The sequence below is a fragment of the Halogeometricum sp. S1BR25-6 genome (genome assembly GCF_031624495.1).
GTDB classification, from domain to species: Archaea; Halobacteriota; Halobacteria; order Halobacteriales; family Haloferacaceae; genus Halogeometricum; species Halogeometricum salsisoli.
Window position 1 is genome coordinate 546,887 of record NZ_JAMQOP010000002.1, and the last position, 57,671, is coordinate 604,557.

Consider the following 57,671-nt stretch of genomic DNA (forward strand, 5'->3'; position numbering starts at 1 on the left):
GCTGTGCGAGTTCTTCGTCCTTCTGTTCGAGTGCGTCCAGACCCATGCGGAGGCGTTCCGCGACGAGTTCGCTCATGTAGAGCACGTCGTCGCGAAGCGACTCCAGGGAGTTCTGATACTCTTGACGGGGCATGAAACAATCAACGACGGGGGGAGTCATAAGTATTGTCGTCACAATAGACTATATAGATTTGGCTACGGAACCGAATCGGCGACGGAACACGGGAGGCGAACGGAGAACTACCCGAACTTACCCGTGATGTAGTCTTCCACGCGCTGGCTCTCGGGGTTCTCGAATATCTTGTCGGTGTCGTCGTACTCGACGAGGTAGCCGCCGGTGAGGAAGACGGCCGTCTGGTCGGAGATGCGAGCGGCCTGCTGCATGTTGTGCGTGACGACGACGACGGTGTAGTCCTCGGAGAGTTCGACGATGAGGTCCTCTATCTTCGAGGTGGCGACGGGGTCCAGCGCCGAGGCGGGTTCGTCCATCAGGATGACCTCGGGGTCGGTCGCCAGCGCGCGGGCGATGCAGAGACGCTGCTGTTGCCCGCCCGAGAGGCCGATGGCGTTGTCGTCGAGGCGGTCTTTCACCTCGTCCCACAGCGCCGCCTGCTTGAGCGACCGTTCGACCAGCGCCTCCTCCTTCTCGCCGTCGTCGCGGCCGGTGAGGCGCGCGAGCAGTCCGGTGTTGAGGTCGCCGTGCTTCCGGGGTCCGTACGAGATGTTCTTGCGGATCGACTTCGGGAACGGGTTCGGCGACTGGAACACCTGTCCGACGCGCTTTCGCAGTTCCACGAGGTCGACGCCGTCCTGGTAGATTTCGCGGCCGTCGAGCTTCACCGATCCGTCGACGTTGGCCGCCTTGATGCGGTCGTTCATCCGGTTGAGACACCGGAGGAACGTCGACTTCCCGCAACCGGACGGGCCGATGAGCGCCGTGACGCTCTTCTCGGGGATGTCCATCGAGATGTCGTGGAGCGCGTGGTCGTCGCCGTACCAAACGTTGAGGTCCTCGACGGTGAACTTCGGGTCGCCTTCGAACTGGTAGTCGACCCACTCCGATTTGAGCTCCTCGCTCGTCTCGCCGACGACCGTCGTCTGTTCGTTCTCGTTCGCTTCCTCGGCGTTCGGGTTCGCCTGTGTCGTGTTGCTCATTGGTCTAGTTTCCGTCGGAAGTACATCCGCGAGCCGATGCCGACCGCGTAGAAGGACAGGACGACGAGGAGGAGGACGAGCGCCGTCCCCCACGCGAACGATTCGCGCTGTCCGACGCCCGCGGTGATTATCGCGTACAGCTGGTAGGGCAGCGCGCTCGTCGGCTGCAGCAGCGCGCTCGTGTCTATCAACTGCGCGTGGACGAAGGGGAAGTTCGAGACGAAGGAGAACTGCGGGGCGAGCACGTCCGTCGCCCGGGAGGGGAACGGGTCGCTCACCATCACAAGGAGGATGGGCGCCGTCTCGCCCGCGATGCGACCGATGCCGAGGATGACGCCCGTGATGACGCCCGGCATCGCCGCCGGCAGGACGACGCTCTTTATCGTCTCCCACTTGCCGACGCCGAGCGCGGCGCTGGCGTCGCGGTAGTCGTCGGGGACGCTCTTGAGCGCCTCCCGACTCGTGATGACCACCAAGGGGAGCATCATGATGCCGAGCACCAGCATCCCCGAGAGCAGCGAGGTCGTGTTACCGAGCCGCGGGACGAGGAAGGCCAGCCCGAACAGCCCGTAGACGATGCTGGGCGTGCTCCACAGCCCGTTCGTCGATATTTCGACGAGTTGTGTGAACCGGCCGCGTTCGGCGTACTCGGTCAGGAAGATGGCGGCGCCGACGCCCAGCGGGATGGCGAAGGCGACGGCGCCGGCGACGACCCAGACGGTGCCGACGATTGCCGGGAAGATGCCGTTCACGTCGTTCATCAGCGCGACGCCCTCCATGACGAACGGCCAGTAGAACCACACGAGCGGACCGTTGATGACGACGTACTCCTCGATAGGCGGGAAGTAGAACCACGTCAGCGGCTCCCAGAAGAGGCCGAACTGGATGCCGCGGGTCATCGGGGCGAACCCCCTGCTGACGACGTACGCGACGAGGACGACCAGCAGCGAGAGCATGCCGACGGCGTTGGCGCCGATGAGGAGGTACGCCCCCATCTGTCGCCCGCGGGTGCCGAAGCCGCCGTAGGCTTCGGCGCCGACCCACGCGACGAGGACGCCGACGAACAGCGCGAGAACCGGGATGGCGAACGTTCCGGTGTACGTCGCCGACCCGGCTATCGGTTCCCACGTCCACGAGGGAGTGATGAGGCCGGCGAGGAACGTCCCCCCGGTGAGCAGCGCGAGGCCGCCCGCGGGGAGCGTCACGCCGATGTCCTCGGGGGGGAAGACCGTCGCGGCCGCCACGCCGACGCCTCCGAGAAGGGCGAACAGCGGCCACAGTGTCGAAAAGCCGAGCGTCTGCGAGGCGACGAGCCCGGAGACGACGAGGCCGACGAGTCCGAAGACGACCATCGGGAGCGCCCCCGCGGTCACGTCAGGTTTCGTCTGGACGACGCCGGCCCGCGAAGCGACCCCGACGCCGAGGAGCGTGACGCCGACGGCGGCGAACCCGACGCCGAACAGTTCGAAGACGGAGAGACCGACGACGGTGCTCGTCAGTCCGACGACGCCGAAGACGGTCAGGACGCCGGCGACGGCGAGGAGCAAAGAGACCACCGTGGCGGCGCCGGCGACGTACGCCAGCGCCGAGGAGTCCTCGTCGACGAGCGTGTTCGCGGTTTGGGTGTCGAGGCTCATTTATTGTTCACCTCCGAGGCGGCGGCGCATCCGCGCCTCGACGAACTGCGACCCGATACTGAGCGCCAGCACGGTGATGAACAGCACGACCCCCGCGGCGAACAGCGCGCTGAGTTGCGTGCCGGTCGCGATGCCGTACTGGCTGGCGATGAGGCTAGTCAGCGTCTCCGTCCCTTCCCACACGTCGTACAGGGGGTCGGGGAACGCCTGCTGGTGGCCGAGGATGACCGTCGCGGCCATCGTTTCGCCGACGGCGCGGCCGACACCGAGGATGACCGCCGCGGAGATGCCGGAGAAGGCGGCGGGGAAGGTGACGCTCTTTATCGTCTGCCAGTCGCTCGCGCCGAGGGCGAGCGACCCGTCTTTCATCGCGCCGGGGACGCTCGTTATCGCGTCCTCGGCGACGGAGACGACCGTCGGCAGCGCCATGACGCCGATCATGATGCCGGCGACCATGAGGCTACTGAAGTTAGAGAGCTGGAGTTCGTTGTAGAAGTACTCGGTCACGACGACCCAGCCGAGAAAGCCGTAGACGATAGAAGGGATACCGGCCAGCATCTCGACGGCCGGCTTGATTATCTCGCGCGCCCAGCCGGGCGCTATCTCGCTGATAAACAGCGCGCCCGCGACGCCGAGGGGGGCGGCGATAGCCATGGCGATGACCGTCGTCAGAATCGTCCCCCAGATCATCGGCGCCAGCGAGTAGGTGTTCGAGGCCCGCTCCCAGAGCGGTTGGTTCGTCTTCAGGAGGATATCGAGACCCATCGTCTCGAACGCCGGGACCGACCTGACGAAGAGATAGACGGTTATCAGGCCGAGGATGACGATGGTCGACACCGTGGTAAAGAACATCAGCACCGCGGCCGTGTTCTCCTGGTAGGCGTACCAACCGTACGCGACGACGGCGACGAAGGCGACGAGCGGATAGATGGCGTACTGGGCCGCCACGAGGAAGGCGACGAGAACGGCCACCAGCGCCAGTCCGCTGGTCGCGCCGATGAGTCGCGTCCCGCGGTCTATCTCGTCGAACGCTTCGAATCGATTGCCGGTCGACATCAGGCCGTCTCCGGGAGCTTCTCCAGTTGGTTCTGGCGCCGCTCCTCGGTGAGTTTCGCGTAGCCGACCGGTTCGACGAACGTCTGCTGTCCGAAGTCGGAGATGATCATCCGGAGGAACGCCGCCTCCATCTCCGAGGTGTCCTCGTAGGTGTAGCAGTGAAGGTCACGCGCGAGCGGGTAGCTCGGGTCCGAGAGATTCTTTCCCCGCTCGTACACCGTGCCGTCGACGTTGAGTGCGACGGCCGGCACCGAGTCGTCGACGAACGCCAGCGCCATGTACGCGACGGCGTTGTTCGACTTCGAAACCGTCGTCTTCACTTGCTGATTCTGCCCCTTACGCACGTCGACACCGGGAATCTCCGCCTCCGGGTCGCCGAGGAAGTTCGCCCGGAAGGCGGTGTCGGTCCCCGACCCGACCGACCGGCCGATGGCCTGTATCTCCCGGGGTGGGCCCTCGTAGCGGTCTATCTGGGACCAGTTCGTTATCTCGCCTTTGTAGATACCGCGGACCTGCTCGGCGGTGAGTTGCGTCACGCCCGCCTCGTAGATTTCCTGGCTGACGACGATGGGCTGGGCGTCGACGCCGACGACGTGGTTGATGAACTTGTTCAGTTCCTCCTCGGAAGCCTCGGGAAGTTCGGCGTCGACCGGCGCACTGGCGTTCCCAATGTCCAGCTGACCGTTTTTGAGCTTCTCCAGGCCGGTTCCCGAGTGACTCAGCCCGACGCTGACGGTGAACGGCACCGACGACCCCGACCCGGAGTCGAAGCCGTACAGACCGGCCCAGTAGTCCGCGAGATTCTGGTCGGTATCGATGTTGTACTCTTGCGGCCCCCAGTACTCTTCGTCGTCCGCGGGGGGGTTCGAGTTCCAGTACGACCCGGCCTTGTTGGCGATCGGGTACACGGTCGAGGAGCCGCCCGCCTTCAGCAGTTCCGTCGACCCGGACGAGCCACCGTCGCCGCTCCCGTCTGACCCCTCACCGCCTCCGGGAGGCGTCGCACTCGTGCTCACGCACCCCGCCGTCACCACGGAAGCCACGAGTCCGGCGCCACCGGCCAACAGCGAGCGTCGATGGACAGGATACTCAGACATCGACCGTAGGTTTCCGATTCGGGAGTAAATACTCTACTATGATTTCTATATATCCGTACGTACGAGCGGTTCGCGAAAACGGCGGCGGAGTAGAGGGCTCGAGACACCGGCTAGCGGAGAGTCGGGGGACGGGGGTGTATCGCGGGGTACCCTCGGTCTCGAGTGATTCCCGAGACTATAGCGAGTGGGAAGTGGGTATATACCCCAGCTCGTTCACTATTCAGTTTCCGGGAGATTCCCTTGTTCTTCCGACAACCGTTCGTCGGTGAGCGTCACGTAGTTGTTCGATTCGACGAACGTTTGCTGCCCGAAGTCGGAGAGAATCATCCGGAGGAACGCCGCCTCCTTCTTCGAGGTTCCCTCCCAGGTGTACGCGTGGAGGTCCCGGGAGAGGGGGTAGTCCTTGGCGCCGAGATTCTCGCCGTACGTGTAGGTAGTGCCGTCGATGGCGAGCGAGACGGGCGGGACGGACTGCTCGTCGACGAACGCCAGCGCGAGGTACGCGATAGCGTTGTTCGACTTCGACACCAACGTCTTGACCTGCTGGTTCTGCCCTTTCCGGACGTTGACGCCGTTCATCGATGCCTCGGGGTCGCCGAGGACGTTTAGGCGGAACGACGTGTCGGTGCCGGACCCCACGGCGCGACCGACGGCCTGAATCTCCTTGTCCTCTCCGCTGTAGCCGTCGATTTCGGACCAGTTCGTGATCTCTCCCTGGTAGATGCCTCGGAGTTGCTCGATGGTGAGTTTCGTCACGCCCGCGTCGTATATCGCCTTGCTGACGACCACGGGTTGCGCGTCGACGGCGACGACGTGGTTCGTGAACGATTCGAGTTCGCTCTCCGAGGCCTCCGGGAACTCGGCGCTGACCGGCGCACTGGAGTCGCCGATGTCGATCTGTCCCTGTTTGAGTTTCTCCAGACCGACCCCGCTGTGGCTGAGACCGATGCTGGTCGGGAACGGCGGCGACCCATCCTCGCTCGCCTCGAAGCCGTACAGTCCGGCCCAGTAGTCCGCTAGATTCTGGTCGGTGTCGATGTCGTACTGTCCCGGTCCCCAGTACTCCTTGTCGTCGGCGGGCGGGTTCGAGTTCCAGTAGGACCCGGCGAGGTTCGTCACCGGATAGACCGTCGACGACCCGTCGGCCGTCAGCGGCGTCGACGTGTCGCCCGCGCTTCCACTGGACGACTGGGTCGACTGCTGCATCGACTGCTCGGTTCCCTCGCCGCCGGACGTAGCCGACGCCTGTTCGCCGCCCGTGCCGCCGCTGCACCCCGCAAGTCCGGCGAGCCCCGCCGCTCCGGAGGCAACCACGAATTTCCGCCTCGACACACCGTTCGACGCCTTCGATGGGTTCCGCGTCATCACTCGATTCGGGACCGCACACGACTATGTAATCTGCTATGAGATGTATATCTCCTGCTCCGCGTCTGTTGTTGTCACACTATACGGGGGTAACGATCCCAACTCCTCGGGACCGTTATGTTCGAATATGCGCCCCCTCAAACGGTTTAGATACCGGTTGTCGACCGAAGCGATGGCCGACCGAGAGGGTGGGAGAGACGTCGGTTCGAGTACGAGCGGGTGGTGGTGACGATGAAGCCACGGAGATTTCGGCTCGGTTCGGAGAAGTATATAGATACGAATAGATTTATGGTGTGGGTCCCGTACCCTCGGATATGGTCGAGACGCGAAAGGTGCAGGTGACGGGAGGGTCGACGTACACTGTTTCGATTCCCAAGGGTTGGGCGACCGAGAACAGCGTCTCAGCGGGGACCGAAGTGGAGTTCTACCCCGAGGGCGACTCGCTGTTCTTGACGCCGCGCTCGGAGGACGAGCGGACGGAGGGAACGCTCGACATCGCCAACCTCGACGGCGACGAACTCATGCGCGCGGTGATGACGATGTACGTCAGCGGCTTCGACATCATCGCCTTGGAGAGCGGGCGCATCACCACCGAGCAGCGCCGGACAATCCGCGAGGCGACGCAGAGCCTCGTCGGCCTCGAAGTGCTCGAAGAGACCCGCGACCGGGTCGTCATCCGCGACCTGTTGGACTCCTCGGAACTGTCCATCCACAACGCCGTCACGCGGATGCGGCTCATCTCGATGTCGATGCTCGAAGACGCCATCGCCGCCATCGCCGAACTCGACGACGACATGGCCCGGGACGTCATCCAACGCGACGACGACGTCGACCGCCTCTGGATGGTCGTCTCGCGCATCTTCCGCGCGACGCTCCGGACGCCGAAAGCCGCCGAAGAGTTGGGCCTCCCGCGCGAGGTGTGCTTCGACTACCAGTCCGCGGCCCGCCAACTCGAACGCATCGGCGACCACGCGACGAAGATAGCCCACCTGACGCTGAACTTCGAGGAACCGGTCCCGGAGAAGGTGGTTACCGCCCTCCAAGAACTGTACGTCGACGCGCGGAAGGTCGTCGACGACGGGATGGACGCCCTGTTCACCGACGACCCCGACGAGGCCTCCCGGTTGGCCAACGAGGCCCGCGAAGCGGTCCAAGAGATAGACGAGAGCGCGCGCAAGATAGACGAACTGCTTCGCGACCTCGACCCGGCGCGCGCGCAGTTGCTCGGTCTCATCGTCGACTCCGTCTCCCGGAGCGCCGACTACGGCGGCAACATCGCCGAGACGGCGCTCCAAAAGGCGGCGCCGACGCCCTAACGGGGTCTCGACCGCTCCGTCTCCGTTCGACCTCGGCCGACCTACCCCGACCGATTCGATTCGACCCGAAGCGGCGGCGTCGCTCGACGGAACGAGAAACGAAAGAGAATGCGAGTTTACTCCTCGTCGACGAGGACGGCGTTGACCTGCCCGTCCTGACCGGGGCGGGAGGTGACGCGGGCGCGACCTTCGCTGGTGTCGATGATGGCGCCCTTCGTGATGATGTTCCGGCGGATGTAGTTGACGTTCGAGGGGTTGTCGACGACGTTCTCGATGTCGGCCTCGCTGACCTCGCCGCCGTCGGCGACCTGCGCGACGTTCGTCGAGAGCGCGCGGACCTTCTTCTTGCTGCCGCGGGAGTCGACGACGCGGAACCGGGGTTCGCCGACGGTGGTCTCGGTGGGCTGACGGCCGAGTTGGTGTCGCTTCTTCTTGTGGGAGGGTTTGAGCCGCCCGCCGGTGCGCTTCCGCTTGGAGCGTCCTTGGTCCTTCATAGGGGAGGAAAATCCCGGTAGCTACTTGAATCGCTCGAATCGGGCCGCGAGGTGTGCGTGCGCGGCGCTCACCCCGGCGTCGGGGAGGCGTCGGGAGGTCGGTCGAGGACTCACGAGACGGAACCGAGAACTCCTTGTGCCGCGGCGCTCCGAAAAGAGAGTATGAGCCTCGAGGTGGCGGTGGCGGTGCCGTTCAAACAGCGCGGAACCGACCGCCTGGGCGAGGGGGAGTTCGTCGTCGCCCTCTCCTTGGACCGCGATTGGTTCTCGCCCGACCAGGCGAAGCGCCTCATCGACGTCGCCGCGGGTCGCGGTCTGGTCGCGCGCGAGGACGGACAGGTCGTCGCCGCGTTCGACCCCGCCGGCGTCACCGTGCCGGAGGACTACGAACCCGACCAGTCGATTCTGCGCGAGCAGTCGGCGTTCGAGCGGATGCTCGACGCCCTCGTCGCCGCCGGCCACGACAAACGGGAGGCCGTCGCGGGCGTCAACGACCTCCAGCGACGACTCGGCGTCAGCGTGGAGGCGGCCGCCGCCCTCTACGCGAAGCGCCGCGGCGTCGACGTGGGCGACGCCGCGCGGGCGGCCCGCGAGGAGTTGTAACCCGCGAGGCCGGGATTCCGTCCCGAACCGCGCGGTCTAAACGGCGGGGCGGGTAACGGCCGGCATGGTCGAGGACCGACTCACCGACGGGAAACGAATCGCCCAACTCCTCGCCAGCGAGGTGACGGGCCACGAGCGGTCGCTCGCGTCGCTGTCCGTCGCGGACTCGGAGCGAGACGCGGAACCGACGGCGGACGGCGCGTTCGCCTACGCCGTCGACCGCGAGGCCGAACGCGTCGCCGAGGTGTACATCCACCCGGACCGCGCGCGCGTCGAGTTCCTCGCCGCTCCCGAGGCCGTCGCCGAGGCGGCCGAAACGGAGGGACTCCGCGTCCGCCCGAAGGCGGTCCGACCGCCGCGGACGCTCGTGTTCGTCGAAGACGGCGTGCAGGTGAAGCGCCTCCTCCCCGCGCTTCGCGCCGTCGCCGACGGCTGAATATATCCGAAGACTGTCGGATTAACCGGATTCTACCGACTTCGTAACAAAGCCCCGTCCGTGCCTCCTCCCGTCGGGGATTCACTATGCCCCACACAGACGAAGATGCGGACTCACGGCGCGCACAGCGCGCGAACGACACGAAGCCGCAGGCGCAGGACGAACGGGCTCCGGACCGGTCCGGCGGGCAACCGCAGGAGGGGTCCGGAAATCAGGCCCAGCGGACCCAGCGGGTCGCGGACGAGCGACCGGCCGGCGAGCGGTCCGGGTCCGGACTCGGAGCGGTCTTCGCCGGCGCCGCGCTGCGCTGGGGAATCGGCATCGCCGGGTTCGTGCTGTTCCTGTTCGCCCTCGGACAGGCCGTCGGTCTCGACCTGCTCGGACTGTTCGCCGAGGCGCTCAGTTCGCAGACGGGCCGGTGGCTGGCCGTGGCGGTGTTCGGGCTGTTCCTCGTCGGCGTGGCCCGCCGCGGCGTCGCGAGAGCGTTCCGTGCGTAGCGTTCGAGGCACGCGTCTCGTCTTTTTATTGGCGAACGTACTCAGAGACCGTCGAGGACCGCCGGCAGTCGGTCGGTCAGTTCGTCGCGCTCGATGTGCGCCGCCGCGTGCGAGTCGGGGTCCGGGCCGCCTTCGAAGATGACCTGAATCGGAACGAGGCCGGCCCCCCTCGCCCCGCCGATGTCGGCGTTCACGTCGTCGCCGACGTACGCGGTCTCGCCCGCCTCGCTGCCCAGCGCGTCCAGTAACGCCTCGAAGGCTGCCGCGTTCGGTTTGCCGGCGGCGAGTTCGCCGGTCACGAGCGCCGCGTCGAAGGCGTCCTCCCAGCCGAGGGTGGCGAGTTTGTCGCGCTGGGCGACCCGCGGCCCGTTGGTGAGCAGGCCGACGGGGTAGCGCTCGCGCAGGTCCGCGAGGAACGCCTCCGCGCCGTCGACGGGGACGAGGGCGTCGGCGATGTGCTCGCGGTAGGACGCGGCGACGGCGTCGGGGTCGGCGTCCGAGTCGCGCGCGCGCAGCAGCGTCTCGAAGATGGGTGCTCGCGTCTCCCCCGTCAGGTGCTCGCTGTGTGCGTCGAGGTACGCGTCCCTGGAGAGCGGCGGCGCGCCCGCGGCGGTCGCGGCGTCGCGTAGAATCATCTCTCGGTCTCGCGTCGGTATCGCGAGAGTGTAGTCGAGGTCGAACCCGACCGCCCGGATAGTCACGCTCGTCGGTACGGGGTCGAGCACCATGACCGTTCGCGTTCGCGTTCGTGTAACGCCGGCCACCGAAGAGGCGAACGCGAACGGGCGAGAACCCGGCGGCGACCCGGCGACGACGCGGGGGTTTTTCTTCGCGCGCGCCGAGAAGTGGTTCATGACGCTCGACCCCGTCCACGTGGACGGAATCGCGGACCTCGCGACTTATCTCGCCCGGAACGTCGACGACGACGAGCACGTCGACCTCGCGCGCACCGTCTGGGAGGAGTATCTGGACCCCCTCTACGGCCCCGACGGCGGCGCGGTGCTCGAACCGCTCGGGCGGAAGCGCCTCCGCGCCGCCGACGTCGACGACGTCGCCCTCACCGAGTCGCCGTTCGAGACGGTCCACGGCCTCGACTCGGGGACGATCAACCCGACGACGTTCAAGAACGGCATCGTCCTCGACGTGGCGCAGGCCGCGATGGCCGCTGTCCCCTCCAACCTCGACCTGCACCGACACCGGAGCATCGTGGCGACGACGCACACGAACGACGCGACGTCCGCGTTCGACCAACCGTGGCGAAAGCGCGACGAGGGGTACTGTCGCTGGCGAATCATTCAGGCCCCGCGGGTGAGCCGGTTTGCGGAGGGCGTCGTCCACGCCCTCTCGCTGTACCTCGCTGAGAGCACGCACGCCCTCGAACACGCCGACGAGGTCGAGGACCTCCTCGTCCTCGACGGACCGCTCTACCCGAAGGAACTGCTGAACTGGCGGGGACGGGACGGCGAACTCAGCGACCTCTCCCGGGAGGCCAAACCCAAGCAGGTGGTCGAGAACTACCTCCGCCTGGTCGAGCGGTTCGTCAAACGGGACGTGCCGCTCTGCGGGTTCGTGAAGAACCCCGCGTCGAAACATCTCGTGAACGCCGTGCGAGAGAGGGGGATGGAGGCACCGTGGACCGACGACACCGCCTTCTTCACCCGACTGCTCGAACGCCGCGCCGTCGGCAACCGGGGCACCGAGGGGCGGGAGACGGGCGAACTGACGTTCACCAACTGGTTCGTCTCGCGGGGCGGATGCGACCGCACGTTCGCCGCCGGCGGGGACGCGTTCGGACTGGAGCGGAACCTCGACGCCGACCTGTACGAGGTGGCGTTCTTCGTCATCTACGACCCGCGGACGGACGTGCTCTACCGCGTCGAAGCGCCCGTCGCGTTCGCGCGCGACGAGGACGTGCGCCGCCGCCTCACGACGCAGATGCTGGCGGGCGTCGCCGCGAACCGCGGGCCGCCGGACGCCGTCGCCAAGGCGGACGAACTGGCGCGGATCAGCGCGCGCGAGAAGGTGGCGCTCAGACGGAAACTGGAGGAGAACCTCGACTCCGACGCGGTGCGGCAGTACGACGACCTGCGGTGGGCGCCCGGGGAGTGACGGGGCGACGGGAGCGGACCGAACGGGTCCCCGTGGTCAGGCCGCGCCGGGTTCGCTCTTGACGACTTCGATGCGCACGTCGTCGGCGGCGACGCCGACGCGTGCGAACTGCGTCCTGACGTGCTCTTTGGCCGCCGCGAGGGCTTGGTCGCGCGTGTCGAACCCCCGGGGCATCGGCGAGTCGAACGCGACGTTGATGGTCCGACCGTCTATCGTCGTCTCCGACCCGCCGCTCTCGACCTCGTAGAACTCGTCGCAGACCCAGACGTACGGCGCGTCCTCGTCGGGCGCCCCCTTGTACGACGGCGCGTCCTCGCCGCGCTCGAATATCGTGCCCGTGAGGGTCGTGCCGCCGCCGTGACCGCGAACCAGAAGCATATCCTTGCGATACGACCCCGGGCGTGAAAAGACGCGCGGGAGGTTCGGAGCCACGGGTCTTTTTAACCACAGCCTACCGTGTCGGAGAACATGTCCGACCTCGGCGACTTCACCGACTTCGAGTCCGGGTCCGACCGTGACTCGTCGTCACAGACGGCTGACGCGTCCGACGCCGAACGGGGGGAGAACGGGGAATCCGAGGGCGCGGCGGCCGCGTCCGCGGACGCCGGGTCCGACGCGGCGGACGGGGGGGTCGCCTTCGAGCGGTTCGACGTGGCGCCCGCGGGCGAGGACCGCGGCATCGGCGCCGTCTCGGTTTCGCAGGGGCTCCGCGTCGCCGAGGACGGCGACGACACCGCCCTCCGCGCGTTCGTCACGACGGGCAACCGCGACGACGTGCGCCTCGGCAAGTACCTCCTCGTCCCCTACCCCGACGACGAACTGCTGTTCTGCCGCATCACCGCCCTGGAGTACGCCCAGGAGTTCCGAACCGACGACGCCACGGAGATTCACGCCCGGCGCGCGATGCGCCGACAGGAGTTCGAAGAGCGCGACTACAAGTTCGTGGCGTCGCTGGACCCCGTGGCGGTCCTCTTCGAACAAGGGGACGAACTCAAGCGCCGGATGGTCGACCGAGTCCCGAAACCGGGCGCCGTCGTCGCCGAGGCGACGGACCCCGAACAGATCAAGACGGGACTGAAGATTCCGGCCGAGGGAGTCTTCTTGGGTCACCTCTCGGTCGGCGGCGAGAAGGTGCGAACGGCGGCGGAACCGCCGACCATCGACTACCGCCTCAAGGACGACTACGCCGACGGCGACCCTCTCGTCTTCCGACACACCCTCGTCGCCGGCGGCACCGGGTCGGGGAAGACGCACGCCTCGAAGAACCTTCTCCGGCAACTGCTCGATTCGGACCGGACCTACGAGATGGACGACGGGCGCGACGCTCAGATGGCTGTTGTGCAGTTCGACCCGCAGGACGAGTACGCTCAGATGCACGACGACAACCCCGAGATGACTGACTCGGTCGCCCGGCGGTACGAACGCGAGGGCGTCGCGCACGGCGGTCACGACGACACGGTCTGTCTCGTGCCGAAGGAGGACGGCGTGCCGTACGGCGGCGACAACCACCGCGCCGAACAGGTCGAGTTCACCATCCCGTTCTCGATGGCGCGCGACCGACCGTGGCTGGTCGCCGGCAGCAGCCTCAACGAAAACCAGTTCCCGGCGCTGAAAGAGCTGCTGCGGCGGTTCTTCCGGGAGTACGGAAACGAGGGGACGTACGAGGAGTTCCTGACGTTCCTCGACGACCCGGCGCTGAAAGAGGAACTGCACGAGGCGGGACGCGTCCACGAGGCGACGTACGACGCCGTGAAACGCCGCGTCCGCGGCGTCCCGAACGGCGTGTTCGACCAGTCGGCCCGCCCCATCACCGAGTTGGACCACCAACTCGTCCGACCGGGCGGTCTGACGGTGATTCCGACCTACCACCTCTCGACGAGTCGCGCGAAGGAGATGTTCGTCCTCGCGGTGTCGAGCATGCTCATCGACGACAAACTGTCGAACGCCCCCCGGTCTGAGAGAATCAAAGAGACGCCCCTCGTTCTCGGGATGGACGAGGCGCACAACTTCCTCGCGGACGCCGACAACGTCCAAGCGAGAAAGGTCGTCTCGAAATTCACCGAGGCGGCCAAGCAGGGTCGAAAGGAGCGACTCGGCCTCTTTCTCATCACGCAGGACCCGCAGGACGTGGCCGAACCGGTGTTCAAGCAGGTGAACACGAAACTGGTCTTGAACCTCGGCGACGAGGACGCCATCAAGAGCGTCAACATCCCGCCGAATCTCGAGGACAAGGTGCCGTACATGGAGAAAGGACAGATGGTGGTTTACTCGCCGGACAACTCCGAACCCGTCGAACTCGTCGGTCTCTCGACGTGCGTGACGAGACACGGCGAGTGAGCGGCGCGGGAGCGGAGCTTTTTGTCGATTGGTAACATACTAGAAGTATGATTCGACACCTACTCATCCCGGTCGACGGGTCGCCGCAGTCCGTCGAAGCGCTCCGGTTCGCCGCCTCGGAGTGGGGGGACGCCCGCGTCACTCTGTTGCACGTCATCGACCCCGTGAACGGTTCGCGCGCGAGCGCGGTTCCTTCGGGGTCCGAAGAGTGGTACGACGACGCTCGGGAACGGGCCGAGTCGCTGCTCGAGGAGGCGCGGACGGTGCTTCCCGCCGATGCGACCGTCGAGACGAGAATCGAGGTCGGTCGTCCCGCGGCGACCATCCTCGACGTGGCGCGGGAGGGGGCGGTGGACCACGTCGTTCTCGGCAGTCACAGCCGCGAGGGCATCTCGCGCATCCTCCTCGGCAGCGTCGCGGAGGCCGTCGCGCGGCGCTCGCCCGTTCCCGTGACCGTCGCGCGGACGTCGATGGACGACGCCGAACGAGCGGACGGAGTGTCGTCGGCGTAACCGGGTTACGCGCCGCCCACGAGAGGTGCGAGCACGGGGTCGGTGCCGGAGGGCACCGCCGGTGTCGCCCGCCCTTTTCGTCTCGCGAAGAGAGTACTCGGTGTGGAGTACTCCGAAGTCGTCACGTCCCGACGGTCCGTTCACCAGTACGCCGACGAGGACCTGTCTACCGAAGTCGTCGAATCGATATTCGAACGCGTCCGTCACGCTCCGTCGAGCTACAACCTCCAGCCGTGGGAGTTCCTCGTCCTCACCGAGGACGAGAACCGAGAAGCGCTCCGGGAGGCGGCCAACGGGCAGGAACACGTCACCGACGCCCCCGTCGCCGTCGTCGTCCTCGGGAACAAAGACCCGGCGGCGCACGCCGAGGCCGTCTTCGACGACTGGGTGGCGAAGGGCTACCTCCCGAACAACGACGCACGCGACGCCGTCATGGAGAACGTCGCTGCGATGTCCGAACTGCCCGAAGAGGAGCGGCGGGTCTGGACGGTCCGCTCGACCACCATCGCCGCCACGGAACTGATGAACGCCGCGTGGGACGAAGGGGTCGCTACCTGCCCGCTCGGCGGATTCGACGCCGACGCTGTCGTCGAGGCGTTCGATATCGACGGCGACCAGTACGAACCCGTGATGCTCGTCACCATGGGCTACTCTGCCGACGGGGCGGCCGACGTGGACCGAGAGCGCAAGTACCGCCGCTCGGTGGACGAAATCGTCCACTACGACGAGTTCGACCCCGTCACGTCGACCGAACTCCCCGATGCGGCCGCCGAAGCGCCCGCTTCCGACGACTGACCGACGTCGATTCGCCGTTCCATCACTGTTTTCGGGTCGCCGATCGACCGGGTTCGACCGTACTCGTCGAGTCGAGCGGCGAGACACAAACTTCATCTGATAATTCACTATCTAAAGAATTTAACTTCGCAACTACAGAACATTCAATAAATAGAGAATGTGCCCGAAAATCTTATTTAATGATACGCTAAACGTAGGGCGATGCCAGAAATCGCGGAGAATCGAACTGGGGGAGCAGTTAGGCGTCGCCGGGGGGCGACTCGCCTGTTTTCGGGCCGCACCGTGGGACCGTGCGGGTCGGAGAAAAACGAAGGAGCGAACGCGCTCGATACCGTCGTCAGGGGGGAGACCCGATGAGCGTCAGCAAGAGCAGGTGGGACGACGTCGGCTACATCATCAGCTCGCGGTACAGAATTCTCGTCCTCAAACGGCTCATTGAGGGGCCGGCGACGCCGTCGCTCATCGCGGCCGACTCGGGGAGTTCTATCACGCACGTCTCGCGCGCGCTGCAACAGCTTCGCGAGCAGTCGCACGTGACGCTCTTGGTGTCCGAGGACCGCAAGAAGGGCCGCGTCTACGGAATCACGGACGAGGGGCGGTCCGTGTGGGAGATGCTCGACACGAAGGACCTCGTGTAACGGCCGGTACCACCTTTTTTCGCGGTGCGATCTGACGCTCGTTCGACCGAACGCTTCTGAGCCGCGGGACGGGGTCGGCGGCACCGCCGACTGTTTCAGCGGGCGTTAATGGGGCATTAACGCCGGGTTTCGAGCGTCTGGCGGGTTGGACCCGGAGCGGGTTCGGAAGGTCGTATCACGACGGACAGGCGCGCGAACGGGGACGAAGAGGCTCTCGAAGACGCTCGCCTCTCTCGCCTCTCGGAGGTTCTTCCGGTGTGGGACGCGGTTGGGAAGGGACCGAGCGGAGGTGGTACTCCGAGGCGACGGCCTCCGACTCGGTCTCGCAGTCCGAGACCGACCTCGAATCGGGCGGCGGCGGAGCGATGAGGTGAAGCCGCGGTTTCGCGCCCGTTCCGCGGCGGATAACAAAGCATCGATTGGACGACTAGCGACCAATGGACCGAACCTGTGCGGCCGCGTCGACCCGACAGACAGAGAACGACCCGACGAACCGGACGGGGGCGGAGAGATGAGCGACGAGGCCTCTCCGGCCGCCGGCGGCGGGGCGGCGACGGGCGAACTCGCCGAACCGGGGACGAGCGACACGGAGTTCCGATTCCGACACGAGACCATCGACGCGAACCCGCCGAGCGGTCGCCTGTTCATCTGCCACCCGACGGACCTGACGGGCGACGGCCATCCCGACCTCATCGTCGGCGGCATGGGGTCGACGGACGTCTCGACGTTCGTTCCGGGCCTGACGGTCGAACGCTCATCCATCCCGGGGTACTTCTTCAAGCGTCTCGAAACGGACCTGTTCTGGTACGAGAACTCGACGTGGGAGCGCCACGACATGACCGACGACGACGAACTCCGACTGCTGGGGAGCACGCTGGTCGATTTCGACGGCGACGGCTCCGAGGACATCGTCGTCGGGCAGGGTCTCGGCTTCGGCGACATCTACTGGTTCGAACGGCCCGCGGACCCCCGAAAAGAGTGGACAAAGCGGCTCCTCCGGAGCGACTTCGAGAAGTACCACGACCTCGCCTTCGGCGACGTCGACAACGACGGAAAACCCGAACTGGTCGGCGTCTCCCAGGAGAGCGAGACGCTGTTCTACTACGACGTCCCCGAGGACCCCCGGCGGACGCCGTGGCCCGCGGAGACGAAGCACGTCATCGAATCGGGGGTCGACCTCGAAGGCCTCTGCATCGTCGACCTCGACGGCGACGGAGAGAACGAACTCATCGCCGGCACGCACGTCTACCGGCAGACCGATACCGGAGACTGGGAGCGCGAGACGGTCGTCTCCGGGTGGGACTGGACGCGCGTGGCCGTCGCGGACCTCGACGGCGACGGCGAACTGGAGGTCGTGTTCACGGAGGGTGACTCACCCCTCCTCGGCAACCATCCGGGGCGCGTCGCGTGGTTCGACCCGCCGAACTGGGAACAGCACACGCTCAGGGACGACATGTACTGCCCGCACTCGCTGCAGATTGCGGACTTCACCGGGAACGGTCTGCCCGATATCTACGTCTCGGAGATGGGACTCGGCGTGAACGAGGACCCCCAACACCTCATCTTCGAGAACCTCGGCGACGGAACGTTCGAGGAGCACGTCATCGCCACCGGCGTCGAGACGCACGAAGCGAAAGTTGTCGACATGACGGGCGACGGGCGACTCGACATCGTAGGTAAGTCCTACGAACCGAACGCCCACGTCGACATCTGGTACAACGAATCCTGAGCGAACCCGACGCACCGCGGGGCCGACCGAATCGATTGGCTTGGTCGACTCGGACGACTCGGGCGACCCGCCGCTGATTCTACGAGACGACCCGAGTAGGGGCCGCCGTCCTTCGAAGCGTGGGCGGTTATATCGCTACTACTGATACGTCGAGGACACCACGTCCGTGACGATGACGTACGACGTAGCCATCGTCGGCACCGGTCCCGACCCCGAGGACCCGGACACCGACGGCTTCGCGATGGGGTATCGACACGCATCCGCCTACGACCGACTCGACGACTGTCGACTCGCCGCCTGCGTGGACATCATCCGACCGAACGCGGAGGCGTTCGCGGAGACGTGGGGTCTCGCGGAGAGCGCCGTCTACGAGGACGTCGAACAGATGCTCCAAGAGGTACGGCCGGACGTCGTGAGCGTCACGGTACCGCCGTCGGTCCACGCCGACGTGGTCCTCGCGTGCGCCGAGAGCGACTCCGTACAAGCGATACACTGCGAGAAGCCGATGGCGAAGACCTGGGACGACGCGAAGCGGATGGTCGCCGCCTGCGAGGAGGCGGGCGTCCGACTCACGTTCAACCACCAGCGTCGGTTCGGCCGCCCGTTCCGGGAGGCCAAGCGGTTGCTCGACGACGGCGCCGTCGGGTCGCTCGAACGGGTCGAGATAGGCGGACCGAACCTCTACGACTTCGGGACCCACCTGTTCGACCTCTGCGGCTACTACACCGACCAGTCCCCGCCCGAATGGGTTCTCTGCGGCGTCGACTACGGTGAGGAGAACGTTCAGTTCGGCGCGCACAACGAGAACAACGCGATAGCCCAGTGGGGTCACGAGAACGGCGTCGTCGGCATCGCCTCGACGGGCGACTACAGCGTCGTCCCCGCCCAGATGCGCCTCGTCGGCGACGACGGCCTTATCGACATCTGTACCGAAGACGGTCCACCGCTTCGGTACCGGAACGGGTCGACGAACGGGTGGAAATCCGTCGACACCGGCCGCGACGGCGCCCACGGACCGACCGACTCGCTCCCGCAGGTCGCCGCGCGGAAGGTCGCCGCTCGGCTTCCGTTCGTCTCCGAGGACCGATTCCGGACACCGACGTACATCGAACGAGCCATCGAAGAGGTCGTGACCGCGCTCGTCGAAGACCGCCCCTCGGAGCTCTCGGGCGAGAACGCCCTCCAGTCCACGGAGCTCATCTTCGGCGCCTGGGAGTCCGCACGGCGTCGAGAGCGGGTCGCCTTCCCCCTCGAAGTCGACGGAAACGCGCTCGAAGAGATGGTCGAATCGAACGAACTACTCGCGTCCGACGACGCGTAATCACGCGGCGTCACAGCCCGAAAACGGTCGCTTCGGTCGGTCGCCGCTCGTCTCGATTCCGCCTTCGCGCGCGCGACCACCGGAACCGCCCTGACCGAGGACTCTTCTGGTACTTTTTTGGTAACTAACCGCCGGTATCTGGTCAGGAGATACCTACTGTTCGCTGCTAAGTATGCAAAAGCGATAATTAAGGTATTCTTGTATTTCTTCCCAGGATGAGTAGAAAGCTTTCCGATGAGAACGAAACCGAACGGAGCGGCCTCGGGGGGGCCATCAAGAACTGGGTAGGGGGCGGAGACTCGCGTCCGCGGGCGCGAACCGCGTCCGCGTCCGATTCCGATTCCGAGGCGGCGAAAGGAGAGAATGACCGAGTCGAAATCGGGCGGCGGTCGTACCTGAAGATGGTCGGCGTCGCCGCGGCGACGGCCTCTGTCGCGGGGTGCACGGGAACGTCCGACGGCGTCGCGAGCGTCCAACCCCTGTCGGCGTTCGGTTACGGCGGGGCGGCCGTCCTCCAGCAGGCTTCCTCGCTCGACCTCACCGTGAGCGAGTCCGAGTCGAACGACAGTCAGGCGACCGCGATGGCCGTCGACCTCGGCGCCACCGTGTCGGGTCGGCTGGCGTCCTCGGAGGTCGACTGGTACGCCGTCGACGCGACGGCGGGACAGGAACTCCTCGTGGACTTCGAGCGAGCCACCGACGCGGGCGTCGTCGCGGTCATCGTCTACGACGCCGACGGCGGGTGGAGCGACCTCCGGTATCTGGGCACCTCGGGTCCGGTGACGGTTCGGAGCGCCGTCGAGGAGTCGGGAACGTACTACGTGCAGGTCATCGACGTCGAGAACGGCGGCGGAGACTACACGCTGGCGGTCTCGGCGGGCGGCGCGGAAACGGAGACGCCCACCGCGACTCCCACGCCGACTCCGACTCCCACGCCCACCCCGACGGACGGGCAGTCACCCTTCGGCGGGCAAGCGCGGACGCTTCCGGGACAGATCGAGGCCGAACACTTCGACGCGGGCGGCGCCGGCGTCGCCTACTTCGACACCACGAGCGCGGCGAAAGGCGGCGACTACCGGACGGACGAACTGGTGGACATCGAGAACACGCAGGACGACTCCGGGACGTACAACGTCGGGTGGATGCAGGAGGGCGAGTGGTTGGAGTACACTGTCGACGTGACGGCCGCGACGTACGACGTCAAACTTCGCGTCGCCTCGCCGGTCAGCGGCAAGCGGTTCCGCGTGCTGCTCGACCGGGAGGAACTCGGCGTCGTCGAGGTGCCGAACACCGGTAGCTGGCAGTCCTGGCAGACGGTGACGATACCGGACGTCGTCCTGTCCGAAGGGCAGGACCAGGTGCTGCGGGTCGAAGTCGTCGACGGGGACGTGAACCTCAACTGGATCGAGTTCACGAGCAACCAACCGGCTGTCACGCCGACGCCGACTCCTACACCGACTCCCACCCCGACGCCGACCCCCACGCCGACTCCGACTCCCACGCCCTCGCCCTCGCTCGACGACTACGGGCTACAGGGCTACGGCGAGATGGGATACGGCGGCGTCGAGACGTCGAACTGAGGACCGACCGGCGGTTACTTCGGGACCGACGACCCGGCGACGAGGCGGTTCGTAGCCTGCGCGAGTCGGTGGGTCGTCCGCCCGCCGAGCGTCACGCCGGCGTACAGGAGGAACGTGGGTTCGAAGGGGTAGTGTTGAACCGCCTTCAGGAAGAACCGACGGGCCACCTGGTAATTTCTGTCGTTTATCGACGCCGACCCGACGCGGTAGGCCGTCCACCCGAGCATCTTCCGCTCGAAGAGGGGGCCGTACTCGGCCGCCAGGTCGCGGTATTTCTCCACGAACAGCCCGTAGCTCTCCAGGAGGTTGTCGTAGTCGTCGGAGATGCGGTTGTGCGCGTCGTACTCGTAGGTGACGAGCGCCTCCCCGATGGGTTCGAACTCGCACTTGGTCGAGAGGGCGACGTACCACTCCAGGTCGGCCCACCGCTTGAACCGCTCGTCGAACGGCGTCTCCTTGGCGAGGTCCGACCGGACCATCACCGCCGACTGCGTGCCGACGACGTTCCGGCAGAGCACCGCCTTCGTGACGTCCCCGTCGACCGGGTCGGGGATGACGACGTCGTGGACGCTGCCGTCCATCTCGCCCTTGCGGCCGACGTAGACGAGGCCGACGTCGTCGCCGACGGTTCGGAAGCGCGCGACCTGCTTCGAGAGCTTCTCGGGGTCCCACCGGTCGTCGTCGTCCAAAAACGCGATGTACTCCCCCGTCGCCGCCTCGACGCCCGTGTTGCGGGCGGCGTTGGCGCCGCGATTCTCCGAGTGGCGGCGTATCTCGAAGGAGTGCACGTCCGGCGAGACGCCGTCGAGAACCTCGCTCGCCGGTACCTCCGAGCAGTCGTCGACGACGACGAGTTCGACGGGCGCGTACTCCTGTTCGGAGACGGTTTCCACCGCCGTCCGCAGGTACGCGGGGCGGTCGTAGGTGGTGATGATTACCGTGACAAGCGGGTCGTCGGCGTGGGGGTCGGTTCGACTCATCGGGTCACCGGAGGGGCGGGCGTCGCGGGCGCGGTTGCGTGGCGTTCGGTCCGGACATCGTTCTCGTCCGTGTCGTCTCCGCGTCCACATACTGTTATGCGTGTTATTACGAGACGAACGACACCGTCGGCCGCCGAGGAACAAAAGACAGCTATTTTATGCTTGGTTCGGGCAATTAGTTACATTGCTACTAATACTCGAACGCGAGCGGCGGCGGCAGCGAATCCGTTCGGCGGGACGCGATTCGAGGCGAAAACCACCGCGGTCGGTCGGATACGGAGCGTATACCTTTACCGGGCGAAGACCTTCAGGACAGCAAACGGCCCTCGTGGTCGGCGGACCCGTGGCTCAGCAACCATGAACACAGATACAAGACACTCGGCGGCGTTCGACGGGTCGAAGTGCGCGCCGGTCGGGCGAACAGGGACGGGACAGCGAGGAGAGCGGGCGAGAGATGAGTGAGGATACGGAGCGTCAAGAAGAGACCGAAGCGGACCCCGAAGAGGTCGGCGCGGAGGGAGAGCGGGACGAAGGAGACGAGACGGTAACGCGCCGTGAGACCATCGTGGCGACGGCCGCGGGAGTCGTCGGTACCGGGACGCTCGCGCTCTCGTATCTCTTCTCGGACGGAGACGACGACCCCGACACGGAGGCGCCGACGCCGATGTCCCCGACGCCGACCGAGGGCGACGGCGAACAGGTGCCCGAGGGGGAAGACATCCGGGACTACGGGGCGGCAATAGACGGACAGACCAACGACGCCCCGGCCATCATGCGCGCGCTTCGGGCGGCCTCTCCCGGCGGGGTCGTCTACCTGCCGCCGGGCGATATCCTCCTCGACGCGCGGGACACCGACTCCAAGGCCATCCGACTCAACGCCTCGAACCGAAACGTCACGCTCCGGGGCGCCGGACCGGGGGCGGGAGAGACGCGACTGGTCATGGCTCCGGGTCACGAAGGCGTCCACAGCGCGGTGTACGTCGGCACGAATCCGGGCAACAGTGCCGGGACCGTCCGACTCGAACGTCTCACCATCGTCGGGAACAAGCGGAATCAGGGGGTCAACCCCGGTTTAGGCATCCGAACGGAGGCCGAGGGCACGCTGGTGATGCGCGACTGCCGCGTCACCTCGTGGCTGAACGCGGGCGTGAAACTGTCCGGCGGGATGGACGCCGACATCCAGTACTGCGAGTTCAGCAACAACGGACTGCGCGAGAACGGCGGCCACGACGTCTCCCCGAACCAGGACCGCCACCAGACGGAGACGGTCATCAGGCGGTGTCACTGCCACAACTCGGGCGGGGCGTCCGTCGACGTCGGACAGACCGAGGATATCGAACTGCAGACCGTCCTCATCGACGAGTGCATCCTGGAGAACAGCCTCGCGTCGCTGAAACTCTCGACGCAGAACAAGCTGACGACCGTCCGCCGGACGCAGATGCTGGGCGGCGACGCGACGACGATACCGGTCAAAGTCAACCCGACCGACATCAGCATCGACGACCTTGTCCTCGAAGACGTGCTCATCGACGGCGGGGGGTGGCCGGCCATCGACCTGCCCTGTCCCGGCCGCCTGCGACTCGACAACGTCGCCATCATGAACGTCGACCAGAACAACCGGCAGCGCGGACAGGACAGAGGGGGAATCTTCACCCGCGACATCGACTTCCGCGACTCCGGCCGGGTCTCCATCCACAACGTCGGTCAGAACAACGAGAGCATCGCCCTCAACATCGAGGACGGCGGAGGCTCGATAGCGGAACTCGTCTACGGCAACGTCGCCGGCGTGGGCAAAAGCCAGGGCGTCAACCTGGAGAAGACCACCCGCGGCGAACCGCTGGAACCGGACGTCGTCGCTCGGAAGAACGTCGGGCCGCGGTCCGCCTCGTGACACTGCCTCCGAGGCCGCCTACGGCCAACGCGCGCGAACGTGGCCGACGCCGCTCCGGCATCTGTTCGGTATCTACGCGGTAACTAAAACGCGAGTACTCGTCCACAACTCGCCACCAGCGGACATGTTCAGGATGACATGTGGGAAGAAGAGTTATTCACTGAAGAGGGAACTCGGAGGTATGGACGCAGAACGCGGCGCCACGGGGTGCCTCCAGACGAGAGCGAACGACCGGCGCGAAACCACCCGTCCGGCCGCGGAGCGGACCAACTGAGAGTCATTATCATGGTGAAGAAAGTTACAGACTTCGGTGCGGTCGGTGACGGATCGCGCGACGACACGGACGCCATACGGAACGCTGCGGACGCCGCGGGGCCCGGCGGGACGGTCTACTTCCCGCCCGGAACGTACCTCGTCGGCTCCGACAGCCGAGTGCCCCTGGCGTACCCCGGCGACGGAAGTTGGGACGACCTGACCTGGAAGGGCGCCGGCGCGGACGAGGTCACCATCAAGATGGCCGGCGGCCAGACGAAGGCGCACTTCGTCTTCCTGGTGAAGGGCTCGCAGTCCCCGCGGAACGTGACGTTCGACGGACTGGCCGTCGACGGCAACAAGGACCAGCAGTCGAACGACAGCGTCGGCCTGTGCGTTCTCACGGAGGCCGAAGGGTTGTTCAAGATGCACAACTGCCGGCTCATGAACGCGCAGAACGCGAACCTCAAACACTCCGGGCACATGGACTCGGAGATCACCTACTCGCACTTCCACAACGCGGGCTACGTCTGGAACGGCGGCCACGGCATCTCTCCCAACCAGACCGCGAAGACGACGACCACTATCCGGAAGTGCCTGTTCACCGACCAGAAGGGCGCGGACGTCGACGTGGGGCACGCCAAGCCGAAAGACTGGCAGACCGTCCTCATCGAGAACTGCGTGATGCGGGACTCCTACCGGGGGAGTCTCAAGATGACGCAGGAGAACGCGAAGACGACCATCCGCAACACAATCATGACGGGGAACTCCGACACCGAAATCCCGGTGAAGGCGAACCCCTCCGACGCGTCCATCGGGACCGTCGCCCTCGAGAACTGCATCATCGACGGCGGGAAGTTCCCCGGCATCGACTTTCCCGTCCCCGGTCGCCTCGAACTGAACGAGGTCGCCATCAAGAACGTCGGACGGGGCGGCCACCGCGACGGCGCGGGCATCTACACCGACCAGATGGACGTCGTCGGCGGTCGCATCTCCGTTCACGGCACCGATACGATGGTCAACTTCACCGACAGCGCGAGCGGGTCCATCGACGAAATCATCCACGAGTCGGGCATCTCCCTGGGCCGCGACCGCGGCATCGTCGGGGCTACGACCGTCGGCAGTCCGCTCGCACCGTCCGTCCCGAGCGAGTCTGAGGTGGGTCCCGGAGCGAGCGACGGCGCGGACCCGGGCACCTCGGAGCCGGCGCCGGCCGACCCCAAGACGTACGGCGGTTACAAGCTCCCCGAACCGGGCACCGTCGACTGGCACGTCCCGCTGAACGAGAACTTCGTCAAAATCGAAGACGACGTGCTCGAACTCCTCGCGCGGGTGCAGCAGCTCGAAGAACAGCACTGAACCGAACAGCTCGACTCTCTTTCTGGCATTCTCCGGCGTCCCGGCGCGCACCGGCGCTTCAGCGTGCGCGAGCGACCCCGGTCGAGTCGAGTCGACGCGAGCGCGAAACCGACGACTACACCTTGTAGCCGAGGTCTTTGAGGTTCTGTTCGACCTCGGCCATGTCGATGGCGTCCGACTCAACCGGTGGGTCGGCTCTGATCGTCCGGCGCGGACCGTCGGCGACGACGTGCCACGGAACCGTCACCAGCTTGTCGGTGAAGATGCCCGGCGGGTGGCCGACCCAGCGGACCGGGAACGGCGTGAGTCGGTCGCCGAGCATCTCGCCGTGGTCCGAACTGATGACGGTCTTGCCGTCGAGTTCCTCGACGAGCGTCTGGACGTGTTCGAGGACGTACCGGAGGTTCGACCGGTAGGCCTCTCGGACGTCCTCGTAGCTCACGTCGCTCCCGCGGACCGTCTCCCGGAGGCCGGTCCTGTCGAGTTCGAACGCGTCGTTGTCGGTGTCGAGGTACGGGTAGTGCGGCTGCATGTAGTGGATGAGGAGCCGCTTGTTCGGGTACTCGTCCTTCAGGTCGAGCACCGCACGGGTGACCGCTTCGGGACTGGGGACGAACCCGTCGGCGACGTCCCGTTCGACGTCGTGGTACGCGTGGAGTTCGCAGTTCAACTCGTCCTGTAGCTGGAGGTACCAGCGGTTCCCGGAGATGTACACCACGTCGTGGAGCCGCTTGTCCTTGAAGTTCCCGTGGACGAACTGCTTGCTCGCGCTGCCGCGGGACTGCCGCGTCTCGGGGGTGCCCGCGAACGGCGTCATCTCGGCGTAGGTGTCCGCCCGGCAGGCGTCGAGGAGGATGAGGTTATCCCAGTCCTCCTCGAAGACGTCCGTCCCCCTCGTGTTGTACTGGCTGTCGCCCGTGTAATCGTAGTACGCTCGGTTGAGTCCGAGTCCGACCAACCCGGGGTCCCGGAAGGCGCGGGTGAGCAGTTCCGGGTTCTCCCGGATGCGGTCCCAGAGTATCATTGGCGGCTCCCGTCGGTCGGGGTTCGGCTCTCAATCGGTGCCGGCTCTCGAACGGCCGTCGGTGCCGTCGCCGCCGCGACCGGTTGTCCGCGAGTCACGTGGGAGGCGGCGACGAGCGAGCGTTCACGGGGAATGGAGAGCGCCATGGTACGAAGAACCCTCCCGGCGCCTAAAAGTATGGAGCCCCTCACCGGTCGGTGGCCGTCGCCACCGGTGCCGCATACATTTCTGTGAAACGATAGTTTCGCGGCCGGAGGCGATTGGATTCGGATTTGTACGCTCCATAACTATATCCGCTATCCGTCGTACCCTGTAGCCACATGCACACCGACATCCGAGCGTGGCTCAGAGAGTTCCCCTCGGAAGTCAAAGGCGGGAGCAGTCCGAAACAAGCCCTGTTGAAATCCCTCCGCGGTGCGTTCAACGGACCGTACTTCTCGCTCACGACTCGATATCCGCTCGGAACGAACATCTACGAACGGGAGTGGGACCTCCTCATCGTCCTCGACGCCTGTCGACTGGACGCCCTCCGCGCGGTGGCCCCCGAGTACGACTACATCGAACTGGTCAGTTCCATCTGGTCGGTCGGCAGCGCCTCCCACGAGTGGATCTGCAAGACGTTCACCAACGAGTACCGCTCGGAGATAGAGAACACGTCGCTCGTCACGACGAACCCGTTCGTCCCGCAGACGTTCGACGACCGCGTGTTCCCGCCGAAGGCGTACGCCGTCCCGTTCATGTGGGCGGACTGGGACGTCGTCGAGAAGTCGACGTTCCAGAACCTCCTGCAGATACACCGGCACGACTACGATGAGTACTTCACCGCGCCCCCGCCGGAGGTGGTCACCGACTACGCCATCCAGATGGCGCGCGAGGACCCCGCAGAGCGGATGGTGCTTCACTACTTCCAACCGCACACGCCGTACATCTCGGAGGCCCACCGCGAGAAACGGACGCTGACGCCGTTAGAAGACGACCCGTGGCGGGAGATGATGCAGGGACGGGCGACCAAGGAGGAAGCGTGGGAACTGTACATGGACAACCTGCGCTTCGTTCTCGACGACATCGAAAGGCTCCTACAGAATATCGACGCCAAGCGCGTCGTCATCACGGCCGACCACGGCGACCTGTTCGGCGAGATGGGCGGCTACGGCCACCCCGAAGGGTTCGTCCACCCCGACCTGAAGCGCGTCCCGTGGGCCCTCGCCACCGGCACCGACACCGGCGACGTCGTCCCGGACGTGGACACGGCCAGACAGACCGACGCGGACTACGACGTCCAGGAGCGATTAGAGAAACTCGGGTACCTGTAACCGACCCGCGTCCCACTCGTCTCTTCAGTTTCCTCCCGTTCGACCGGAGGGCAAAAGGCCACCGACTGAACCCGCCCGGAAGACAGCGGCGCGCTGCGACCGCTCAGCGTCGGCAGAGTTCCCCAGAACGAGTAGTGGAGGAGAACAGAGCCCAATCGACGCCGGGGCGGTCTCTCACCGAACTGAGAACGCGGAGCGGTGCGTCGTCGGAGCGTAACTCGCCGGAACGGAGTCTCCCCGGTCGGCGGGAGTGCACCGGCGCCAGCGTTCGTCTGTATCCGTTCTGCGCCGGTACCGGCGCCGAGGACGGCGGCGATGGAATCGAGAGAAGAGAACGGCGCCCCCGCGTGACATCGAGCGGGGTCAGTCCATCACGTAACCGAGGTCGGAGAGCTGTTTCTTCATCGCGTCCGACATCTCCCGCTGCTCGGCGTTTCGCTCGCCGCGGCCGAGTCGCTCGGAGAACGTCTCGAAGAACTCGCGGTGCTCGTCGGCGACGTCCGGGTTGTCGGCCGAGACGTCGGTGTCCTCGTCGTCGAGGTTGTACAGTTCGTCGCCGCGGTCCCCGCGGAGCCACTTGTAGTCGTCGCTGCGGACGGCGTGAACCAGCCCCGATTGGAATCGGTCGAGGTCCGCGTCCGGGTTGTGCTTTCTGACCTGCTCGACGGCCGTCTCGTACGTCTCGTTGCCGCGTTGGCTGAGCGCGTACGTCCGCGTCTCCTCTCTCGGGTCGATTCCCTGCAGTTCCGACAGCGTCTCGTCGGACGCCCCGGCCTCCTCGAGGAGCATCTGCATCACGTCGATGTGCTGGACGAGAGCGTCCTCGGGGACGTCCGTGACGGACGGGAGGCCGTGGACGACGGTGGGCACGTTGACCAGCCCATCGTGCAGCGAGAACTGGTGGCCGATCACCCCGTGCTCGCCCAACAGGTCGCCGTGGTCGCCGGTGACGACGAAGACGGTCGGACCCATGTCGAGCGACTGGATGTGGTCGTAGAGGTCGCCCACCTGGTGGTCCGCGTAGGCGAGGACGCCGTCGTACATCGCGTCGATGGCCTCCTTCTCCGCGGGCGAGAAGTCACAGCCGTTGGCTATCTCGCGGTAGTAGTTCATGCTCCGGTCGAACGCGACGTCGGCGGCCTCCTCGGTGGACATCTCGATGTCGTCGGTGAAGGCGTCGCGGTACGGCAGCGGCGGGATGTACGGCAGGTGCGCACCCTGCGTGTGCACGAACATGAAGAACGGCTCGTCCGACCCGCCGTAGTCGCTGATGCGTCGTTTCGCCAACTCCGTGGCGATGAACTCGGGGCGGTGTCGGCTGGCGTCGGTCGTAAAGCCCGCGGAGTGCTTCCGGATGCCGAGGAGGTACTTCAGCAGTATCTTCGGCCCGGCGGTCTGCAGGAGGTTGGACTTGTCCATCCAGGTGAAATCCTGAAAGCCGCGGTCGAGCCCCGTCGACTCGCTGCAGTAGGCGTTCTGCGAGAGGCCGACCGTCCGGTAGCCCAAGTCGGCGAACCGCTCCGGAATCGTCGTGATGCCCTCGGGCAGCACGTCGTTCCAGAGGCCGGTGCCGTGGTGGGAGGGGTACGTCCCCGTGAGGATGGAGGAGTCGGACGGGAGCGACCACATGGCGTGCGAGACGCAGTTGGTGAGCGCCCTGCTGGTAGGGCCGTCCGCGATGCGCCGCATGTTCGGCGTCGTGTCGCGGTGGTACCCCGCCAGCGAGGTCCGGTCCGCCCGGATGCTGTCCAGGTTCAGCCAGACGATGTTTGGGCGAGTGTTGGTCATTGATCTACCGTATCGATGCGTTCGGTGGCTTTATTTTTGCAGTGCATAAGCGAACTCGTGAAGCGAAGCCGTCTCCTAACTCCGCGCAGAGGGCGTTTCCGAACGGTTTCGACCGGGTCGGAGATGGCGCGGCGGTGGAAGGCTGACGGGCGGCCTCTGTCTCTCGGTGCGGCGCGTCCGGCGGTCGGCTCACAGGTACGTGTCGAACCAGTACTCCAGCGACGTGATGTGGGCGATGACCGGCGAGAGGTTCTCCCCCCGCTGGTGGCGCGTCCAGAGGTCGGAGAGGTCGTCGGCGAACACGTCGCGTTCGGCCGCCTGCCGCAGGTGCGTCTCGGCCCAGTCGGCCAGGTCGGTGTCCATCCGGAGCCAGATGTCCGAGAGCTGTCCGTTTCCGTACGTCTGCTCCGACCGGAGTCGTCCGAGGCCCACGTTAGCGACGAAGCCGAGGACGTGCGCCGGGTAGGGGTACTTCGGCGGCAGCTTCGTGCGCTCGTAGGTGATGTCGGCGAGTTCCGGCGCGACGCGCTTGGTCATCCCGAGTTTCGCCCGCGAGGTACCCATCGGAATCTTCGTCGTGAACGGGAACGTTCCCTTGCGGTACTTCGTCGGGATGCGCGCGCACCACTCCAGGAAGTCGCCGTCGGTGTAGACGACCCTGTCGCCGCCGACGTCGCGGATGATGGCGTTCGAGGCCATCGCACAGCGGTTGTAGTAGTTCTTGAAGTGGATGTCCAACACCTTGTGGTGGAACGCGTTCTCGTCGCTCTCCTCGGCCTCGTGCCGGAACGTCTTGACGGGGTCGACGCTGACGGCGAGGCAGTCCTCGACGAGGCCGATGTCGAGAGCGGCCTCGCTGGCAATCTGCGACTCGACCGCCGAGTTGTACTGGGTGAAGTGCGACTGGAGGAGGTGGTCGCCCAACAGCGACCCCTCGACGCCCTCCATGAACACGCTGGAGTCTTCGATGTCGTAAGAGCCCGAGAGGTTCTTCGTGATGTGCCAGGCGACCATCCCGCCGCAGACGTCGACGAGTCGCTCGATGCGCTCGGGCGACGGCAGCAGGTCCAACTCGGTGAGTTCCATGTCGAGGCGGTCGGCCACCTCGCGGGCGATTTCGATGTTGTCGCCCGTCGGCGGGTTCGCGTCGTACGTGTACGCCGACAGCGTCTCGAACTCGTGGTCCCCCGAGGCCGCCGACTTACACAGCGCGGAACTCGTGTTTCGGCTGTCCAGTCCGCCGGAGAGCCAGATGCTCGCCTCCGAGGGGAGCGTCGAGGCGGTCCGGTCGACGGCCGTCCTGAAGCGCGAGGCGAGTTCGTCGAGGTACGCGCTTCCGGGTTCGGCCTCGTCGTACCGCGGCTTCCAGTAGCGCTCGCCGCGCCACTCGCCGTCCTCGAACTCGTACACCGTCGCGGGCCGGGCCGTCGACACCTCGGAGACGAGCGTCCGCGTGCCCCAGAGCAGGCCCATCAACAGGAAGTCGGAGACGGCCTGTTCGTCTATCGTGGGGTCGTCGACGAACGGAAGGCACGCCGCGACCGACGTCGAGAACGCCGGTCGACCGTCTGCGAGGAAGCACGAACGCGCCCCCAGTTTGTCCGTGACGACGAGGAGGCGGTCCGCGTCGTCGTCGACGCCCACGAGGAGGAACGTGCCGTCGGTCCGTTCCGCGGCGGCCACGGGGTCTTCGAAGAAGTCGTCGACGAGTTCCTCGTCGTCCGTCTCGCGCCACTCGCGCGCGGTGACCGCGCCGTAGACGAACAGCGTCCGGTCGCCGTCGACGAGCGTTCGGACGCCCTTCGCGTCCGAGACGGGGAGGCGGGCGTAGATGGAGGTGGTCTCCCGCTCGGTCCGCGTTTCGGTTTCGTCGGCGACGCCGTGGACGGGGGTTTCGTCGGCCGCGTCCTCACAGTCCGCGAGCGAGGGGCTTCCAACCAATCCTGACATGTAGCGTACTTCAGTTATGTTATTCAAATAGTTACTCACCCGCTATCCGCCTGTCGCGCTCGAAGCGGGGGGAGAGAGGACCCGTCACCGGGTCGGTTGCGGCGTCTCGCACGTCGGCCGCCACCAGTGCGCGCTCGGACGTGTCGTCGATTCGAGAGAATGGCCGCCCGCGGCGTCTCGTCCCGGCGTTCGTTCAGTAGGTGTGATATAACTTAGGCCGGATTCTACCCACGATACCGTAATGACTCACAGCGTTCTGGCGAGCGCAGTCAACCATCCGGACGCCATCAATCCGTACATCGGACTGTTCAACCAGCGGATCGTCCAGTCGCTCATGCGGCGCGGGATGGACGTCGACGTCGTCTCACCGCGGCCGTTCGCGCCGCCCGTCGGTCCCCACTCGGAGTACTCGATGCTCCCCACCGTCGAGGAGTGGGACGGCTACGGCGTCCACCACCCGCGTTTCTTCTACCTGCTGCCGAAACGCCTGTTCTACGGGCGGGCCGGCGACTCCTTCGCCAAGCGCGTCCCGCGGTACGTCGAGAAGACGTTCGACGTCCCCGACGTCGTCCACGCCTGCCACATCTACCTCGACGGCTACGGCATGGTCGACTACTGCGAGCGACACGACGTCCCCCTGTTCGTCGTCTCGCACGGCCACTTCATGAACGAGTACGACGAGTTGGCCGACGACGTCCGCGAGAAGGTCGACGAGACGCTCGACGCCGCGGAGAAGGTGCTCTGCGTCAGCGACGCCCTCGCGGAGAAGGCCGCGCGGCGCGTCCCCCGTTCGAAAGTCGAAGTGGTCCCCATCGGGGCGACTCCCTCCCGGTACCCCGTCGAGCGGAAGGCGGAACTCCGCGAGGAACTCGGCATCGACCCGGACGCGACGGTGGCGCTGTTCGTCGGGGAGTTCTCCGAGCGGAAGGGCATCCCCGAACTGGCCGACGTCCTCCCGGACCTCGACCTCCCGAACACCGAGTTCGTCTTCGTCGGGCACGGCGGCGACGAGGAGTGGACGCTCCGGCGCGCCCTCACGTCGAGTCGGTTCTCGGGCCGTCACGTGTACACCGGAATCACCTCGCTGGCGCTGCGCCGGTGGCTGGCCGTCGCGGACGTGCTCGTCCTCCCCAGTCACGCCGAGGGGCGACCGACCGTCATCTACGAGGCGATGGCATCGGAGACGGCCGTGCTCTCGACGACCGTCGGGGGCATCCCCGAACAGGTCGAAGACGGCGAGACGGGCGTGTTGATCCCGCCGGGCGACACCGACGCGCTCCGCGAGGCGCTGACCGAATTGGCCGGCGACCGGGAGCGACTGTTGGAGATGGGACGGAAGGGACGCGAGCGCCTCCTCGAACAGGGGTGGACGTGGGACGACCACGCCGAGCGAGTGTACCGACTCCACCGCGAGGCGCTGGAATGACCGACGCGCTCCGCATCGCGGCGGTGACCGCGCACCGCTCCCACGAGGTGGCCGAACCGCTGGCGTTAGCCGACGGGACGGTCGAACTCGTCGACATCGACGCCTCCGACGGCTTCCTCGAACGGAACCTGAACACGGTCACCCAACTGCTCGAACTGACCAGCGATCCGAAACCGGACGCCGTGCTGTCGGACTGTCTCGGACTGCTCGGCTTCCTCATCGCCGCCATCTGCGTCCTCCGGGGCGTCCCGTTCGTCTTCCGCTTCAAAGGTAACCACTGGCAGGGGTTAGAGGAGATATACCGAACGGGACGGGACGACGGTCTCGCGACGAAGCTTCGGTACTACCTCACCTACGCCCTCGACGAGGCTATCTACCGGTCGGCTCGCGGCTACGTCGTCGTTTCCGCGGAGTTGAAAGACGTCGTCGTCGAGCGAACCGGCTGTCGGCCGGAGCAGGTGCACGTCGTCCACGTCCCCCTCGTCCCCGACCGGGAAGACGGGTCGGCGCGGGCGGCCAGAGAGCGGTTCGGAATCGAGGAGGAGACGGTGCTCCTAACGGTGACGAACCTCAAGTATCCCAGCAAGTACGACGGCGTCCGCACCATCGTCGAGGGGATGGAGTCGGTGCTCGCCGACCACGACGACGTTGCCTACGTCGTCGCCGGCGGGGGGTCCTACCTCGAAGACGTGCGCGCGGCGGTCGACGCCGTCGCCGACCCGGCCGTCCGCGACCGCATCTACGTGCTCGGCTTCGTGGAGGGCGTCGCGGACCTCTACGCCCTCGCGGACGCCTTCGTCTACGTCTCGCACATCGACGGCTATCCGCGGTCGGTGCTCGAAGCCCAGCAGTCCGCGCTTCCGGCGATGGTCAACGCCGCTCACGGGATGGTCGAACAGGTCGAGGACGGCGAGACCGGGGTCGTCTTGGAGGAGGCGACGTCCGAACAGGTGGCGGCGCAGGTGACGCGACTGCTGGACGACGGCGACCGCACGCGCCTCGGCGAGAACGCCCGGACGCGGGTCCGGGCCGAGAACGACCCGGAGACCATCGGTCACCAACTCGTTGCGGCCATCGACGCCATCGTCTCCGGTCGGTAGGCTCGGACCGGCGGACGCGGCGGCTTCTGACTCGAAACCGAAACTCTTCTTTCGGCAGTCTGGCGGTTCGACGGCTGAGCGGACGCGGCGCAGACCGTCTACACCGCGCTCTCCCATCCCCTCGCGTCTCCGCGGCGAAACGGGTCACTCGCATTACTTCCAGCGGCCCGCAGAGCGGAAGCCCGCAGGGGACGCATCGGTCGGTATCGACACGTCGTACCGGCCGTCAATATAGTCCGAGTGTTCCGACGGTAATCGAGTTCGCGCGCCGCCGTCACGCCGTTGTCGTACCGTCATTCGACACTCAGTGGAACGAACAACACCGAGGCACGGCGCCGCCGTCGCGCAGCGACGTGTCTCCCGCAGCATCCGAACGCGGATGCCGTCCCGCGGTATGGCTCCCTCCTGTGAAGGGGCTGTTCGTCCGCTCGTGGGAGGACGTCGCCGGCCCGCGTCGGTGCGGCGGTGCTTCGGACCTCGGTCGCATCGCTCGGAAGTCGGGGGGAATGCGAGCGGCGAGAGAAGCGAGCGACGGCCCCGTGCCCCGGGTCGCGGGCCGCCGGCCGACTGCGTGCACTCCCGAGAGTACGTTCCGCGGTCACGGCGCGACCGCCGCCGCTATCGTCTCGGCGTCGCGTCGCACTGCGGTCCACTAAGGAAACGCGTCGGTCCTCGGAGGCGGAGTGCGATGACAGAAGAACGCCGAGCGTCGAAGAACAGGGTCGGGGAGCGACCGGCGAGGGTCGCCGCCGTCGGCCTACGCGGTCACCGTGCTGTTGACGAGGTAGGTGTCGTAGCCGCCGTTGGCGTAGACGTGTGACACCGACCCGTCGCGTTCGAGGCGCGCGTAGTCGGTGTCGTTGAACTGCCAGAACTGGCGGTAGTCGGGGTACATCTCCTCGTAGAAGATGCGCCCGCTCCGCGTGACGACCATGTACCGGTCCTCCTCGTAGCTGGCTCCGAGCGTGTCGTGCTCGGTGTAATTGAAGTGTGGTGGCGGTCCGACGGTGGTGCTGGCCGGGATGACTTCGTCTTCGGTGTAGCCCGCCGTTCCGTACAGCGCGTCGCGGAACCGGCGGAGGTTGATGCCGTACTGTATCGTCGGGTTATCGGGCTCTCTGAACTCCAGCGTCCAGTCGGCGCCGTCGAGTTCGGCGCTCGTCACCTGGTGGTTCCGCTCGATGGCGTACGGCGAGTAGTAGAGTCCGAACGTGCTGATGACGACGAGACACGCCAGCACGACGTAGCAGCCGACTTGGACGACGCGCTTGCCGCCGGTACCCACCGAACGGTAGAGCGCGTAGAACAGCGACCCGACGAGCAGCGCGGCGAAGATTCGGGCGAGCATGAGGGGTCGACCGAACCCGACCACGAGGTCCATGATCAAGAACGGGACCGCGAGGCCGGCGAACAGCACGAATCCGCCGAGGAACGTCGTCCGGAAGATGTCGAGGTCGCGGCGGCGCTCCGGCGAGGAGAGGGTCCAGAGCGCGTAGAGTCCCGCGAGCGAGAGCAGGATGGCCGACATCCCGTACTTGACGACCCCGATTTGGACGAGGTCGATCAGCGCGGGACTGGCCTCCGAGACGGTGGAACTGTAGGAGTCGAGCGTGGACGTCCCGCTCTCGGTGGCGACGAACGTCTGGATGACCGTCTGTATCTTTCCGGTCACCTGCGTGAAGTCGAGGTACCACGCGGCGAACATCCCGAGCGCGAGGTGGGCGATGGGCGTCGCGCCGACCGCGCTGCGCCACTCGACGGACCGACCGGAGTCGCGGGTCAGGAGCCCCTGGTCGTGGACGAACTTCGCCGCGGTGTAGACGCCGAAGACGAACAGGAGAAACAGCGTCGTCAGCGGGTGGTAGACGACCATCGCCGCTGCGGTGACGACGAGTGCGACCCGCACCGCCGTCGACCGGGTCTGCTGCTCTTTGAAGAACAGATAGAGGACGAACGGGACGAGCAGGACGCTCTGCGGGAACGGCGAGGGGTTCACATGCGCCGTCCCGCCGATGAGTAGGGTCACGAACGGCAGCGACAGGAATGCGCGCGTCCTGTCGTACACCGTCGACACCAGGGCGAACGACGCCACGAGCGAGAACAGCGAGATGACGACGGCGACCGAGTTGATGAGGTGGATCGGTTCGACGCCGCTCGCGTACGAGAAGCTCAACACGAGGAAGTGCAGGTTCGGGTAGATGTCCTGCTGACCGGCGACGCCGGTGGCTTGGATGGTGACGATCTGACCCACGTGGGTCAGCACGTCGCCGCGCCCGAACACCGGGTAGCCGCGGAAGTACGGGAGCAGCAGCAGCAGCGCTTCGACGACCAGAATCAACAGCAGGCCGAGTCGCCACGCCCCGCTGTCGGACTCCCCCCCGAAGACGCGTTCGAGGACGGCATAGTGGCCGATGAGAAGCGCGAGCACCGCCAGCGCCCAGAAGTACCACGGGTACGCCTCGTAGATGGACATCTCGTAGGCGCTCGCCGACGGCGTCGAGAACAGGATGTACGTCAGCGCGACGACGAGTGCGAACCCGGCCGTCACGACCCATCCGGTGTCCGGTCCGCGGACCGACGACGCGCTCATCGCTCGGCCCCCCTGGTGGTCGGGCGGTCGGTCGGAAGGCGGTTCAGTCGGTCGAGTGCGTTGTCGTTCATTGTTCGAGAGTTCAGGACGCCGTCGCGTTCACCCACACGTGGGTCGAGCGGTACGCGTTCTCCTCCGTCGGGTTCTCCGGCGGCGACCCCTGGTACAGGAGGAAAATGAGCCGGAGGTGCTCGCCGGTCACCGACGAACGGGACGTGAGTTCACGCTGCCCGCGGAACGTCTGGCCCGCTTGCAGCGTCGTGGAGAACCGCTCGAGTTCGCTCTCCGCGGCGACGCGGCGCTCGCCGTCGACCGTTTCCATCCGCTGCAGTTCCGTGACGACGGAGTATTCGACGGTTCGCTCCTCCTGGTTCCCGATACCGACGTAGATGGACCGGGGTTCGGTGGGGCTGAGTTGCGACGGGAACTGGTCGGCGACGAGCGTACCGTTCTCGCCGTTGTCGGTCAGCAAGTAGAGTTCGGTGTAGCGCTCCCCGTTCTGCGGTTCCGCGAGCGTCGCGCCGGCGAGTCCGGCCGACGCGAGGAGGAACACGGCGATCACGAGGTGCGTCTTCGGAAGGGAGCCGATACCCCCGGACCCGCCCGTAACCCGGGCGAGGGGGAGTCGGAACCGCTCGCGGGACGGGACTCTCGCGCGTCGGACGGCCGCGACGACGAGACTGACGGCGACGACGACGAAGAGTCCGACGAGCACGGAGATCCGCGTGATTCCAAACTCGGTGAAGTTCAACCCAAGCACGACCAGCGGGGTGGCCATCAGGCTCAGTCCGACGGCGAGTGCCGCCCGTTCCGCCGCGGTAACCGTCGGATGGTGCACGCGGAGGGTCTCGGGGGACGGCGACCGCGCGGGGAAGAGCGCGGCGGTGATCGCGTATCCGGGAAGCACGAGTACGTACAGTGCGCCGAGGACGACTGTGACCGGAGCGAGGAGCGCGGAGGGGCCGACCGCCACCGCGAGGCCGAGGGCGACGACGGCGAGGACGGCGGCGACCGCGAGGTCGAGGAACGCCGCCGCGGCGCTCGCCTCCGGCGCCTGCTCTCCGAGGGAGCGACTTACCATAGCTGGAGAATGTACCTGCTCGGTCTAAAAGCATCGCTCGGTAGGAGGGGGCTAACGCCCCCGGAAGCCGGCTTCGAGAGGGCGGACGCGACGGGTGTGGGGAAGGACGGGGTCACTCTTCTATCGTCCGACGTCGTCCGGCGTACGCCGCCGCCCGGCCGTCGCGCGCGTACTTCAGGTAGCCGTGGATGAGCCCCACCGACCGGGCGACCTGACTGGTCGCCTCGAACAGCGTCTTCCGCGGTGAGTCGCCGAGATAGTTCGTCGGGAGGAGAATCTGCGTGAGGAGTCGCAAGCGGACGTTCTCCCCCCGGATGAGGTAGTACGGGACGGCCTCCCGACCGTGCCGGTAGGCCTTGCCGTAGTAATCCCACAGCGAGTCCGCAAACGGGTGGGCGACGACGAGGTCCGGGTCGTACCAGAACTCGTACTTCTCGGAGACGCGGTTCGCGAGTTCGGTCTCCTCGTGGCCGTAGGGGAGACGTTCGTCGAACCCGCCCACGTCCTCCAGCACGGAGCGTCGGACGGCCATGTTACAGCCGACGACGACGTCTGTCGCGTGGCCCTCCTCGCCCTGGTCGTACTGCGAGGAGAGTCCGCGGGTGATCTCCGCGCCGGTGTCGATGATTCGACCGGTCACGGCCGGGTGTTCGTCCAAGAGCGCGGACACCCGGTCGAAGTAGCCCGGTTGCGGGTCGGAGTCGTCGTCGAGGAACACCAGTTTGTCGGCGTTCGCCCGCCGGATACCCTCGTTTCTGGCTGCCGATGCCGTCGCGTCGCCGCGGAGGATGATTTCCCCTTCGACGGACGCGGCTTCGAGCTGTTCCTCCCAACCGAACGTCGGATCGGTTTCGAGCGTCGGGATGATGATTGAGATATCTACCATGTCTGCCTCCATCGGCGCGGCGAATCGCCGCGCGTGACCGCGACGTCGGATCGCGGCCGGGTTCTGGTCGTAGGGTGGCACAGATGCGGCATTGTTATAGACGGCATACGTCCGCGAACGGGGGTCCGGGGCCGTCTGGAGGCCGTCGTCCGAACCGGACGCGGGTCGGAGTCAGAGTCGGAGCCGGAGTCAGGAGAGTCGGTCCAAATCCGGAAGCGAGCGGTCGGTCCCGTCGAGCGATAGCGCGCGCGGGTCGGCGCCGTCGCGTTCGAGCGCGACGGTCTCGTAGGGGCGCTTCGAGAGCAGGAAGCCGAACGAGACGTCCGCGCCGGACGAGCGGAGCGTAACCGACGGTCGTTCGACTTCGGTCAGGAACGACGGGAAGTACGGGCTGGTCCCGACGGTCGTCTCCGCCGCCTCCAGCGAGTACAGATAGGCGAGCGGGTCCGCGTCGCCGTCGGTTCGGAACCCGAGACCGGCCGCGCCGGTGTCCGCCGCGCCGTCGACGGCGACGTCGGGGTCGACGTGGAGCCGACTGCGGACCGGGCGGGCCTCGTCCGCGGTGACCCGGTCCCAGACCAGCCACCAGTCGTCGGCGGCGTAGATTCGGCGGCGGTGGGCGTAGGCGTCGTTGCCGACCCGCCGGTAGGCGCCGTCGAAGGCGGTCACGCCGTCGACGACGCCGTGGCGCACCCTCGGGTCGAAGCGCCGGCCCATCAGATAGCTCCCCGCGATGTCTATCGGTTCGACGTCGCCGTACTGGACCGTGTTGTGAGCGGCGACGCTCCGCGTGTGCTGTCGCCTGTCGGTGGGCGCGTACTCGTACGTCCCGGTGTCCGTCAGAACCGACCGCCCGTCAACCCACAGCAGGACGGAGAACTGGTCGTTGTGCGAGTGCGCCGGGAGGTGCGGGGGACCGATTCCCCCGGCGTCGACGAGGAGTGCGTCGTCGCCGCGTCCGAGCCAGTAGTAGCCGGAGTCCGGCATCGCCGTCGTCGCCGACGGACCGGGGTCGACGCCGACCGCGCTCGCGTAACGGAGACACGCTCGAAGCGACAGCGACTCGCCGTGGACGGAGTCGTTGAGGAGGGGGAGCCTCCGGTCCGGCGGCGCGATGGCGCGCAGGAACGCGGTTCCCCGCTCGGCGGCCGCTCGAATCTCCGATGGAGGGGTCCGCCCGTATCTCCGGAGGAGGTCGAGCGCGGTCAGATACCGCGTCAGCGTGAGTACGTGGTACATCGGACTCAACTCGAAGTGGCCGCCGTCGGCCAGGAACTGGTCGGCGGCGTCGACCAGCACCTCCACGCCGGCGTCGACCCACGGGTCGCCGGCGTCGTCCACCAGCAGTCCCGCGACCACGAGCGCGATGCCGTTCTCGATGAGGTGGTTCCCGCCGATATCGTGCTCGACGTGGTTCGAGAGGAACGAGGCGTTTCGGTACAGGAGGCGCTGTAAACGCGCTGCGAGCGCCGGGTGCCGCTCGTCGGCTCCGAGCCACGCGTAGTACCGCGCGGCGTTCAGGAGCCGAAACGAGACGGAGTGGGGGGTCCACGCGCGTCGGAGGTACGCCTCGGTCCCGATGTTCGTGCTCTCGTCGGCTTGCCAGTCGGCGAGCCAACGGGGGAACGTCTCGGTGGCGGCCGGGCAGTCGGTCGGGTCGTCGTGTCCGAGATACGCCCCCCGGAGGAACTCGAAGCCGTGGAACTTCAGCGCCCAGAGCGCCGGCGGTTCGTACACCGCCTCGTCGTGCCAGCCGACTCCGTCGGGTCCCTCGACGCGAATCGTGCGGTCGAGGAAGGTGGCCTCGCCGTCCGTCGCCTCGGCCGCGCGGGCGCGAAACGCCGAACGGTCCGCACCCGAGAGGCTCCGGCGCAGCACCGTCGTGTTCGCCCGGAGGGGGCCCGGCGTGCACGAGAGGTCGTCGGGGACCCGCCGGTCGTATCGGGCGTCGAAGTCGACCGGCAGCGCCGGCACGACGGCGTGTCTGAGCTTCCGGTCGGCGACGCCGGCAAGCTGTCTGGGTTTCATGTTCGACACCGTCCGGAACAGCAGCGACAGCGTCCGCACGTCCGCGAACCGGCGCGACGAGGAGCCGTCGCCGCTCACGACAGATCACGGCTCGCCGCCGGCGCGGAACCGTCGGCCGGCCCGCGCCTCCCGATGAGCTGCCTGACGTTGTCGTCCAACCGCTCGGCGATGCGGCGGCGGTCGTACCGCGTCCGAACGAACTCGTGCCCGCGGGCGCCCATCTCGGTGCGCAGTTTTTCGTCTTCGAGCAGCCTGTCGAACGCGGCGGCGATCTGATCCGGGTCGTTGTCGACGTGGATGCCGCCGCCGGACTCCTCGACGAACCGTCGGAGCTCGCCGCAGCCGGTGACGACGATGGGGAGTCCGCAGCCGAAGTACTCGTACACCTTCGTCGGCATGGCGTAGGCGAGTTCCTCGTCCCTGACGAGCGGCGCGATGCCGATGTCCGCCTTCGAGAGGAGCTTCGGTACCTCCTCGCGCGGGACGGGGTCGACGAACGTCACTCGGTCCTCGAGGGACTCCTCCTCGACGAGTCGTCTGAGCTGCGGAACGGTGTCGCCTCCGCCGACGAGTTTGAGTTCCGCGTCGTTCTCGAGCCGGTTCATCGCCCGGATGCAGGCGGGGAGGTCCTGCGCGTGGCCGATGTTCCCGACGTAGACGATGACCGGGCGCTCGTCCGACGACGCGCCCGTCGAATCGGCCGCCTCGGTCGAGTCCGAGCCGCCGGTGGAAACGGAGATGGTCTCCGAGGCGCTCTTCGACCCGACTTCGACGCCGAAGCGGGACATGTCGACGCCGTTGGGGACGACGAGAATCTTCTCGGCCAATTCATCGCCGTACTGGTCGCACAGTTCCTCGCCGAGCATCTCCGTCGTCACCGCGATGCGGTCGCCGCGATGCAGTACCCGGCGCTGGAACGCCCTGCTCGCCCGTTCCAGAACCCCGCCCTCCTCGATGAACCCGAGGGAGACGGAGGCGTCGATCCAGAGGTCCCGAACGTCGACGACCCAGCGGGTGCCGGCGAACGAGGGAACGAACCCCGCTATCCCGGTGAAGATGGGCGGTGTGGTCGTGAGGACCACGTCGTACCGACGGGCGTTGAACAGCAGCCACAGCGTCGCGTGGAACGCGAACGTGATGTAGTACGCTAACCGGGAGAGGGCGTGGGGGTCGGACTCGGTCGGCTGCCAGCTCCATAGTTGGCGGACGGTCACCCCCTCCATCTCCTGCGTCTCGCTTCGGCTCCACCGCTGCTCGAACTCCCCGTGGGGGAAACTCGGCGGAGGGGCGAGGACGTCGACGTCCCAGCCCATCCGCTGGAGGTTCGTGGTCATGTCCCGCATCCGCGAGGCGTGGCCGCTCGTGTCCGGCGGGAACTGCTGAGAGACGACGACGATGCGGTCGCGCGAATCAGCCATCGTCGAGTGTCTCCGTTCCGCGCCCGCCGACGCGGCTCTGTGTGAAACTGCCGCGCACGAAGCGCGACGGAGGCCTCCCCGCGTCTCGGGAGAGTCTTCTGTTCATGGATGGAGTATGCGATATGATTCGGGTTTGTTAATTCGCTCCTACTATGCATTTTTCCCGAATGTTCGCGTAGTAGGTAGCCGTTAGTCGGCCTTCGGGTGGTGTCGAGACGCTCGCTCGGTATCCGGAGGTACGACCGTTACGGACCCGGTTCTTCTGTTTTACGAGTCGTTCAGTTCGGGTTTACACTAATTAACTAACTGGCTAAAATCACAACTGACGGGAAACATGAACGAGAGAGTGCGAGTCGGTCGCGTGTCGAAATCACCTCCGTGTCGCCTCTACGCGGGTGCAGACGGCTCGCGGGCGTCGAGCGGCCGGGACCGGAGCGTCCGCGGTCGGTGGCGCGGGGACGGTCGCCGGGGCGAAACCGACAGACAGAATAGAGTGTCCGGGTAGATGCCGAACATCATCGACCGGCTGCGAAACGCGTTCGTCCGGCTCAAGCAGGTACTCACGCCCGGCGGGACGCTCAAAGAACGGGCCATCACCGGTGGAATCTGGGCGACCGCGCTCAACGTCTCAGGGAGGGTCTTCCAGCTCCTGACAGCGATTCTGCTCGCCCGGCTTCTCACGCCGGAAGCGTTCGGTATCGTCGCCATCGGGATGTTGGTCATCATCGGTCTCGAACGCTTCTCGAAACTCGGCCTCGACGAGGCGCTCATCTACAACCAGGAGTCGAACGTCGACCCGTACCTCGACACCGCCTGGATAATGAACGCGGTTCGGGGCGCCGTCCTCGCGGGGCTGCTCTACCTCAGCGCCCCCTTCATCGGCCGCTTCTACAGCGAATCGGTCGTCGTGGATATCCTCCCGGTGATGGCGCTCGGACCGCTCGTCCTCGGGCTTCGGAACCCGGCGATACTCTACTTCCGGAAGGACCTGGTCTTCCACAAGGAGTTCGTGTACGACGTGGGCGGGGAGGCGGCGTACTTCATCGCCGCGTTCGCGTACGCCCTCTGGAGTCCGACGGCGTGGGCGCTCGTCTTCGGCTACCTCGCTCGGAACGTCATTCGGACGCTCTTGTCCTACGTCCTCCACGGCTACCGGCCGGGGCCGCGCTTCGACGTCGAACGCGCCCGCGAGATGTTCGACTACGGGAAGTGGATCACGGGCGCGAGCATCACCAACTACATCCGGAACGAGGGGGACGACCACTTCGTCGGCTGGCTCCTCGCAGCGAGTTCGCTCGGGTTCTACCAGATGGCCTACCGGCTCTCCAACGCGCCCGCGACGGAGGTGACGCACGTCATCTCGACGGTCTCCTTCCCGGCCTACTCGGAGATACAGGGCGACTTAGACCGGCTCAGACCGGCGTTCTACAAGACGGTGCGCATCTCCTCGTTCCTGGCCGCGCCGATGGCCATCGGTATCGCCATGGTCGCGCCGACGTTCGTCGAAGCCGTCCTCGGCGAGCAGTGGATGCCGATGGTCGTTCCGATGCAGATTCTCGCCGTCTACGGGATGATACGCGGGTTCGTCTCCGCGTACGGGTCGGTCTGGCAGGCGACCGGCCACCCCGACTACCTGGTGAAGCTCCAACTCGTCGCCATCGTCTTCATGGCGATTCCCATCTACCCGGCGACGGTGGCGTACGGTCTCACCGGTACCGCGTTCGTCATCACCGCGGTCTACGCGGTGATCATGTTCCCCCTCGACACCTACCTGGCGGCGAAGTCCGTCGAGGCCGACTTCAAACGGCTGCTGCTGGAGTTCGTCTACCCCCTGCCCGCGGCGGCGTTCATGGGTGCCACCGTCTACTGGACCCGACAGGTCGTGACGTCGGTTCCGGCGTTCGTCGAACTGATCGTCCTCGTCCTCGTCGGCGTGATAACGTACACCGTGGCCGTCGTGGCGCTCGACTCGCGCATCAACTGGAACATCCTCCACGACATCAAAGACATCCGCGACATGATCTGAAAACCCCCTTCCGGCACAAATTCATGACAGTCGAAATATTAAACACCGATCGATACGAACGTCCGCACGAACGAAGACCGACAACGAGACACAATGCACGAGAACACCACGTCTGAGGGGAACGAGGCCGAGCGAGTCGCGCCCGACGGTTCGGGAAGCTACCGCGCGTCGACACCGCAGCGACAGCAGTGGTCCGACGGCGGGGAGCGGTTCCGCATCTTCGCCGTCGCGCAGGCGGCGATGATGATACTGCTCGGGGTGGCCCTGTTCGCCTTGGAGATGTGGACGCCGGAGTTCTACTTCGTCGTCTCCTTCCTCGGTCTCCTCGTCGTCCGGACCCTCCTCGCGCCAACCGACCGTATCCCGGTTTGGTGGAGCCGCCTCAACTGGGTCGTACGCGCCGGGTTCGTCGTCTTCGGGTATCTGGTTCTCCGACAGCTTCCCGTGCTGCTGCCCTGACCGCGGCGTCGTTCTCACCGCTATCGTCCCCTCTCGTTTTCACTGCAGCTTCTCGGGTTCTCGAACGGTCCTCGACCGTCAAGCGACCGTCGTCGACGGTCACGAGTGACGAACGTCGGGTGGACCCTCGGGCAGTCCAACATCCGATGTGGATACCCGTTCGTGCGAAGTGAACGGGACGTAACCGTCGGCTTCATCTCTCGCCGTCGGTTCCGCGTGAGTCTGGCCCACTTGGTTCCACGAACGTCCTTCCCGGTGGTGCAGGAACCGCTCCTTACGGGGTCGAAAGGGCCTATGGGAGGGAGCGTGCGTGCCCGTCCATCATCTCGACCGGCGAAGTGCTCATTCGTTCGACGGGGTTCGACTCCGAAACGAGTCGTTAGGAATATTCCGTGAGACGGTATGTCACCGGCAGACTCGGAGGGAAACGTGATACTACCCCGGCTTTAATTCGGACCGGCGTCTTTTGAGTTGTATAACAATATAGACTCTCCACATGTGTCCTTGTATGAGGTTTCCGAACTCACGGACCGCCTTCCAGCAGAGAATCTATAGTACCCAGATATGAGTAAACATTACTACGAGTTCTTCGACGGTCTGTTGGTCGAGGTAAGCGGCTCCGGCGGACGGACGGACGACCAGTTCAGGAAGATGTACGGCCACTTCCGGGTGTCGTCGCCGACGCGCGAACCCGACATGGTCATCGAGGAGACGACGAAGGACGTCGACCCCGACGTCGTCCTCGGCGACCCGAGCGACTACTACGGGTGGACGGGCGAGCAGTTCGTGGTGCGCAACGGCTCCTCGTTCATGGCGGTCACGCCCGGGTGGGACCACATCCAGGTCACGCCGGGATTCGAGCCCTTCTACGCCATCTACCCGATGGAGTTCGAGATACGCAAGCGGATGGTCGAGCAAGGCAGGGCGCTCGTGCACGCCTCCGGAATTCAATTAGACGGGGAGACGACGCTGTTCCCTGCGTGGCGCGGGGCCGGCAAGACGAACACGCTGCTCTCACTGCTCCGCGAGGGCGCGAACTTCCTCTCGGACGACCGACTCTGGGTCGGCGCGGACGGGGAAGCGTTCGGCTACCCGCTGGGTGTGAACCTCCAGCCCTACAACATCGAGTCGTTCTCCGAGGTGGAACTCACGCACGACTCGCTGAAGGACCGACTCCGCCACGAGGTCCATGAGTACGTCGACGACCGGTTCGGCGGCGCGAGCCAACTGCCGGCGACGGCGCTGCTCTACTTGAACGGAAAGTTCCTCTCGGACGACGGCCGCGACTTCACCGACGTCGGCTCGCTGTACTCCACGGCGGAGTACGTCGAGCAGGCTTCGGTCGACAACATCGTGTTCCTGCAGGCGGCGCCCAACAACGACCACATCACCAGCGAACCGCTCTCGACGGAGGAGGCGATGAAGGGAATCAGCTCCATCTGCAACTTCGAGTGGGACGGCCGGCTCAGAGAGTACTTCCACGCCTACGATTCCCTGGTCGACGACGGCGACATGGTCGAATCACTGGACGAGGTCGTCCGACGCGAGCGCGAGGTGTTCGAGGAACTGTTCGAAGATGTCGGAACGTACCGCGCTCGAATCCCGCGGGAGCGCGACTGGACCGAGCACGGACTCGACGACGAAGTCGTCGAGATGGTCGAGTCGCTCGAACCCCGGAGAGCCGTCGAGGCGTCCGACTAGCCGACGGAACCCGAGAACCGAACGCTGGTCCGGGACGGTATCCGGGGACGGCGTTCGGCGTGACCGGCCGACACGCACGTATCGGAGATCCGGATTCTAAACGATAGAATATGTCAGTTAGGGAGACGTATTTTTCTCGGGTTCGGTCGGGCCGACGGATGGGACACCGATTAACCCAAAGCGCCGATTCGGCGCCGTTTACTTAACTCATATATAACTATCCATCAACGAAGAGTTACATCCGAAGTAAGAACCGCCCATGAGTCGAGTATCAACGAGTCCCTACAGTGGTTACGGCGCGCGGACGAATCCGCGGGAGCGGTCCCGCGCGGCGTGTCGACACATCGGAACACAGATGGCGACCCGCCGGGGAGAGCCGCGACGACATCGCGTGGTAACATGACGGCCGACCCCGAGGCGACGGGGTGGTCGGGTCCGACGAGACGAACCGTTTTGCGGGCGTTGGGTACGGGTGCGACGCTGGCGGGGATCGGCGCGACGGCCGGGGCCGCTCAGAGTTCGGAGCCGTGGACGGTCGTCGCCCTCCCGGACACCCAATACTACGCCGAAGACGGGACGTCGTATCCGCGGGACCAAGCCGAGTGGGTCGTCGACAACGTCGGCGGAGAGAACATCGTCCACGTCAGCCACCTTGGCGACGTGGTCGAGAACGGCGACGACGAGGCGGAGTGGGAACACATGGCGGAGGCGCTCGCACCCCTCGACGGCGCCGTCTCCTTCTCGACGCTTCCCGGCAACCACGACTGGGCGTCGCTGGGAGACCGCACCTCGTCCATCGAGAACTACCGACAGTACTTCGGGGCGTCCCAGAACGCGGGACCGGACGACCTCAACAGCTACCAACTGTTCTCCGCGGGCGGGTACGACTTCCTCCACCTCGCCTTGGAGTGGGAGATACCGGGAGACATCGACGACTCCTCGACCGCGTTGGGGTGGGCGCAGAGCATCCTCGAGCAGTACCCCGACCGACCGACCATCATCAGCACGCACTCGTACCTCCGGGACTCCCCGCAGCGTCGGACCCTGCAGGTACAGGAAGAGAACGGCATCGGAACCGAGGGTCAAACGGTCTGGGAGGAACTCATCGCGCCGAACTCGCAGGTGTTCATGGTGCTGTGCGGCCACTGGCACAGAGACGACGGCGAAGCCGACCAAGTCTCCTCGAACGACGACGGCGAGGACGTGTACGAACTGCTGTCGAACTTCCAGGACCGCGACAACGGCGGGTACGGACTGCTCCGGCAGATTCGGTTCCAACCCGGCGGCGGGAGCGGAGACGACCCCGACCGCATTCAAATCCAGACGTACTCGCCGAGCGAGGACGAATACCTCGAAGACGGGGACAGCGAGTTCGGCTTCGACCTCGACTTCGACGCCCGCTTCGGGTCCGCTTCGGACGGACCGCTCGCGGGCGACGCCGACGGCGACGGCGACGTGGACGGTGACGACGTCGAGGCAATCCAGCGTTCGATCGCCGGCGAGGACGTCGACATCGACTCGGAGGCCGCGGACGTCGACGACGACGGCGATATAGACATCGGCGATGCGATTCGCACGCGGAACATCAGCGAGGAAGGACAATGAACGGCGCGAACAGGGTTCTGGCGCTCGGATGCGTGCTCGTACTACTCGTCGGCCTTCCGGCCGGCGCGGCCTCGGTCGGGGCGCAGACCGCCTCCGCGATCAGCGTCGGCGAGGAGGTCACGACGTCGCCGGACGGTACCCTCACCGCGGAACCGGGTGAGACCGTCACGGTGAGCGTCTGGGCGGACGCCACGGACGTGAGCGGCTATCAGACGACGCTCACCTACGACCCCGACGTCGTCCAAGTGACGGACGTCTCGGGGAGCGACGACTTCGGCGACCCGGTCGCAAACGTCGACAACGAAGGAGGCAGCGTCGCGTTCAACCAGATTCGCGGGTCGAACACCGACGGTCCCGTGCTGGCCGAGATAACGCTCGAAGTAACCGGCGAGGCCGGCGAGAGCGCGGCGCTCTCGTTCGACGAGTCCGAGACGAAGTTCGCGTCCGCCGACGGCGAGACGTTCGTCCCGGAGACGTTCAACGACGTGACCGTGAGCGTCGAGGCGGCCGAGACCGAGACGCCGACTGCGACCGAGACTGAAACGGAAACGGAGACAGAGACAGAAACCGCGACCGAGACGGAGACGGCCACCGAAACCGCGACAGAGACGGCAACGGAAACTGAGACCGAGTCAGAGACGGCTACGGAGACCGAGACGGCAACGGAAACTGAGACGGAAAACGAGACGGAGACTGAAATCGAGACGGAGACTGAAACGGCTACAGAGACCGAGACCGAAACGGAAACAGAAACTGAAACTGAGACCCCGATTCCGGCCGAAGAGGACGACGACAGCAGTAGCAGCGACGACGACGATGACGACGACAGTAGCAGCAGCAGTAGCGGCGGAGGAGGCGGCTACTCGGCGGACGAACCGGAGTTTTCCGTCGAGTCGGTCGAACTCAACGCGACGAACGGGAGCGTCGGGGACGCGGTGCTCGTCTCGGCGCTCGTCGAGAACTCCGGCGACGCCGACGGCGAGTTCGACGCGCGACTGTACGTCGACGGTAACGAGACGGAGTACAGCCGAGCCGTCGAGATAGACGAGGGGGAGAGCCGCAGGGTGAACTTCTCTATCACCTTCGACACCCCCGGCACGTACGCGCTCGGCGTCAACTCCATCGCCGCCGGCACCGTGACCGTCGCGGCGAACGAGACGACGGCGACTGCGACGGCCACCGCGACGCCGGAGTCGACGGCCACGCCGACGGCGGCGTCCGCGACGGAGACGGAGGAGACGGCGGCGCCCGCGACGGAGGTCAGCACGGAATCCGGCTCCGGCGGCACGGAGACGAGCGGCTCCACGCCCGGATTCGGGTTCGTCGTCTCGATCGCGGCGATGAGCCTACTGGTCTGTTGGCTCACGCTGCGACGCGAAGTGTAGCGTAACAGCCTCCCCGAGCCGAACTCTTTTGCGGTCCGCCGACTCCGTGCGCTCGTATTCGTACGCTACATGGTATGTACCCGCACGTACGTCTGCCATCGAACCGCCTACGGGCGGGGGCGGGACGGCACCGTCGGGCCGGCGACCGACCTCAGTCGTCCAGCAGCGACTCCTCGTCGCGACGCTGTCGACGATGACGTTCCCGTCGGGTCGCTCGGCGATCCAGAACAGCTTATACGCGTCGACGGCGCGTCCGAACGACACCTCGGGGGGGTCCCCAGCGCGAACTCCCGCATCGTCCACTCGAAGACGGTGCTCCGAACGCGTTCGTCGCAGTCGTGTAAACGGGTACCCTACCAAACGAATCTGCCAGAAGTGTATCGAAATAAAGATTGCGTCTAGTTCGTGTACTCGTCGACGACGGCCGCGACCGGTCGAGTAGGCGCTGTGAGCGGGTGCTGAGTCAGCATTTTCAGAAGATGTTCGCCTGCCGGTAGACGCTGATACCGTCGCTCGTGAGTTCGTACGGCTTCGTCTCGCGGGAGTGGTTGGCGTCCCGTATCTTCTGGATTTCGATGGCGAGTCGCGTCTCGCGGAAGTCGCTCGGGCGGACGTACTGGAGGACGAACACGGCGTCGGCGAGGTACTCGACGAGTCCGTGCCGGGAGGCGTAGGGGTTGCTCTCCTTCGCCTCGGAGGTGAGAAGCGTCGTCACACCCGCCTGCTTCAGCGCACGAGCGAAGTCGAACACCTGACTCCGGCGTTCGGACGGGTGGTCGTACATCATCTCCAGGAGCGAGACGGAGTCGAGGACGAGGCGCTGAGCGCCGAACTCCGAGACGAGGCGCGGGAGGTCGTTCTGGATACTGGCGAGGCTGTTGGCCATCTCGACGGGGTCGAGGTCGATGACGGCGAGTCGGTCCGCCTCGGCGTGTTCGCGGAACGCCCACCCCTTCTCCTCGGCGGTGTCGAAGATGCGCTGTCGGCTCTCCTCCAGCGTGATGTAGACGGCCTTCTCGCCGTCTTCGAGCGCTCGATTGAGGAACTGGAGGCCGAACGTCGTCTTGCCCGTCCCGGCCGACCCGATGGCGACCATGAGCGACCGGGTGGGGACGCCGCCCAGAATCATCTCGTCGAGGCCGTCGATGCCGATGTCGAGGCGGTCGATGTCGGACTCGAACGCCTCTTCGTCGAACCCGTCCTCGCCGCCCGTTCGGCCGAACCCGGCGTCCGGACCGTCGGGTCCCGGCGCGCTCTCCATCGCCGCCGCGAAGTCGTCCGCCGGGTCGCCGAACTCCGGTGCACTCTCCATCGCCGCCGCGAAATCGTCGGGGAACGGGTCGTAGTTGTCGTCGTCCGCCCCGGCAGTGCCCCGCTTCCGTTCGTCCGGCGACCCGCCGCGGACGCCGCCGAACGGGTCGGTGTCGTCGGCGCGAGCGACGCCGGTCCGGTCGGTCGTCGACGCCGCGTCGTCCGACGGTGCGCCGACGTCGAACCCGAACGCGTCGTCGACGTCCGAGTCCGCGCCGAACGCGCGGTCGGTGTCCTCGCCGGTCGCGCTGTCCGGTCCGTCGGTCGGTTCCGCCTCCTCGGAGTCCGCGTCCGGTCTCGCGCCGTCGGTTTCGTCCGGGTCCGTCTCAGTTTCGTCCGTCTCAGTCTCGGTATCGGCCTCGGTGTCGACGTCGGACTCGCCGTCCGCGAACGCACGCTCGAACCAGTCGTCGTCGCTGCTCACGCGTTGCCCCCCCGGTCGTCGTGTCGTGTCGCGCGCGAACGCGAAGCGGTCGATTCCATCGCAGTCGTGAGATAGATAGTCGCCGGTATGTATGAATGTTACCCGTACCGACTGGTTCGTCCGGCCGTCGCCGAACGAGGAGTCGAATCCGGAGAGAATCGGGTGACGGTGGGCTTTTGGCCGGCGAGAGCGAACCCGAGAGACGAGCATGCAGGTGGCCATCGTCGCACAACGGGGGAACGACCGGGCCGCGCGGTTGGCCGAGGACCTCCGGGAGCGACTCGACGAAGCGGGCGTCGACGTGCGCGTCGACGCGGACACGGCGGAAACGCTCGGCGTCGCGGGCCACGACGTCGAGACGTTCGAGTCCGCCGACCTCGCGGTGAGCATCGGGGGCGACGGCACGTTCCTGTTCGCCGCGCGCGGCGCGGGCGGGACGCCCATCCTCGGGGTCAACCTCGGCGAGGTCGGGTTCCTGAACGCCGTCGGCCCCGAGGAGGCCGTCGAGGCGGTGCTGGCCGAGGTCGACCAGTTCCGACGAGGGGAGTCGCTCGCGGCCCGAGAGGTGCCGCGCATCGCCGCCGGCGGGGACGGGTGGACCGAACGCCCCGCGATGAACGAGGTGGTCGTGCAGGGACCGCGGCGGGGGCACGGCGGCGGCGTCGACGTCGAGGTGCGCGTCGACGGCTCGCTGTACAGCGACGGGCGCGCGGACGGCATCCTCGTGGCGACGCCGACCGGGAGCACGGCGTACAACCTCAGCGAACGCGGACCGCTGGTGCACCCGAGCGTCGGCGGCCTCGTCGTCAACGAGATGGTCGCCGAGGACGGGATGCCGCCGCTGGTCGTCTCGCCGGACGCGGAGGTGACAATCTCCGTGGCCGGCGCCGAGGAGGCGGTCGTCGTCACCGACGGCAGACGGCGGAAGTACCTGACGCCGCCGGCCGAGGTGACCGTCGCCTCCGCGGACGCCCCCGTCCGCCTCGCGGGGTCGCCCTCCGACTTCTTCGAGGCGCTCGGAAAGCTCGACTAGACGGGTCGACCGGTCAGTCCGCGGACTCGCTCTCCTCGACGGCGTCGTCCGGGACGCTCCCGGACGCGGACCGTCGCTCGGCGGCCGACGCCGTTGAAGCGCTATCGCCCGACGCGGAGTCCATCCGCCAGTCCACCTCGACGACGCCCTCGGGGTTGCCGCGGAGGCCCCGCCGGGCGACCACCTCGAACGTCCTGTTCTCCGCCGCCGGCGTGAACAGCGAGGCGACGCAGAGTCCCGCCACGTCGGCGCGGGGGACGGACCCCGAGACGGTGTCGCCGCCCTCGCCGACGACCACGTCGCCCGTCGCGTCGGCGTTCGTCAGGCCGCCGGGTCGGAGAATCGTATACGCGAGGCCCGACTCGCGGAGGTGCGTCTCGGCGCGGGCCTTCGCCGAGAGGACGCCGAGACCGCGGAGGAGGAGGCGGAGACCGAACGTCATCCCGGACGTGGAGTCGCCGACGCCGATGGAGGAGACGAGGACGAACCGCGCGACGCCGGCGTCGCGCGCGGCGTCGACGAGGTTCTCGACTCCCCGGCCGTCGGCGTGGTCGCCGGTGAGAGACCCCAGACCGAGCGAGGACGCGAGCGCGCAAACGACGGCGTCGCAGCCCTCGACGGCGCGGGCGGCGTCCTCCGAGGAGAGGGCGTCGCCGACGACTACCTCGTCGGCTCCCCGTTTCCGGAGCGTCGACTCCGCCTCGGCGGACCGCGTCAGCGCGCGGACGGTCACGTCGGCGTCGAGCGACCGGAGCGTCTCGAGCACGCGCCGACCCGTCCCGCCCGTCGCGCCAGCGACTAGCACCCGGCCGCTCGAAAATGTCATGCGGTATCGTGGCCTCCGAGCGCACATAACGGTTCGTTCGGCGGACAAAATCTGCGCTCGAAGGGAATCCCAGTCTGCGGTCGAAGCGGAGCGAACGCACCGAAGGATGGAGACGAACGAAGCGGAGACGAGACGGGAGACGGGTTCGCCGCGGTGTGCGGTGCGCCGCGTCGTTACTCGCCGCCCCACTCGGCCGTCCGCTTCGGACGGTCCGAGACGGCGAGCACGTCGAGGGGGTCGTCCTTCGCGCCAATGGCCTCCAGCGCCGCCGAGGCGGAGGCGTGCGTGGAGAAGTAGGTTATCTCCTCTTCGACGCAGAGTTCGAGCATGTCGCGGTTCCGCGACACCACGAGGTCTATCTTCCCCTCGCGGATGGCGGCATCGCGTTCCTCCACGTCGTCGAAGGACGCGAGGTCGAAGTAGTCGGCGAAGCCGTCGCGGAGGGCCGCGCCCGCCTCGCTGTCGAGGTCGGGGAACTCGTCGGCCGAGAGGTCGACGATGGCCGTGCCGCCGGTCGGCACCGGCTTGCTCGTCGCGTCCTGCGCCTTGTCGTACGCCTTGGCGAACGACCGCGCGGTGCCCATCACCTCGCCCGTCGACTTCATCTCGGGGCCGAGGCGCGGGTCGGAGTTCGGCAGGCGGTCGAACGGCAGGACGACCTCTTTGACGGAGGTGTGCTCGGGAATCTGCTCCTCGACGTCCAGCGACGCCAGCGTCTCGCCGGCCATCACCTTCGCCGCGAGTTTGGCGATGGAGACGCCCGTCGCCTTCGAGACGAACGGCACCGTCCGCGAGGAGCGCGGGTTGGCTTCGAGCACGTACACCTCGCCGTCCTTGACGGCGAGTTGGACGTTCAGCAGACCCACGGTATCGAGGGCGGTGGCTATCTCTTCTGTCACCTCGCGGACGCGGGCCATCGTCTCCGCGTCCAGCGCGCGCGGCGGAATCATGCAGGCGGAGTCGCCCGAGTGGACGCCCGCGCTCTCGACGTGCTCCATCACGCCGCCGATGAGGGTGTGCTCGCCGTCGCTGACGGCGTCGACGTCGAGTTCGACGGCGTCCGCGAGGAACTCGTCGACGAGGATGGGTTTGTCCGGCGAGACGCGGACGGCCTCCTCGATGTACGTCTCCAACTCCTCGTCGGAGCGGACGACGTCCATCGCGCGGCCGCCGAGGACGTACGACGGGCGGACGAGGACGGGGTAGCCGATGTCGCGCGCGAGTTCGAGCGCCTCCTCCTTGCTCCGCGCGGACCCGCCTTCGGGTTGGAGAATCCCCAACTCGTCCATCAGGAGGTTGAACCGGTCGCGGTCCTCCGCGAGGTCCATCGCGTCCACGGTCGTGCCGAGAATCTCGCAGTCGACGCCGCGGCGTTGCAGTTCGTCCTCCAGTTTCTCGCCGATGTTGACGGAGGTCTGTCCGCCGAACTGGACCATCACGCCGTCGGCGTCGGCCGCCTCGATGACGTCCGCGACTTCCTCCGGCGTGATGGGTTCGAAGAACAGGCCGTCGGAGGTGTCGTAGTCCGTCGAGACCGTCTCGGGGTTGTTGTTCACGACGTGCGCGTCGATGCCCATCTCGCGGAGGGCGCGCACGGCGTGGACCGAACAGTAGTCGAACTCGACGCCCTGCCCGATGCGGATGGGACCGCCGCCGACGACGACGACGCTCTCTACGTCGCGGTCGACGCGGAGTTCGCCCGCCGCCGCGTCGCCCTCGTAGGGACCGGAGAAGAACTCCGGCTTGCGCGAGGAGTAATAGTACGGCGTCTGCGCGGCGAACTCACCGGCGCAGGTGTCGACTTGTTTGTACGTCCGGCCGGGAACCTGCGTCTCGACGGTGCCGACGTCGCTGCCCGTCGCGGCGGCGATTTCCGCGTTCGTGTGGCCGGCGGTGGCCGCGGCGGTGAAGTCGCCCTCCTGGGCGGCGGCGACGGAGTCGGTGATGCGCTTGAACCGCTCGACGTACCACGTCTTCATCTCCGTCATCTCCACCACGTCCTCGACGGAGTATCCGCGCTCGAACGCCTCGAAGATGGCGTACGGGCGGTCCGGCGTCGGCCGCTCCAGATACTCGGCTTCGAGTTCCTCGTCCGAAACTTCGGACCACTCGGCCACCGGGTCGTACTCGGTCGAGCGGAGTGCCTTCAGCATCGACTCCTCGAACGTCCGGCCGATGGACATCGCCTCGCCGGTCGACTTCATCGCCGTCGAGAGCGTGAAGTCCACGTCGTCGAACTTGTCTTTAGGCCACCGCGGAATCTTCGTCACCACGTAGTCGATTGCGGGTTCGAAGGCGGCGGTGGTCTCGCCCGTAATCTCGTTTTCTATCTCGTGGAGGCGCTTACCGAGCGCAACCTTCGCGGTGACGCGGGCGATGGGGTAGCCCGTCGCCTTCGAGGCCAGCGCCGAGGAACGGGAGACGCGCGGGTTCACTTCCACGACGCGGTACTCGCCGCCGGGGGTGCCGTCGTCGTGCCACGCGAACTGGATGTTACACCCGCCCTGAATCCCGAGGTCGCGGATGACTTCGAGGGCCGCGTCGCGCATCTCCTGGTGACCCTCGTCCGGAATCACCTGCGAGGGGGTGACGACCATCGACTCGCCGGTGTGGATGCCCATCGGGTCGATGTTCTCCATGTTGCAGATGATGATACACGAGTCGTCGGCGTCGCGCATCACCTCGTACTCCAGTTCGACCCATCCCGAGATGGACTCGGTGATGAGCACCTCGCTGTTGCGCGAGAGGCGAAGTCCCTTGCGCACGCGCTGTTTGAGTTCCTCCATATCGTCGACGACGCCCGACCCCGACCCGCCGAGGGTGTAGGTCGTCCGCGAGATAACGGGGAGGCCGCCGACGGCGTCCACCGCGGACTCGACGCGGTCCGCGAGGTCGTCCTCCGTGACCGCGGAGACGGACTCGTCCTCGTCGAGTGAGATGGTCGTCGAGGCGGGGACGGGTTGGCCGATGTCCTCCATGCGCTGACGGAACAGGTCGCGGTCCTCCGTCGCGTATATCGTATCCAGCGGCGTCCCCATGATCTCCACGTCGAACTCCTCGAGGATTCCCTCTTCTGCGAGTTCGGCGGTGACGTTCAGCCCCGTCTGTCCCCCGAGGCCGGCGATGACGCCGTCGGGAGTCTCCTTGCGGATGACCTCGGAGATGGCTTCGGTGGTGATGGGTTCGATGTACACCTTGTCGGCCATCTCCGGGTCGGTCATGATCGTCGCCGGGTTCGAGTTGACGAGGACGACTCGCGCCCCTTCCTCCTGCAGCGCTCGGCACGCCTGCGCGCCGGAGTAGTCGAACTCGGCCGCCTGTCCGATCTGAATGGGCCCGCTTCCGATGAGTAGTATGGTCCTGTTCTCGCCCTCTTCGGGAGAGCCAGTCGAGGTGTCCTCGTCGGTCATCGTGGAAACGAAGTCAGCACATCGTAATAAGCCCGGCGAATTACTACGAGATGCGAAACTGAGTTTCGAATATCGTAGAGAGGCCGCGACGCGGCCGAATCGACGCCCTCGCGGGACGAGACGCGCCGCTGGCCGGTGTGAGAGAGAATGACAGGGGAGAAGGTCGTACCGCGGTCCGGTTCGGGTCTCCGGTTCGGTTCGAGGTGGGTCGTCCGCGCCTACGCGTAGACGTCGTCCTCGGACAGGTCGCGTTGCGCGCGGTACTGTTCGACGAACTCGCCTACGTCGAAATCGAGCATCTTCGTCTCGAAGTTCGAGATGGCCGCGTCGTCCTCGGCGTGAGAGACCGCGTGTTCCATCAGTTCGACGACGAGTTCGACGATTATCTCGTGGAGGCGGCGCGAGTCGAAGTCGGTCACCCAGATGATGCCCGCGCCGACGTCGCCGTCGTCGCTCACGTCCGCGGAGACGACCTTCTGGGGGAACTCTTCGAGAACGATACCCATCAGATGCGCCGTGCCGAACTCGGGCATCTCCTCGCTCGTCGTCTCGACGGCCTCCTGAAGCACCTCGACGAGGAAGTCGGGCAGGAAGCGCTCCGGCGGGTGCACGTCCATCACCACGGCGTGTGCCTCGCCGCACGGGCAGTCGAACTCCCGGAGGCCGAGGTCGAGGCTTCGGACCGACTTCGTCTCCCCGCAGGGGAGTTCGAGGTCCTCACCACCGCCGCCCGGGACGCGCGGTTGTGCCATGCGCCGTCGTTGTCGTCGCGGTGGGTTAAACGTCGCGTTCGCGTTCGTGTTCTCGCGCTCGCGCCCGCGTCCGCACGATGTCGCGCGAGCGGGTGGGAAGGATGCGGCCGGCGCCTCGGGTCCGCGGTCAGTCCCGCGAGGTGGTCCACAGCAGCGGACCGATGATGACCAGCGCGATGCCGAGGAACAGGTAGTGAATCGGAACCAGCGACTGCGGCGTCAGGAGGAAGATGACGCCGAACGCCATGGTGTTGAGGGCGACCACCTTCGCGGATTTCAACGGTAGCGCGCCCAGCGTCGCCAAGATGAAAACGAGCAACAGCGCCTGCCCGACGTTGTATTCCAGCAGGAAGCTGTCGATGAGCTGTAGGGGGAGCATCCTTACCGCGAGATTCGGCGCGAATCGAGTATTAAAGTTCCGTTCTCTCCGGCCGAGCGGACGCCGGCGTCACCTGTCGCCGGGGCCGGTGATGTCCATCGGCCGAATCCAGCCGTACCAGACGATGAACACCATTCCGCCGTAGCCGAGCACGAACACGATACGACCGATACCGTTGTAGCCGAGTTCGCCGAGGAACCGTCGGACGATGCCCGTCCCGGCGATACCGACGAACAGCACCGCCAAGAGGAGCAGTTTGTCGCGCGTGAGTTCGAACATGCTCGACGACTCCCCGTCGTCCCGAACGGGAGCCTCGTCTTGACCCATACGCCCGCTCGGGACCGCACGACCCTGAATCGCTCGGTTCCGCGCCGCCCGTCGCCGCTCGCTCCACCCGCTCTCGGTCCTCCCCGACGGCCGACGGGTTCCGGTACGGCGCTCGTTGCCACGGCCGGGGAGCGCTTTTCACCGTCCGCGGAGACGGTGGAGGCGTGCACCTGCGTCAGTTACCGGAGGACCACCGCGACGCCTTCCGCGGGATGGTGAACTACGCCTTCCGACCGGAGGACGGACCGGACTGGGAGGACCGCGACCGCG

General features: G+C 66.5%; 48 protein-coding genes (2 of these 48 running past the window's edge). 24 read left to right on the forward strand and 24 right to left on the reverse strand.

Going from position 1 to position 57,671, the window contains the following annotated elements; all coding sequences use genetic code 11:
• The 6 genes from phoU to NDI76_RS12890 all read right to left on the reverse strand — a co-directional run.
• Positions 1–133, reverse strand: partial view of a phosphate signaling complex protein PhoU gene (gene phoU / locus NDI76_RS12865; RefSeq protein WP_310924482.1) — the 5' portion only. The gene continues 545 nt to the left of window position 1, outside the view; the window shows 133 of its 678 coding nt (coding positions 1–133); its start codon is at positions 131–133; the stop codon falls past the left edge of the window.
• Positions 134–240: 107 nt separating this feature from the next.
• Complete coding sequence (gene pstB / locus NDI76_RS12870) at positions 241–1,155, reverse strand: phosphate ABC transporter ATP-binding protein PstB (RefSeq protein WP_310924483.1); 915 nt, start codon at positions 1,153–1,155, stop codon at positions 241–243.
• Positions 1,152–2,792, reverse strand: coding sequence for a phosphate ABC transporter permease PstA (pstA, locus tag NDI76_RS12875; protein ID WP_310924484.1), 1,641 nt, complete (start codon positions 2,790–2,792; stop codon positions 1,152–1,154). Before pstA ends, pstB begins: the two co-directional genes overlap by 4 nt.
• The gene (gene pstC / locus NDI76_RS12880) at positions 2,793–3,848 is read right to left on the reverse strand and encodes a phosphate ABC transporter permease subunit PstC (RefSeq protein ID WP_310924485.1); all 1,056 of its coding nucleotides are present in this window, start codon (positions 3,846–3,848) and stop codon (positions 2,793–2,795) included.
• Positions 3,848–4,945 carry a PstS family phosphate ABC transporter substrate-binding protein gene (locus NDI76_RS12885; RefSeq protein WP_310924486.1) on the reverse strand — a complete coding sequence of 366 codons (1,098 nt, stop codon included), beginning with the start codon at positions 4,943–4,945 and terminating at the stop codon, positions 3,848–3,850. The genes pstC and NDI76_RS12885 overlap by 1 nt, the downstream gene beginning before the upstream one ends.
• Before the next feature lie 216 nt (positions 4,946–5,161).
• The gene (locus NDI76_RS12890) at positions 5,162–6,310 is read right to left on the reverse strand and encodes a PstS family phosphate ABC transporter substrate-binding protein (RefSeq protein WP_310924487.1); all 1,149 of its coding nucleotides are present in this window, start codon (positions 6,308–6,310) and stop codon (positions 5,162–5,164) included.
• 314 nt (positions 6,311–6,624) lie between these two features.
• On the opposite strand from NDI76_RS12890, the gene NDI76_RS12895 reads away from it, so the two are divergent.
• Entirely contained in the window at positions 6,625–7,626 is a 1,002-nt protein-coding gene (locus NDI76_RS12895) for a PhoU domain-containing protein (protein WP_310924488.1), read from the forward strand.
• Positions 7,627–7,742: 116 nt separating this feature from the next.
• Here NDI76_RS12895 and NDI76_RS12900 read toward each other — a convergent pair whose 3' ends face one another.
• Positions 7,743–8,120, reverse strand: coding sequence for a 30S ribosomal protein S8e (locus NDI76_RS12900; protein WP_310924489.1), 378 nt, complete (start codon positions 8,118–8,120; stop codon positions 7,743–7,745).
• A gap of 162 nt (positions 8,121–8,282) precedes the next feature.
• Here NDI76_RS12900 and NDI76_RS12905 point away from each other — a divergent pair, with 162 nt between their 5' ends.
• From NDI76_RS12905 to NDI76_RS12915, 3 genes are all read left to right on the forward strand, one after another.
• On the forward strand, positions 8,283–8,723 hold the full coding sequence (locus NDI76_RS12905; protein WP_310924490.1) for a DUF2240 family protein: 441 nt from the start codon (positions 8,283–8,285) through the stop codon (positions 8,721–8,723).
• A gap of 64 nt (positions 8,724–8,787) precedes the next feature.
• Entirely contained in the window at positions 8,788–9,159 is a 372-nt protein-coding gene (locus NDI76_RS12910) for a DUF7993 family protein (RefSeq protein ID WP_310924491.1), read from the forward strand.
• An 86-nt stretch (positions 9,160–9,245) separates the two neighbouring features.
• Entirely contained in the window at positions 9,246–9,656 is a 411-nt protein-coding gene (locus NDI76_RS12915; protein WP_310924492.1) for a hypothetical protein, read from the forward strand.
• A gap of 41 nt (positions 9,657–9,697) precedes the next feature.
• Here NDI76_RS12915 and NDI76_RS12920 read toward each other — a convergent pair whose 3' ends face one another.
• The gene (locus NDI76_RS12920) at positions 9,698–10,357 is read right to left on the reverse strand and encodes an HAD family hydrolase (RefSeq protein WP_310924493.1); all 660 of its coding nucleotides are present in this window, start codon (positions 10,355–10,357) and stop codon (positions 9,698–9,700) included.
• A gap of 151 nt (positions 10,358–10,508) precedes the next feature.
• Between NDI76_RS12920 and NDI76_RS12925 the strand changes: the two genes are divergently transcribed.
• Complete coding sequence (locus NDI76_RS12925; protein WP_310924964.1) at positions 10,509–11,765, forward strand: DNA double-strand break repair nuclease NurA; 1,257 nt, start codon at positions 10,509–10,511, stop codon at positions 11,763–11,765.
• Positions 11,766–11,801: 36 nt separating this feature from the next.
• Here NDI76_RS12925 and NDI76_RS12930 read toward each other — a convergent pair whose 3' ends face one another.
• Positions 11,802–12,143, reverse strand: a complete 342-nt coding sequence (locus NDI76_RS12930) for a DUF7113 family protein (protein ID WP_310924494.1) — start codon at positions 12,141–12,143, stop codon at positions 11,802–11,804.
• Positions 12,144–12,233: 90 nt separating this feature from the next.
• Here NDI76_RS12930 and NDI76_RS12935 point away from each other — a divergent pair, with 90 nt between their 5' ends.
• The 7 genes from NDI76_RS12935 to NDI76_RS12965 all read left to right on the forward strand — a co-directional run bounded on the left by NDI76_RS12935 (position 12,234) and on the right by NDI76_RS12965 (position 20,677).
• Positions 12,234–14,102, forward strand: coding sequence for an ATP-binding protein (locus NDI76_RS12935; RefSeq protein WP_310924495.1), 1,869 nt, complete (start codon positions 12,234–12,236; stop codon positions 14,100–14,102).
• A gap of 47 nt (positions 14,103–14,149) precedes the next feature.
• Positions 14,150–14,614, forward strand: a complete 465-nt coding sequence (locus tag NDI76_RS12940; protein WP_310924496.1) for a universal stress protein — start codon at positions 14,150–14,152, stop codon at positions 14,612–14,614.
• A 102-nt stretch (positions 14,615–14,716) separates the two neighbouring features.
• Entirely contained in the window at positions 14,717–15,409 is a 693-nt protein-coding gene (locus NDI76_RS12945; RefSeq protein ID WP_310924497.1) for a nitroreductase family protein, read from the forward strand.
• 353 nt (positions 15,410–15,762) lie between these two features.
• Complete coding sequence (locus NDI76_RS12950) at positions 15,763–16,047, forward strand: winged helix-turn-helix domain-containing protein (RefSeq protein ID WP_310924498.1); 285 nt, start codon at positions 15,763–15,765, stop codon at positions 16,045–16,047.
• Between the two features lie 511 nt (positions 16,048–16,558).
• Entirely contained in the window at positions 16,559–17,776 is a 1,218-nt protein-coding gene (locus NDI76_RS12955) for an FG-GAP-like repeat-containing protein (protein ID WP_310924499.1), read from the forward strand.
• A 172-nt stretch (positions 17,777–17,948) separates the two neighbouring features.
• The gene (locus tag NDI76_RS12960) at positions 17,949–19,097 is read left to right on the forward strand and encodes a Gfo/Idh/MocA family protein (protein ID WP_310924500.1); all 1,149 of its coding nucleotides are present in this window, start codon (positions 17,949–17,951) and stop codon (positions 19,095–19,097) included.
• A gap of 215 nt (positions 19,098–19,312) precedes the next feature.
• The gene (locus tag NDI76_RS12965) at positions 19,313–20,677 is read left to right on the forward strand and encodes a carbohydrate-binding domain-containing protein (protein WP_310924501.1); all 1,365 of its coding nucleotides are present in this window, start codon (positions 19,313–19,315) and stop codon (positions 20,675–20,677) included.
• Between the two features lie 14 nt (positions 20,678–20,691).
• On the opposite strand, the gene NDI76_RS12970 is transcribed toward NDI76_RS12965, so the two are convergent.
• On the reverse strand, positions 20,692–21,657 hold the full coding sequence (locus NDI76_RS12970) for a glycosyltransferase family 2 protein (RefSeq protein ID WP_310924502.1): 966 nt from the start codon (positions 21,655–21,657) through the stop codon (positions 20,692–20,694).
• A gap of 454 nt (positions 21,658–22,111) precedes the next feature.
• Here NDI76_RS12970 and NDI76_RS12975 point away from each other — a divergent pair, with 454 nt between their 5' ends.
• Both NDI76_RS12975 and NDI76_RS12980 read left to right on the forward strand, forming a co-directional pair.
• Positions 22,112–23,548, forward strand: a complete 1,437-nt coding sequence (locus NDI76_RS12975) for a glycosyl hydrolase family 28-related protein (protein WP_310924503.1) — start codon at positions 22,112–22,114, stop codon at positions 23,546–23,548.
• A 285-nt stretch (positions 23,549–23,833) separates the two neighbouring features.
• The gene (locus tag NDI76_RS12980) at positions 23,834–25,159 is read left to right on the forward strand and encodes a glycosyl hydrolase family 28-related protein (RefSeq protein ID WP_310924504.1); all 1,326 of its coding nucleotides are present in this window, start codon (positions 23,834–23,836) and stop codon (positions 25,157–25,159) included.
• Positions 25,160–25,274: 115 nt separating this feature from the next.
• Here NDI76_RS12980 and NDI76_RS12985 read toward each other — a convergent pair whose 3' ends face one another.
• Entirely contained in the window at positions 25,275–26,183 is a 909-nt protein-coding gene (locus tag NDI76_RS12985; RefSeq protein ID WP_310924506.1) for an alkaline phosphatase family protein, read from the reverse strand.
• Positions 26,184–26,503: 320 nt separating this feature from the next.
• On the opposite strand from NDI76_RS12985, the gene NDI76_RS12990 reads away from it, so the two are divergent.
• Positions 26,504–27,496 carry an alkaline phosphatase family protein gene (locus NDI76_RS12990; protein ID WP_310924507.1) on the forward strand — a complete coding sequence of 331 codons (993 nt, stop codon included), beginning with the start codon at positions 26,504–26,506 and terminating at the stop codon, positions 27,494–27,496.
• Positions 27,497–27,859: 363 nt separating this feature from the next.
• Here NDI76_RS12990 and NDI76_RS12995 read toward each other — a convergent pair whose 3' ends face one another.
• Both NDI76_RS12995 and NDI76_RS13000 read right to left on the reverse strand, forming a co-directional pair.
• Positions 27,860–29,284 (reverse strand): sulfatase, encoded by a 1,425-nt coding sequence (locus NDI76_RS12995; RefSeq protein ID WP_310924508.1) that lies wholly within the window; start codon positions 29,282–29,284, stop codon positions 27,860–27,862.
• 189 nt (positions 29,285–29,473) lie between these two features.
• On the reverse strand, positions 29,474–31,234 hold the full coding sequence (locus NDI76_RS13000) for an asparagine synthase-related protein (protein WP_310924509.1): 1,761 nt from the start codon (positions 31,232–31,234) through the stop codon (positions 29,474–29,476).
• A 241-nt stretch (positions 31,235–31,475) separates the two neighbouring features.
• Here NDI76_RS13000 and NDI76_RS13005 point away from each other — a divergent pair, with 241 nt between their 5' ends.
• Together NDI76_RS13005 and NDI76_RS13010 are read left to right on the forward strand one after the other, a co-directional pair.
• Complete coding sequence (locus NDI76_RS13005) at positions 31,476–32,660, forward strand: glycosyltransferase (protein ID WP_310924510.1); 1,185 nt, start codon at positions 31,476–31,478, stop codon at positions 32,658–32,660.
• Positions 32,657–33,760, forward strand: a complete 1,104-nt coding sequence (locus NDI76_RS13010; RefSeq protein WP_310924511.1) for a glycosyltransferase family 4 protein — start codon at positions 32,657–32,659, stop codon at positions 33,758–33,760. Before NDI76_RS13005 ends, NDI76_RS13010 begins: the two co-directional genes overlap by 4 nt.
• A gap of 757 nt (positions 33,761–34,517) precedes the next feature.
• Here the strand turns inward: NDI76_RS13010 and NDI76_RS13015 are convergent.
• The 5 genes from NDI76_RS13015 to NDI76_RS13035 form a co-directional block, all read right to left on the reverse strand.
• A complete protein-coding gene (locus NDI76_RS13015) occupies positions 34,518–36,350 on the reverse strand; it encodes a hypothetical protein (protein ID WP_310924512.1) in 1,833 nt (610 codons plus the stop codon).
• A gap of 82 nt (positions 36,351–36,432) precedes the next feature.
• Complete coding sequence (locus NDI76_RS13020) at positions 36,433–37,431, reverse strand: DUF1616 domain-containing protein (protein ID WP_310924513.1); 999 nt, start codon at positions 37,429–37,431, stop codon at positions 36,433–36,435.
• 112 nt (positions 37,432–37,543) lie between these two features.
• Positions 37,544–38,317, reverse strand: a complete 774-nt coding sequence (locus tag NDI76_RS13025; protein ID WP_310924514.1) for a glycosyltransferase family 2 protein — start codon at positions 38,315–38,317, stop codon at positions 37,544–37,546.
• Between the two features lie 189 nt (positions 38,318–38,506).
• Positions 38,507–40,423: a heparinase II/III domain-containing protein gene (locus NDI76_RS13030; RefSeq protein ID WP_310924515.1), complete on the reverse strand. Its 1,917-nt coding sequence runs from the start codon at positions 40,421–40,423 to the stop codon at positions 38,507–38,509.
• Entirely contained in the window at positions 40,420–41,763 is a 1,344-nt protein-coding gene (locus tag NDI76_RS13035; RefSeq protein WP_310924516.1) for a glycosyltransferase family 4 protein, read from the reverse strand. Before NDI76_RS13035 ends, NDI76_RS13030 begins: the two co-directional genes overlap by 4 nt.
• Before the next feature lie 505 nt (positions 41,764–42,268).
• On the opposite strand from NDI76_RS13035, the gene NDI76_RS13040 reads away from it, so the two are divergent.
• The 5 genes from NDI76_RS13040 to NDI76_RS13060 all read left to right on the forward strand — a co-directional run bounded on the left by NDI76_RS13040 (position 42,269) and on the right by NDI76_RS13060 (position 48,939).
• On the forward strand, positions 42,269–43,789 hold the full coding sequence (locus NDI76_RS13040; RefSeq protein WP_310924517.1) for a lipopolysaccharide biosynthesis protein: 1,521 nt from the start codon (positions 42,269–42,271) through the stop codon (positions 43,787–43,789).
• 93 nt (positions 43,790–43,882) lie between these two features.
• Positions 43,883–44,248 carry a DUF8044 family membrane protein gene (locus tag NDI76_RS13045; RefSeq protein WP_310924518.1) on the forward strand — a complete coding sequence of 122 codons (366 nt, stop codon included), beginning with the start codon at positions 43,883–43,885 and terminating at the stop codon, positions 44,246–44,248.
• 564 nt (positions 44,249–44,812) lie between these two features.
• Complete coding sequence (locus NDI76_RS13050) at positions 44,813–45,949, forward strand: hypothetical protein (RefSeq protein WP_310924519.1); 1,137 nt, start codon at positions 44,813–44,815, stop codon at positions 45,947–45,949.
• Positions 45,950–46,348: 399 nt separating this feature from the next.
• On the forward strand, positions 46,349–47,554 hold the full coding sequence (locus NDI76_RS13055) for a metallophosphoesterase (protein WP_310924520.1): 1,206 nt from the start codon (positions 46,349–46,351) through the stop codon (positions 47,552–47,554).
• The gene (locus NDI76_RS13060) at positions 47,551–48,939 is read left to right on the forward strand and encodes a CARDB domain-containing protein (protein ID WP_310924521.1); all 1,389 of its coding nucleotides are present in this window, start codon (positions 47,551–47,553) and stop codon (positions 48,937–48,939) included. Before NDI76_RS13055 ends, NDI76_RS13060 begins: the two co-directional genes overlap by 4 nt.
• A gap of 472 nt (positions 48,940–49,411) precedes the next feature.
• On the opposite strand, the gene NDI76_RS13065 is transcribed toward NDI76_RS13060, so the two are convergent.
• A complete protein-coding gene (locus NDI76_RS13065; RefSeq protein WP_310924522.1) occupies positions 49,412–50,674 on the reverse strand; it encodes a KaiC domain-containing protein in 1,263 nt (420 codons plus the stop codon).
• A 208-nt stretch (positions 50,675–50,882) separates the two neighbouring features.
• Between NDI76_RS13065 and NDI76_RS13070 the strand changes: the two genes are divergently transcribed.
• Positions 50,883–51,707 carry an NAD(+)/NADH kinase gene (locus tag NDI76_RS13070; protein ID WP_310924523.1) on the forward strand — a complete coding sequence of 275 codons (825 nt, stop codon included), beginning with the start codon at positions 50,883–50,885 and terminating at the stop codon, positions 51,705–51,707.
• Between the two features lie 13 nt (positions 51,708–51,720).
• Here the strand turns inward: NDI76_RS13070 and NDI76_RS13075 are convergent, their stop codons facing one another.
• From NDI76_RS13075 to NDI76_RS13095, 5 genes are all read right to left on the reverse strand, one after another.
• On the reverse strand, positions 51,721–52,533 hold the full coding sequence (locus NDI76_RS13075) for an SDR family oxidoreductase (RefSeq protein WP_310924525.1): 813 nt from the start codon (positions 52,531–52,533) through the stop codon (positions 51,721–51,723).
• Between the two features lie 173 nt (positions 52,534–52,706).
• The gene (carB, locus tag NDI76_RS13080; RefSeq protein ID WP_310924527.1) at positions 52,707–55,943 is read right to left on the reverse strand and encodes a carbamoyl-phosphate synthase large subunit; all 3,237 of its coding nucleotides are present in this window, start codon (positions 55,941–55,943) and stop codon (positions 52,707–52,709) included.
• Between the two features lie 218 nt (positions 55,944–56,161).
• Complete coding sequence (locus NDI76_RS13085) at positions 56,162–56,695, reverse strand: DUF5815 family protein (protein ID WP_310924528.1); 534 nt, start codon at positions 56,693–56,695, stop codon at positions 56,162–56,164.
• 127 nt (positions 56,696–56,822) lie between these two features.
• On the reverse strand, positions 56,823–57,074 hold the full coding sequence (locus NDI76_RS13090; protein WP_310924529.1) for a DUF8006 family protein: 252 nt from the start codon (positions 57,072–57,074) through the stop codon (positions 56,823–56,825).
• A gap of 69 nt (positions 57,075–57,143) precedes the next feature.
• On the reverse strand, positions 57,144–57,401 hold the full coding sequence (locus tag NDI76_RS13095; RefSeq protein WP_310924530.1) for a DUF7996 family protein: 258 nt from the start codon (positions 57,399–57,401) through the stop codon (positions 57,144–57,146).
• Positions 57,402–57,565: 164 nt separating this feature from the next.
• Here NDI76_RS13095 and NDI76_RS13100 point away from each other — a divergent pair, with 164 nt between their 5' ends.
• Positions 57,566–57,671: the start of a GNAT family N-acetyltransferase gene (locus NDI76_RS13100; RefSeq protein ID WP_310924531.1), read on the forward strand. The gene runs 1,136 nt beyond the window's last position; 106 of the gene's 1,242 nt are visible here — the first part of the coding sequence; its start codon is at positions 57,566–57,568; the stop codon falls past the right edge of the window.

Coding starts and splice junctions, on each gene's coding strand:
- NDI76_RS13040 (WP_310924517.1), top strand. CDS start 42,269: ATGCCGAACATCATCGACCGGCTGCGAAACGCGTTCGTCCGGCTCAAG.
- NDI76_RS12975 (WP_310924503.1), top strand. CDS start 22,112: ATGAGTGAGGATACGGAGCGTCAAGAAGAGACCGAAGCGGACCCCGAA.
- NDI76_RS12995 (WP_310924508.1), bottom strand. CDS start 29,284: ATGACCAACACTCGCCCAAACATCGTCTGGCTGAACCTGGACAGCATC.
- NDI76_RS13055 (WP_310924520.1), top strand. CDS start 46,349: ATGACGGCCGACCCCGAGGCGACGGGGTGGTCGGGTCCGACGAGACGA.
- NDI76_RS13075 (WP_310924525.1), bottom strand. CDS start 52,533: ATGACATTTTCGAGCGGCCGGGTGCTAGTCGCTGGCGCGACGGGCGGG.
- NDI76_RS12930 (WP_310924494.1), bottom strand. CDS start 12,143: ATGCTTCTGGTTCGCGGTCACGGCGGCGGCACGACCCTCACGGGCACG.
- NDI76_RS13050 (WP_310924519.1), top strand. CDS start 44,813: ATGAGTAAACATTACTACGAGTTCTTCGACGGTCTGTTGGTCGAGGTA.
- NDI76_RS13010 (WP_310924511.1), top strand. CDS start 32,657: ATGACCGACGCGCTCCGCATCGCGGCGGTGACCGCGCACCGCTCCCAC.
- NDI76_RS12895 (WP_310924488.1), top strand. CDS start 6,625: ATGGTCGAGACGCGAAAGGTGCAGGTGACGGGAGGGTCGACGTACACT.
- NDI76_RS12885 (WP_310924486.1), bottom strand. CDS start 4,945: ATGTCTGAGTATCCTGTCCATCGACGCTCGCTGTTGGCCGGTGGCGCC.
- NDI76_RS12960 (WP_310924500.1), top strand. CDS start 17,949: ATGACGTACGACGTAGCCATCGTCGGCACCGGTCCCGACCCCGAGGAC.
- NDI76_RS13015 (WP_310924512.1), bottom strand. CDS start 36,350: ATGAGCGCGTCGTCGGTCCGCGGACCGGACACCGGATGGGTCGTGACG.
- NDI76_RS13095 (WP_310924530.1), bottom strand. CDS start 57,401: ATGGGTCAAGACGAGGCTCCCGTTCGGGACGACGGGGAGTCGTCGAGC.
- NDI76_RS12970 (WP_310924502.1), bottom strand. CDS start 21,657: ATGAGTCGAACCGACCCCCACGCCGACGACCCGCTTGTCACGGTAATC.
- NDI76_RS12935 (WP_310924495.1), top strand. CDS start 12,234: ATGTCCGACCTCGGCGACTTCACCGACTTCGAGTCCGGGTCCGACCGT.
- NDI76_RS12965 (WP_310924501.1), top strand. CDS start 19,313: ATGAGTAGAAAGCTTTCCGATGAGAACGAAACCGAACGGAGCGGCCTC.
- NDI76_RS13020 (WP_310924513.1), bottom strand. CDS start 37,431: ATGGTAAGTCGCTCCCTCGGAGAGCAGGCGCCGGAGGCGAGCGCCGCG.
- NDI76_RS12905 (WP_310924490.1), top strand. CDS start 8,283: ATGAGCCTCGAGGTGGCGGTGGCGGTGCCGTTCAAACAGCGCGGAACC.
- NDI76_RS12990 (WP_310924507.1), top strand. CDS start 26,504: ATGCACACCGACATCCGAGCGTGGCTCAGAGAGTTCCCCTCGGAAGTC.
- NDI76_RS12890 (WP_310924487.1), bottom strand. CDS start 6,310: ATGACGCGGAACCCATCGAAGGCGTCGAACGGTGTGTCGAGGCGGAAA.
- NDI76_RS12955 (WP_310924499.1), top strand. CDS start 16,559: ATGAGCGACGAGGCCTCTCCGGCCGCCGGCGGCGGGGCGGCGACGGGC.
- carB (WP_310924527.1), bottom strand. CDS start 55,943: ATGACCGACGAGGACACCTCGACTGGCTCTCCCGAAGAGGGCGAGAAC.
- NDI76_RS13090 (WP_310924529.1), bottom strand. CDS start 57,074: ATGCTCCCCCTACAGCTCATCGACAGCTTCCTGCTGGAATACAACGTC.
- NDI76_RS12910 (WP_310924491.1), top strand. CDS start 8,788: ATGGTCGAGGACCGACTCACCGACGGGAAACGAATCGCCCAACTCCTC.
- NDI76_RS13035 (WP_310924516.1), bottom strand. CDS start 41,763: ATGGCTGATTCGCGCGACCGCATCGTCGTCGTCTCTCAGCAGTTCCCG.
- NDI76_RS13085 (WP_310924528.1), bottom strand. CDS start 56,695: ATGGCACAACCGCGCGTCCCGGGCGGCGGTGGTGAGGACCTCGAACTC.
- NDI76_RS13070 (WP_310924523.1), top strand. CDS start 50,883: ATGCAGGTGGCCATCGTCGCACAACGGGGGAACGACCGGGCCGCGCGG.
- NDI76_RS12950 (WP_310924498.1), top strand. CDS start 15,763: ATGAGCGTCAGCAAGAGCAGGTGGGACGACGTCGGCTACATCATCAGC.
- NDI76_RS12940 (WP_310924496.1), top strand. CDS start 14,150: ATGATTCGACACCTACTCATCCCGGTCGACGGGTCGCCGCAGTCCGTC.
- NDI76_RS13005 (WP_310924510.1), top strand. CDS start 31,476: ATGACTCACAGCGTTCTGGCGAGCGCAGTCAACCATCCGGACGCCATC.
- NDI76_RS12980 (WP_310924504.1), top strand. CDS start 23,834: ATGGTGAAGAAAGTTACAGACTTCGGTGCGGTCGGTGACGGATCGCGC.
- NDI76_RS13000 (WP_310924509.1), bottom strand. CDS start 31,234: ATGTCAGGATTGGTTGGAAGCCCCTCGCTCGCGGACTGTGAGGACGCG.
- NDI76_RS12900 (WP_310924489.1), bottom strand. CDS start 8,120: ATGAAGGACCAAGGACGCTCCAAGCGGAAGCGCACCGGCGGGCGGCTC.
- NDI76_RS13025 (WP_310924514.1), bottom strand. CDS start 38,317: ATGGTAGATATCTCAATCATCATCCCGACGCTCGAAACCGATCCGACG.
- pstC (WP_310924485.1), bottom strand. CDS start 3,848: ATGTCGACCGGCAATCGATTCGAAGCGTTCGACGAGATAGACCGCGGG.
- pstA (WP_310924484.1), bottom strand. CDS start 2,792: ATGAGCCTCGACACCCAAACCGCGAACACGCTCGTCGACGAGGACTCC.
- NDI76_RS12915 (WP_310924492.1), top strand. CDS start 9,246: ATGCCCCACACAGACGAAGATGCGGACTCACGGCGCGCACAGCGCGCG.
- pstB (WP_310924483.1), bottom strand. CDS start 1,155: ATGAGCAACACGACACAGGCGAACCCGAACGCCGAGGAAGCGAACGAG.
- NDI76_RS13045 (WP_310924518.1), top strand. CDS start 43,883: ATGCACGAGAACACCACGTCTGAGGGGAACGAGGCCGAGCGAGTCGCG.
- NDI76_RS12925 (WP_310924964.1), top strand. CDS start 10,509: ATGACGCTCGACCCCGTCCACGTGGACGGAATCGCGGACCTCGCGACT.
- NDI76_RS13060 (WP_310924521.1), top strand. CDS start 47,551: ATGAACGGCGCGAACAGGGTTCTGGCGCTCGGATGCGTGCTCGTACTA.
- NDI76_RS12985 (WP_310924506.1), bottom strand. CDS start 26,183: ATGATACTCTGGGACCGCATCCGGGAGAACCCGGAACTGCTCACCCGC.